This window comes from Blautia wexlerae DSM 19850 (genome assembly GCF_025148125.1).
Lineage (GTDB): Bacteria > Bacillota > Clostridia > Lachnospirales > Lachnospiraceae > Blautia_A > Blautia_A wexlerae.
This window is the reverse complement of sequence record NZ_CP102267.1, coordinates 4,252,230-4,308,902: the sequence shown is the minus strand read 5'-3', so window position 1 is coordinate 4,308,902 and position 56,673 is coordinate 4,252,230. Positions and strand designations below refer to the sequence as shown.

The 56,673-nt window shown below is 42.7% G+C and carries 64 protein-coding genes and 2 pseudogenes (2 of these 66 running past the window's edge); 42 read left to right on the top strand and 24 right to left on the bottom strand.

Going from position 1 to position 56,673, the window contains the following annotated elements; all coding sequences use genetic code 11:
• Positions 1-95, bottom strand: partial view of a helix-turn-helix domain-containing protein gene (locus tag NQ550_RS20020; protein ID WP_008704241.1) — the beginning only. It extends 136 nt beyond the left edge of the window; only the first 95 of its 231 coding nucleotides appear in the window; its start codon is at positions 93-95; its stop codon lies off the left edge, out of view.
• Between the two features lie 171 nt (positions 96-266).
• Between NQ550_RS20020 and NQ550_RS20015 the strand changes: the two genes are divergently transcribed.
• The 3 genes from NQ550_RS20015 to NQ550_RS20005 all read left to right on the top strand — a co-directional run bounded on the left by NQ550_RS20015 (position 267) and on the right by NQ550_RS20005 (position 3,235).
• Positions 267-896, top strand: a complete 630-nt coding sequence (locus NQ550_RS20015; protein ID WP_009265518.1) for a helix-turn-helix domain-containing protein — start codon at positions 267-269, stop codon at positions 894-896.
• Between the two features lie 86 nt (positions 897-982).
• Positions 983-2,278, top strand: coding sequence for a tyrosine-type recombinase/integrase (locus tag NQ550_RS20010; protein WP_009265517.1), 1,296 nt, complete (start codon positions 983-985; stop codon positions 2,276-2,278).
• A 306-nt stretch (positions 2,279-2,584) separates the two neighbouring features.
• Positions 2,585-3,235: a CHC2 zinc finger domain-containing protein gene (locus tag NQ550_RS20005; protein ID WP_025579935.1), complete on the top strand. Its 651-nt coding sequence runs from the start codon at positions 2,585-2,587 to the stop codon at positions 3,233-3,235.
• A gap of 9 nt (positions 3,236-3,244) precedes the next feature.
• Here NQ550_RS20005 and NQ550_RS20000 read toward each other — a convergent pair.
• Positions 3,245-4,459, bottom strand: a pseudogene (locus tag NQ550_RS20000) (IS110 family RNA-guided transposase).
• Between the two features lie 287 nt (positions 4,460-4,746).
• On the opposite strand from NQ550_RS20000, the gene NQ550_RS19995 reads away from it, so the two are divergent.
• From NQ550_RS19995 to NQ550_RS19885, 23 genes and pseudogenes are all read left to right on the top strand, one after another.
• Entirely contained in the window at positions 4,747-6,123 is a 1,377-nt protein-coding gene (locus tag NQ550_RS19995; protein WP_044930255.1) for a virulence-associated E family protein, read from the top strand.
• Positions 6,105-6,569, top strand: coding sequence for a transposon-encoded TnpW family protein (locus tag NQ550_RS19990; RefSeq protein WP_008394497.1), 465 nt, complete (start codon positions 6,105-6,107; stop codon positions 6,567-6,569). The genes NQ550_RS19995 and NQ550_RS19990 overlap by 19 nt, the downstream gene beginning before the upstream one ends.
• A gap of 41 nt (positions 6,570-6,610) precedes the next feature.
• A pseudogene (locus NQ550_RS19985) lies at positions 6,611-7,303 on the top strand (DNA topoisomerase); the annotation flags it as partial.
• Positions 7,300-7,683, top strand: a complete 384-nt coding sequence (locus NQ550_RS19980; protein ID WP_025580944.1) for a hypothetical protein — start codon at positions 7,300-7,302, stop codon at positions 7,681-7,683. The pseudogene NQ550_RS19985 and the gene NQ550_RS19980, both read left to right, overlap by 4 nt.
• A 5-nt stretch (positions 7,684-7,688) precedes the next feature.
• Entirely contained in the window at positions 7,689-8,057 is a 369-nt protein-coding gene (locus tag NQ550_RS19975; RefSeq protein WP_025580945.1) for a cysteine-rich VLP protein, read from the top strand.
• A gap of 192 nt (positions 8,058-8,249) precedes the next feature.
• A complete protein-coding gene (locus NQ550_RS19970) occupies positions 8,250-8,843 on the top strand; it encodes a hypothetical protein (RefSeq protein WP_426759769.1) in 594 nt (197 codons plus the stop codon).
• Positions 8,844-8,856: 13 nt separating this feature from the next.
• Complete coding sequence (locus NQ550_RS19965) at positions 8,857-9,777, top strand: DUF4316 domain-containing protein (RefSeq protein ID WP_005361129.1); 921 nt, start codon at positions 8,857-8,859, stop codon at positions 9,775-9,777.
• Positions 9,777-10,475, top strand: a complete 699-nt coding sequence (locus NQ550_RS19960; protein ID WP_025580948.1) for a hypothetical protein — start codon at positions 9,777-9,779, stop codon at positions 10,473-10,475. The genes NQ550_RS19965 and NQ550_RS19960 overlap by 1 nt, the downstream gene beginning before the upstream one ends.
• 41 nt (positions 10,476-10,516) lie before the next feature.
• Entirely contained in the window at positions 10,517-10,816 is a 300-nt protein-coding gene (locus tag NQ550_RS19955) for a plasmid mobilization protein (protein ID WP_465221261.1), read from the top strand.
• 85 nt (positions 10,817-10,901) lie between these two features.
• Positions 10,902-11,192 carry a CD1845 family protein gene (locus tag NQ550_RS19950; protein ID WP_005361132.1) on the top strand — a complete coding sequence of 97 codons (291 nt, stop codon included), beginning with the start codon at positions 10,902-10,904 and terminating at the stop codon, positions 11,190-11,192.
• Between the two features lie 88 nt (positions 11,193-11,280).
• On the top strand, positions 11,281-12,690 hold the full coding sequence (locus NQ550_RS19945) for a relaxase/mobilization nuclease domain-containing protein (protein WP_025580949.1): 1,410 nt from the start codon (positions 11,281-11,283) through the stop codon (positions 12,688-12,690).
• 271 nt (positions 12,691-12,961) lie between these two features.
• Complete coding sequence (locus tag NQ550_RS19940; RefSeq protein WP_002578893.1) at positions 12,962-13,345, top strand: GntR family transcriptional regulator; 384 nt, start codon at positions 12,962-12,964, stop codon at positions 13,343-13,345.
• Positions 13,338-14,198: an ABC transporter ATP-binding protein gene (locus NQ550_RS19935; RefSeq protein ID WP_004611597.1), complete on the top strand. Its 861-nt coding sequence runs from the start codon at positions 13,338-13,340 to the stop codon at positions 14,196-14,198. Before NQ550_RS19940 ends, NQ550_RS19935 begins: the two co-directional genes overlap by 8 nt.
• On the top strand, positions 14,191-14,841 hold the full coding sequence (locus NQ550_RS19930) for an ABC-2 transporter permease (RefSeq protein ID WP_015542934.1): 651 nt from the start codon (positions 14,191-14,193) through the stop codon (positions 14,839-14,841). The genes NQ550_RS19935 and NQ550_RS19930 overlap by 8 nt, the downstream gene beginning before the upstream one ends.
• 128 nt (positions 14,842-14,969) lie before the next feature.
• Positions 14,970-15,149, top strand: coding sequence for a cysteine-rich KTR domain-containing protein (locus tag NQ550_RS19925; protein WP_074021989.1), 180 nt, complete (start codon positions 14,970-14,972; stop codon positions 15,147-15,149).
• A gap of 14 nt (positions 15,150-15,163) precedes the next feature.
• Positions 15,164-15,853, top strand: a complete 690-nt coding sequence (locus tag NQ550_RS19920; protein WP_223385979.1) for a VanZ family protein — start codon at positions 15,164-15,166, stop codon at positions 15,851-15,853.
• Between the two features lie 574 nt (positions 15,854-16,427).
• Positions 16,428-16,685, top strand: coding sequence for a hypothetical protein (locus NQ550_RS19915; protein WP_025580951.1), 258 nt, complete (start codon positions 16,428-16,430; stop codon positions 16,683-16,685).
• Between the two features lie 131 nt (positions 16,686-16,816).
• Complete coding sequence (locus NQ550_RS19910) at positions 16,817-17,209, top strand: winged helix-turn-helix domain-containing protein (protein ID WP_055201467.1); 393 nt, start codon at positions 16,817-16,819, stop codon at positions 17,207-17,209.
• A gap of 143 nt (positions 17,210-17,352) precedes the next feature.
• The gene (locus NQ550_RS19905; protein WP_015542929.1) at positions 17,353-18,471 is read left to right on the top strand and encodes a helix-turn-helix domain-containing protein; all 1,119 of its coding nucleotides are present in this window, start codon (positions 17,353-17,355) and stop codon (positions 18,469-18,471) included.
• The gene (locus NQ550_RS19900) at positions 18,472-19,377 is read left to right on the top strand and encodes an ABC transporter ATP-binding protein (RefSeq protein ID WP_015542928.1); all 906 of its coding nucleotides are present in this window, start codon (positions 18,472-18,474) and stop codon (positions 19,375-19,377) included.
• A 4-nt stretch (positions 19,378-19,381) separates the two neighbouring features.
• Positions 19,382-20,167, top strand: a complete 786-nt coding sequence (locus NQ550_RS19895) for an ABC transporter permease subunit (RefSeq protein WP_015542927.1) — start codon at positions 19,382-19,384, stop codon at positions 20,165-20,167.
• A gap of 198 nt (positions 20,168-20,365) precedes the next feature.
• The gene (locus tag NQ550_RS19890) at positions 20,366-20,758 is read left to right on the top strand and encodes a winged helix-turn-helix domain-containing protein (protein ID WP_015542926.1); all 393 of its coding nucleotides are present in this window, start codon (positions 20,366-20,368) and stop codon (positions 20,756-20,758) included.
• 505 nt (positions 20,759-21,263) lie between these two features.
• A complete protein-coding gene (locus NQ550_RS19885; protein WP_015542925.1) occupies positions 21,264-21,686 on the top strand; it encodes a hypothetical protein in 423 nt (140 codons plus the stop codon).
• Positions 21,687-21,968: 282 nt separating this feature from the next.
• Here the strand turns inward: NQ550_RS19885 and NQ550_RS19880 are convergent, their stop codons facing one another.
• On the bottom strand, positions 21,969-23,207 hold the full coding sequence (locus tag NQ550_RS19880; protein ID WP_114091361.1) for an IS110 family RNA-guided transposase: 1,239 nt from the start codon (positions 23,205-23,207) through the stop codon (positions 21,969-21,971).
• Between the two features lie 718 nt (positions 23,208-23,925).
• Between NQ550_RS19880 and NQ550_RS19875 the strand changes: the two genes are divergently transcribed.
• The 7 genes from NQ550_RS19875 (at position 23,926) to NQ550_RS19845 (ending at position 30,449) form a co-directional block, all read left to right on the top strand.
• Positions 23,926-24,141 carry a DUF6870 family protein gene (locus NQ550_RS19875; RefSeq protein WP_005361189.1) on the top strand — a complete coding sequence of 72 codons (216 nt, stop codon included), beginning with the start codon at positions 23,926-23,928 and terminating at the stop codon, positions 24,139-24,141.
• A 135-nt stretch (positions 24,142-24,276) separates the two neighbouring features.
• The gene (locus tag NQ550_RS19870) at positions 24,277-25,905 is read left to right on the top strand and encodes a recombinase family protein (RefSeq protein ID WP_025581258.1); all 1,629 of its coding nucleotides are present in this window, start codon (positions 24,277-24,279) and stop codon (positions 25,903-25,905) included.
• Entirely contained in the window at positions 25,906-27,555 is a 1,650-nt protein-coding gene (locus NQ550_RS19865; RefSeq protein ID WP_025581259.1) for a recombinase family protein, read from the top strand.
• A gap of 47 nt (positions 27,556-27,602) precedes the next feature.
• On the top strand, positions 27,603-27,926 hold the full coding sequence (locus tag NQ550_RS19860; protein ID WP_334319807.1) for a recombinase family protein: 324 nt from the start codon (positions 27,603-27,605) through the stop codon (positions 27,924-27,926).
• Positions 27,927-28,012: 86 nt separating this feature from the next.
• On the top strand, positions 28,013-28,306 hold the full coding sequence (locus NQ550_RS19855) for a transposase (protein WP_025581345.1): 294 nt from the start codon (positions 28,013-28,015) through the stop codon (positions 28,304-28,306).
• A 56-nt stretch (positions 28,307-28,362) separates the two neighbouring features.
• Positions 28,363-29,226, top strand: a complete 864-nt coding sequence (locus tag NQ550_RS19850; RefSeq protein ID WP_259838605.1) for an IS3 family transposase — start codon at positions 28,363-28,365, stop codon at positions 29,224-29,226.
• A 116-nt stretch (positions 29,227-29,342) separates the two neighbouring features.
• A complete protein-coding gene (locus NQ550_RS19845) occupies positions 29,343-30,449 on the top strand; it encodes a recombinase family protein (protein WP_242833702.1) in 1,107 nt (368 codons plus the stop codon).
• Between the two features lie 33 nt (positions 30,450-30,482).
• On the opposite strand, the gene NQ550_RS19840 is transcribed toward NQ550_RS19845, so the two are convergent.
• Both NQ550_RS19840 and NQ550_RS19835 read right to left on the bottom strand, forming a co-directional pair.
• The gene (locus tag NQ550_RS19840) at positions 30,483-31,499 is read right to left on the bottom strand and encodes an Arm DNA-binding domain-containing protein (RefSeq protein WP_025581146.1); all 1,017 of its coding nucleotides are present in this window, start codon (positions 31,497-31,499) and stop codon (positions 30,483-30,485) included.
• Between the two features lie 36 nt (positions 31,500-31,535).
• Positions 31,536-31,730: a DUF3173 domain-containing protein gene (locus tag NQ550_RS19835; protein ID WP_011861908.1), complete on the bottom strand. Its 195-nt coding sequence runs from the start codon at positions 31,728-31,730 to the stop codon at positions 31,536-31,538.
• Between the two features lie 233 nt (positions 31,731-31,963).
• Between NQ550_RS19835 and NQ550_RS19830 the strand changes: the two genes are divergently transcribed.
• Positions 31,964-33,277, top strand: coding sequence for an IS30 family transposase (locus NQ550_RS19830; protein ID WP_025581145.1), 1,314 nt, complete (start codon positions 31,964-31,966; stop codon positions 33,275-33,277).
• Between the two features lie 365 nt (positions 33,278-33,642).
• Here the strand turns inward: NQ550_RS19830 and NQ550_RS19825 are convergent, their stop codons facing one another.
• From NQ550_RS19825 to NQ550_RS19815, 3 genes are all read right to left on the bottom strand, one after another.
• Complete coding sequence (locus NQ550_RS19825) at positions 33,643-33,792, bottom strand: hypothetical protein (protein WP_181977590.1); 150 nt, start codon at positions 33,790-33,792, stop codon at positions 33,643-33,645.
• Between the two features lie 221 nt (positions 33,793-34,013).
• Positions 34,014-34,253, bottom strand: a complete 240-nt coding sequence (locus NQ550_RS19820) for a helix-turn-helix domain-containing protein (protein ID WP_009009556.1) — start codon at positions 34,251-34,253, stop codon at positions 34,014-34,016.
• Positions 34,250-34,672, bottom strand: coding sequence for an RNA polymerase sigma factor (locus NQ550_RS19815; protein ID WP_009009557.1), 423 nt, complete (start codon positions 34,670-34,672; stop codon positions 34,250-34,252). Before NQ550_RS19815 ends, NQ550_RS19820 begins: the two co-directional genes overlap by 4 nt.
• Before the next feature lie 854 nt (positions 34,673-35,526).
• On the opposite strand from NQ550_RS19815, the gene NQ550_RS19805 reads away from it, so the two are divergent.
• Positions 35,527-36,807 (top strand): IS4 family transposase, encoded by a 1,281-nt coding sequence (locus tag NQ550_RS19805; protein WP_055058306.1) that lies wholly within the window; start codon positions 35,527-35,529, stop codon positions 36,805-36,807.
• Between the two features lie 199 nt (positions 36,808-37,006).
• Entirely contained in the window at positions 37,007-37,264 is a 258-nt protein-coding gene (locus tag NQ550_RS19800) for a helix-turn-helix domain-containing protein (RefSeq protein ID WP_465221260.1), read from the top strand.
• A gap of 32 nt (positions 37,265-37,296) precedes the next feature.
• Here the strand turns inward: NQ550_RS19800 and NQ550_RS19795 are convergent, their stop codons facing one another.
• Complete coding sequence (locus NQ550_RS19795; RefSeq protein ID WP_330375910.1) at positions 37,297-37,977, bottom strand: Ntn hydrolase family protein; 681 nt, start codon at positions 37,975-37,977, stop codon at positions 37,297-37,299.
• Positions 37,978-38,171: 194 nt separating this feature from the next.
• On the opposite strand from NQ550_RS19795, the gene NQ550_RS19790 reads away from it, so the two are divergent.
• The 4 genes from NQ550_RS19790 to NQ550_RS19775 all read left to right on the top strand — a co-directional run bounded on the left by NQ550_RS19790 (position 38,172) and on the right by NQ550_RS19775 (position 39,938).
• Positions 38,172-38,741 carry a TetR/AcrR family transcriptional regulator gene (locus NQ550_RS19790; protein WP_011861911.1) on the top strand — a complete coding sequence of 190 codons (570 nt, stop codon included), beginning with the start codon at positions 38,172-38,174 and terminating at the stop codon, positions 38,739-38,741.
• Positions 38,738-38,998, top strand: coding sequence for a competence protein TfoX (locus NQ550_RS19785; RefSeq protein ID WP_094030748.1), 261 nt, complete (start codon positions 38,738-38,740; stop codon positions 38,996-38,998). Before NQ550_RS19790 ends, NQ550_RS19785 begins: the two co-directional genes overlap by 4 nt.
• A 230-nt stretch (positions 38,999-39,228) precedes the next feature.
• On the top strand, positions 39,229-39,471 hold the full coding sequence (locus NQ550_RS19780) for a DUF3781 domain-containing protein (protein WP_011861913.1): 243 nt from the start codon (positions 39,229-39,231) through the stop codon (positions 39,469-39,471).
• Entirely contained in the window at positions 39,468-39,938 is a 471-nt protein-coding gene (locus NQ550_RS19775; RefSeq protein WP_011861914.1) for a GyrI-like domain-containing protein, read from the top strand. Before NQ550_RS19780 ends, NQ550_RS19775 begins: the two co-directional genes overlap by 4 nt.
• Before the next feature lie 301 nt (positions 39,939-40,239).
• Here the strand turns inward: NQ550_RS19775 and NQ550_RS19770 are convergent, their stop codons facing one another.
• The 14 genes from NQ550_RS19770 to NQ550_RS19705 form a co-directional block, all read right to left on the bottom strand.
• Positions 40,240-41,148 carry a conjugal transfer protein gene (locus tag NQ550_RS19770; protein WP_011861915.1) on the bottom strand — a complete coding sequence of 303 codons (909 nt, stop codon included), beginning with the start codon at positions 41,146-41,148 and terminating at the stop codon, positions 40,240-40,242.
• Positions 41,149-41,164: 16 nt separating this feature from the next.
• Complete coding sequence (locus tag NQ550_RS19765; RefSeq protein ID WP_011861916.1) at positions 41,165-42,169, bottom strand: bifunctional lytic transglycosylase/C40 family peptidase; 1,005 nt, start codon at positions 42,167-42,169, stop codon at positions 41,165-41,167.
• Positions 42,166-44,547, bottom strand: coding sequence for a CD3337/EF1877 family mobilome membrane protein (locus NQ550_RS22685; protein ID WP_011861917.1), 2,382 nt, complete (start codon positions 44,545-44,547; stop codon positions 42,166-42,168). The genes NQ550_RS19765 and NQ550_RS22685 overlap by 4 nt, the downstream gene beginning before the upstream one ends.
• Positions 44,544-46,997, bottom strand: coding sequence for a conjugal transfer ATPase TcpF (gene tcpF, locus NQ550_RS19755; protein ID WP_011861918.1), 2,454 nt, complete (start codon positions 46,995-46,997; stop codon positions 44,544-44,546). The genes NQ550_RS22685 and tcpF overlap by 4 nt, the downstream gene beginning before the upstream one ends.
• Positions 46,981-47,373 (bottom strand): conjugal transfer protein, encoded by a 393-nt coding sequence (locus NQ550_RS19750; RefSeq protein ID WP_025580214.1) that lies wholly within the window; start codon positions 47,371-47,373, stop codon positions 46,981-46,983. The genes tcpF and NQ550_RS19750 overlap by 17 nt, the downstream gene beginning before the upstream one ends.
• Before the next feature lie 89 nt (positions 47,374-47,462).
• A complete protein-coding gene (locus tag NQ550_RS19745) occupies positions 47,463-47,951 on the bottom strand; it encodes an antirestriction protein ArdA (RefSeq protein WP_029677135.1) in 489 nt (162 codons plus the stop codon).
• 25 nt (positions 47,952-47,976) lie between these two features.
• Positions 47,977-48,261 (bottom strand): antirestriction protein ArdA, encoded by a 285-nt coding sequence (locus tag NQ550_RS23105; protein WP_231300508.1) that lies wholly within the window; start codon positions 48,259-48,261, stop codon positions 47,977-47,979.
• Positions 48,262-48,543: 282 nt separating this feature from the next.
• Positions 48,544-49,050, bottom strand: coding sequence for a superinfection exclusion B family protein (locus NQ550_RS19735; protein ID WP_011861920.1), 507 nt, complete (start codon positions 49,048-49,050; stop codon positions 48,544-48,546).
• Between the two features lie 185 nt (positions 49,051-49,235).
• Positions 49,236-49,457, bottom strand: coding sequence for a hypothetical protein (locus NQ550_RS19730; protein ID WP_002570387.1), 222 nt, complete (start codon positions 49,455-49,457; stop codon positions 49,236-49,238).
• Positions 49,458-49,508: 51 nt separating this feature from the next.
• Positions 49,509-50,732 carry a MobT family relaxase gene (gene mobT / locus NQ550_RS19725; protein WP_025580209.1) on the bottom strand — a complete coding sequence of 408 codons (1,224 nt, stop codon included), beginning with the start codon at positions 50,730-50,732 and terminating at the stop codon, positions 49,509-49,511.
• Between the two features lie 152 nt (positions 50,733-50,884).
• The gene (locus NQ550_RS19720; RefSeq protein WP_025580207.1) at positions 50,885-52,282 is read right to left on the bottom strand and encodes an FtsK/SpoIIIE domain-containing protein; all 1,398 of its coding nucleotides are present in this window, start codon (positions 52,280-52,282) and stop codon (positions 50,885-50,887) included.
• Positions 52,283-52,317: 35 nt separating this feature from the next.
• Positions 52,318-52,695: a YdcP family protein gene (locus tag NQ550_RS19715; protein ID WP_025580206.1), complete on the bottom strand. Its 378-nt coding sequence runs from the start codon at positions 52,693-52,695 to the stop codon at positions 52,318-52,320.
• A gap of 21 nt (positions 52,696-52,716) precedes the next feature.
• Positions 52,717-53,031 (bottom strand): YdcP family protein, encoded by a 315-nt coding sequence (locus NQ550_RS19710; protein WP_025580204.1) that lies wholly within the window; start codon positions 53,029-53,031, stop codon positions 52,717-52,719.
• 169 nt (positions 53,032-53,200) lie between these two features.
• Complete coding sequence (locus NQ550_RS19705) at positions 53,201-54,082, bottom strand: hypothetical protein (protein ID WP_025580203.1); 882 nt, start codon at positions 54,080-54,082, stop codon at positions 53,201-53,203.
• Between the two features lie 606 nt (positions 54,083-54,688).
• On the opposite strand from NQ550_RS19705, the gene NQ550_RS19700 reads away from it, so the two are divergent.
• Positions 54,689-54,862, top strand: coding sequence for a helix-turn-helix domain-containing protein (locus NQ550_RS19700; protein ID WP_025580201.1), 174 nt, complete (start codon positions 54,689-54,691; stop codon positions 54,860-54,862).
• Positions 54,859-55,293, top strand: coding sequence for a ParB/RepB/Spo0J family partition protein (locus tag NQ550_RS19695; protein WP_025580199.1), 435 nt, complete (start codon positions 54,859-54,861; stop codon positions 55,291-55,293). The genes NQ550_RS19700 and NQ550_RS19695 overlap by 4 nt, the downstream gene beginning before the upstream one ends.
• A gap of 155 nt (positions 55,294-55,448) precedes the next feature.
• Here NQ550_RS19695 and NQ550_RS19690 read toward each other — a convergent pair whose 3' ends face one another.
• Positions 55,449-56,673, bottom strand: partial view of a sensor histidine kinase gene (locus tag NQ550_RS19690; RefSeq protein WP_025580197.1) — the 3' portion only. It continues 140 nt past the right edge of the window; 1,225 of the gene's 1,365 nt are visible here — the last part of the coding sequence; its start codon lies beyond the right edge, outside the window — the gene reads right to left on this strand; its stop codon occupies positions 55,449-55,451.

The following is a 56,673-nucleotide window of genomic DNA, read 5'->3' as shown; positions in this document are numbered from 1 at the left end:
TTCTTCCATTCTACAAGCTGTCTTAAGGTGTTTCTGCCGATTCCCGTATAGTCAGCAGCTTCTTCGATGGATAATGCAATTTTTCTTTGCGTCATATAATCACCTCCTTACAAATTGCATTATGCAATTCTTGTGATGTAAGTATATCCTTTTCACATCTTTTTGTCAAGCGTTACGAAATGTTAAAAATAAACTTTATATTGCATATTGCAATTTCGGAAAAACAATGCTATAATTCATACATACCGAAAAAGGAGGCAGTCAGCATGAAAGATAAAGAATTACGCAAGCTGATAGGGAGCAGAGTAAAACAGCGCCGTCTGGAATTGAATCTGACACAGCCTTATGTCGCAGAAAAGATGGGTGTTACCGCTTCTACAATCCTGCGTTATGAGAATGGTTCGATTGACAATACGAAAAAAATGGTGTTGGAAGGTCTTTCGGAAGCACTCCATGTATCTGTGGAATGGCTCAAAGGGGAAACAGATGAATATGAAACCGATATTACGGATAAGAGAGAATTACAGATTCGTGATGCGATGGGAGATATTCTGGAACAGTTACCACTTGCCCTTACCAAAGAAGAAGATGCTTTTTCAAAAGATTTATTACTGCTGATGTTAAAACAATATGGTCTGTTTTTGGATTCCTTTCAGTTCGCCTGCAAAAACTTTAAGGGGAATGATGGTCAGACGGATATTGCCAAAACAATAGGGTTTGAATCGAATGATGAATATAATGAGATTATGTTCTTAAGGGAAATCACTCACACCATCAATGCTTTTAATGAGATGGCAGACATCGTAAGGCTCTATTCCAAGAAACCCAAAACAGCAGAGCAAAGGCTTGCAAATCTTTTATCAGAAGTCTTATACGAAGATTCCGAATCGGTATAGTAAGACAGCCGGAGTTATGATATACTTACACGCACGAAGCATTTCATCAGTTCCGATTGTCTAATATCGAAAGGAGACATACGATTATGGCAAAAGGATCTGTAAGAAAAAAAGGAAAGAAATGGTACTACCGCTTCTATGTAGAGGACGCAAGCGGCAATCTTGTTCAGAAAGAATGCGTTGGAACAGAAAGCAAAAGTGAAACTGAAAAACTGCTCCGTCAGGCAATGGATGATTATGAGAAAAAGAAATTTGTTGCCAAAGCGGAAAATCTCACAGTCGGACAACTTTTGGATGTGTGGGCAGAGGAGGAATTAAAAACAGGTACGCTCAGCAATGGTACTGTGGAGAATTACCTCGGAACAATCCGAAATATTAAGAAACATCCGCTGGCAGAACGGAAATTAAAAAATGTAACCTCTGAGCATTTGCAATCCTTTTTTGATTTGCTTTCCTTCGGGGGAGTTCATCCCGACGGAAAAGAGAGAAAGGGTTACAGCAAAGATTACATCCATTCTTTTTCCGCAGTCATGCAGCAGTCCTTCCGCTTTGCAGTATTTCCAAAACAGTATATTACGTTTAATCCCATGCAGTATATTAAACTGCGGTATCAGACGGATGAAGTTGATTTGTTTTCAGACGAGGACATGGACGGAAATATCCAACCAATTTCACGAGAAGATTATGAAAGATTGCTTGCTTATCTGAAAAAAAAGAACCCAGCCGCAATACTTCCAATCCAGATAGCCTATTATGCCGGGCTTCGTATTGGAGAAGCCTGCGGTTTGGCGTGGCAGGACGTAAATCTGGAAGAACAATGCCTTACCATAAGACGTAGCATCCGATACGATGGCTCAAAGCGCAAATATATCATCGGACCAACCAAGCGGAAAAAAGTGAGGATTGTTGATTTTGGAGATACGCTGGTAGAGATTTTCCGTAATGCCCGGAAAGAGCAGTTAAAAAATCGAATGCAGTACGGAGAACTTTATCACACGAACTACTACAAAGCGGTCAAAGAGAAAAACAGAGTGTACTACGAATATTATTGCTTAGACAGAACAGAGGAAGTCCCGGCAGATTATAAAGAAATTTCTTTCGTCTGTTTAAGACCGGATGGTTGTCTGGAACTTCCAACTACTTTGGGGACTGTTTGCAGAAAGGTGGCAAAAACATTAGAGGGATTTGAAGGCTTTCATTTCCACCAGTTACGTCACACCTATACAAGCAACCTTTTAGCAAATGGAGCTGCCCCAAAAGATGTGCAGGAACTGTTAGGACACTCAGATGTAAGTACCACAATGAATGTCTATGCTCACTCCACAAGAGATGCTAAACGAAAATCAGTTAGGCTTCTTGATAAAGTGGTAGGCAATGATTAAAAAAATTCCCTTATTTCCCTTGTGATTATCTCATAAGGGTAAAAATAAGGGAAACTACATATCATTTCACTAATGGACAGGCGGGAAAGCCTATAAAATGGGGAAAGTTAGAGAGATAATTATATAAATTCCAGTTTGTATAACTGGCAACCCAACCACAATTAAATCTTCACAGCTTTGCTAAGCAGGAAATCTGAAAAGGTCTCCTGCTTTTTTGCACCTAAAATTAAATATGGAACTCTAAGGCACTTGCTGTTTTCGTTTTGAAAATGACAGGTGCTTTTTTCGTTTCAGGAAAGGAGTCACATGAATGTATTTGAAGTTGTAAAAGAAAATGTTACTGCCCGACAAGCCGCAGAAGCCTGTGGCTTGAAAGTGGGTCGCACAGGTATGGCGTGCTGTCCGTTTCACTCAGATAAGTCCCCCAGTATGAAGCTGGATGAACGCTATTACTGTTTTGGCTGCGGAGCAACCGGAGACGCTGTTGATCTCACAGCGAAGCTATTCGGTATCGGGCTGAGGGAAGCTGCTGTCAAACTTGCTGAAGATTTTGGTCTTAACTATGACAGCCGACAAAAGCCCAGTGTCCGCCCTCGTATTCGTGAGCCGACACCGGAACAGAAGTATCAAAAAGGAGAAAATCATTGCTACAAGGTGCTGACGGATTATTTTCATCTTCTTAGAGAATGGGAAAAGAAATACGCTCCTAAACAGCCGGATGAGGAATGGAATCCCCTGTTTGCAGAAGCACTGCATAAGAAGAACTATATCGAATATCTGCTTGATATTCTTCTGTATGGTTCATTGGAGGAACGAAAAGCACTTGTGGCAGAACAGAGAAAGCCTGCTAATAAAAAGTCAAGTGTTTTTTTGAAGAAAATTTCAAAAATCCGATTTGATATTTTGTGCATAACTTTTAAGCCGCCAGAAATGCCGGCTTTGAAAGTGGTGATATAGAAAAGGGTGTTATTCTGTCTGTTCTAAGTTCCGCAGACATTCTTTGACTTTACCATAGTAAATGCGTAAGAACTTATTCGCTCCGGCTGTCATGTAGACATAGTAAGGCTTTCCCTGAGACCGTTTTTTGTCAAGAAAACGGTACACCGGATCGGCTTCAGGAGCATTTTGCAACAAGGTTGTCATGATCTGAAACAATGTTTTGCGCAGCCTTGCGGATCCGACCTTTGAAGCCCTGTTGCTCTTTGACTTGTGCTGGCCGGATTCATCAACACCGGGGTCTACGCCCGCAAAGGCGGTCAGTGCTTCCCTGTGGGTAAACCGGGATACATCGCCGATCTCAGCGATGAGTGGGGACCATAGGTTTTCCCAACGCCATAGATGCCCATTACGGTGCTGTATTCTGGAAGTGTGGATGCCAGTTCGTTCATTTCCCTGCGGAGTCGTTCTACATGTTCGGAGGCAAGATTTAACTGCTTTGGATGCTTTTTTGGATCAACAGCTTATAAGTCTTCTCCTTTGGAAAGACGGCAACCAACTCCTTCGAGGCATTAAACAGTTTTTCTGGCTTGTCCTGCTGAAAGATATAGTGGTGCTTCTTACAGAAAGACATGTAGCGTTCTGTAAATGCCTTTAACCCAATCTTGCGGACACAATCCGCATGCCAGAAAGAATAAGCATAGTCAACCCATTTTTCACTCCCGTCCTCACGGGTGGGGCTGTCAAAGAGTTTGTTTACACCAGGATAAGTATTATCCAACAGTGCAATCAGATTTGCTTTTGCGGCAACCTTTTGTTTCATAAAGAAGCTGAATTGAGAGTTTAAAGTTTTTAACTGAGTACGTGTATTGTCCATACCTGAATATTGGCGCAGTTCCGTCCAGTTGTCAAGCGTATAGCGGGCAATTTTGCGGGCATCCGCCGGATCCGATTTCACCTTGCGCAGGGAGTTGTTGCCAAAGTTTTTAATCAGGTGAGGATTTACAATGGAAATAAACAATCCGCCTCGGATAGAGCCTTTATCATAGGCTCATGATATCTACCCGTACACTCCATAACGATCTTTGTGGTGCCGTCTAATGAACTCAAATAATCTGCCAGTTCATTGAGGTTTTGGGATGTGTGGGAGACATCAAAGGGCTTGCGGATCACAGTGCCGCCAGGCTGCAGGACTGCAACGGTGCTTTTACCCTTTGAAACATCAATACCTACTGCGTTGTACATTCTACGTACCTCCAAAAGTGAATTTGCATGGATTCCAGCATTTCTCATTGCCTATTCAATCTCCTGGGGTATCAAACGAACGTGAAGTAGTAGTTCAACCTGCATAAATCGAACGGCTGCAATGACAGGCTGGCTGACAGGCTTTCGTACGGACGCCAATGGTCCTAGGAGGTGTCGTCAGACCGATGCCTAATCATTATACAGCTTAAACAATGAGAGGATTAAGTCCCAACTGGCTGTTGGGTACTGAAACCCTACACTTATATATTAGGAGGAGGTGTTAAAACTTGAACAGCGAATTGCAGAACTGTCAGCAGACAGAACCATGCACAGTAGAAGAAATCCGAAACAGCTTAGAGCAGAGCGAGAAAGGTAAGGTTTATAATACTGCCGCAAATTATAAGCGTGTTCTGCAATATGACCCGCTTTTGAAAGGGGCTATCCGAAAAAATCTTCTGACCGAAAGAATCGACATTGTGAAGCCCCTCGGTTGGTATCGTGACAGCCCGACATTGACGGATGTGGATGTGAAATATCTGCTCCTATATTTTGAAGAAAACTATGGATTGACCGTAGAGAAGAAAATCATAGACGCAGTTGCGGTTATTGCCAATGAAAACCGTTACCACCCTGTCTGTGATTTTCTCAATGCCTTGCAATGGGACGGAACGGAACGCATACGCTTCTGTCTGCACCGCTTTCTCGGTTCTGATACAGATGATTACACCTATGAAGCATTGAAGTTGTTTCTGTTGGGTGCTATCTCACGAGCCTTTAAGCCGGGGTGTAAATTTGAGGTAATGCTCTGTCTTGTAGGCGGTCAGGGAGCCGGAAAGTCCTCTTTCTTCCGTTTGCTTGCGGTCAATGATGACTGGTTCTCTGATGATTTGAAAAAGCTGGATGATGAAAATGTGTACCGCAAAATGCAGGGGCATTGGATTATTGAAATGTCGGAAATGATTGCAACTGCCAACGCTAAGAGCATTGAAGAAATCAAGTCCTTTCTGAGCCGACAAAAGGAAACCTATAAGATACCCTATGAAACACATCCGGCAGACAGAAAACGACAATGTGTGTTTGGAGGTTCTTCTAATACCCTTGACTTTCTTCCCCTTGACCGAACAGGCAACCGCCGCTTCGTTCCGGTTATGGTCTATCCTGAAAGGGCTGAGGTTCATATTTTGGCGGATGAACAGGCTTCCAGAGAGTATATCAATCAGATGTGGGCAGAAGCTATGGAGATTTACAGAAGCGGCAATTTCCGTCTGAGATTCAGTCCGGCTATGAACGCTTATCTGAAAGCCCACCAAAAGGACTTTATGCCGGAGGACACAAAGGCAGGACAGATTTTAGATTATCTGGAACGCTATTCCGGCAGCATAGTCTGCTCCAAACAGCTTTACAAAGAAGCACTGGGGCATGATTATGACGAACCGAAACAATGGGAACTGCGAGAGATCAATGACATTATGAATAACGCTGTCACAGGCTGGAGGGCGTTCAGCAATCCGAGGTATTTTCCAGAGCCTTACCGCAGACAAAAAGGCTGGGAGCGTATCAGGAACGACAACGAGCCTGACAACAGCATGGATGGTTTTCAAGAAATCCCGACAGAGGAAATGGAACAGTTAGGGCTTCCGGAAGAATGGTTGAAGCAAAAATAAAAGCCAGTTGTCGCTTCGGTTGTCGAGCCGGTTGTCGGTCTGGTTGTCGGGTAAAAATCCCGAAAGCCTTGATATTGCGGCACTTTTCCCTCTCTGACAACCATGACAACCAATATTATAAAGAAAAAGGAAATAGTAAAAAGATAGTATCGCCCGATAAAGAAAAAAGGTTTTCTGATGTCCGTTGTCGGAACTTCGTTGTCAGACCTTTCCTTGTCGGGCTTTTTTCATTTAAGGAGGAATATCGTATGACAAATATTGTGAACAGTACACTACCCACCCAAAATAACCATTCGGAGAAAAACAAACCGGATGGAGTTTTTGTGATTAAGCAAGGCAAAACAAATTATAAAGTCAAAGTGTTTTTTGACCATAGTAGCGGTTTGACTGCGGAGGACAGGTTGAAACGCATTATTCAGGCAGAAGCAGAGAGAGAATCTGCGTAAGTAATATGAAAAATATCCACGCACCCCCTTGACAAAAGCTTTCAGAGGACACACTGCTGTCCGCTATGGAGACTGCCGGTGCGGAAGATATGCCGGAAGATGCCGAGCGTAAAGGATTGGGTACTCCGGCTACCCGTGCGGCAACACTGGAAAAGCTGGTTTCTGCCGGATTTGTACAGCGAAAGAAAAAGCAGCTCATTCCTACGGAAAAAGGAAAGAACCTGATCGCAGTCCTGCCGGACAATATCAAATCTCCCATCTTAACTGCAGAATGGGAATCCATGCTGAAACAAGTGGAACATGGCGAACTGTCGGCAACATCTTTTATGGATCAGATTGCAGATATGAGCCGGACGCTGGTAAAAGAACATACTACCCCGGAAGAACGTTTTGCGGATCTGTTTCCTTCTTCCAAAGGAACTGCACACGAAGCCGTGGGGGTATGTCCCCGCTGCGGTGCCCCGGTATTTGAAGGAAAGAAAGGTTTTTTCTGCGGCAACAGGGAATGTTCTTTTGCTCTTTGGAAAGATAACCGTTTCTTTTCCAGCAAGAAAAAATCTATCACAAAGTCTGTGGCAGCGGCTCTTTTGAAAGAGGGCCGCATTTCTATGTCCGGGCTTTACAGTGAAAAAACAGGAAGGACCTATGATGCGGAAGTGATTCTGGATGATACCGGCGGTAAATATGTGAATTTCAAGCTGGAATTTCCAGTAAAGAAAGGCAGGCGTAAATGAGCGATCGAAAAACCTTTGAATATGGCGGTTATCACTTCACGCCCATACGAAAATTTCACAAAAAAGAAGGCGACTTTTTCGCCATATCGAAACGGCTGGCAAGTGACCCCAACTTAGGGCTGTGTACCTATCAGGATCGGCAAAAAGCACCTTATGATTACAAAGACTTTTATACCGTTTCAACAGACAAAGAATGTGATATTTTCCGCTGCGAAGAAAATGGATTGTTGTATGTACCAGGAAAAAATGAACTTTTTATTTACCATGAACCAAAACAGAAAAAGCGGAACTCTATCGCCGATGCCCTTTCACAGCCTAGGAATGTTACTGATACAACCGAAATTTCCAGCGGTCGGCAAAGCAGAGCCCCGGAAAGGTAGGCGTTATGGCGGAGAGAGAATTGAACCGCTCGGAGCGGGCTACGATCCGAAAGCTGGTTACGGAGCTTTGCGCCAACTATGACTCTCAGGATAAGATCTGCCTTCCTTTGAACAGTCCTTGCTATATGCTGAATAAATGGTGGACCGGTGCTTATTGCAGGTACTTTGAAAAAGCGGTGCTGCCGGTGGATGCAGCACTGGAATCAGCCATTACCGGCGAGGACACCTCCATGAGACAGAAAATATGCCCTGTGTGTGGAAAGGCATATCTTCCTACAACCAGCCAGGCATATTGTTCCGCTGCCTGCCGGGTCTATGCAAGACGGAAATCCGAGCGGGAACGCAAACGCCGGAAGCGGCAAAACCAACCATGATATGTCCGCAACTTAGCCTTAAAAGTCCTTGATTTTCAAGGGCTTTTTGCACCTGTTTTCAAGGGAGCTGTATAAGAATACTCCGGTGCTTTGAAATGAGGTTAAGTTGCAGACAAAACATATATTTTAACAAAAACGATAGGAGGCGATTTTTTGAATATCAACACGATTACCGCGGAGGACCTTCGCCGCATGCCGGATAAGGAAGGACTGATTTTACAGGGCTGTGGCGGGGATCTGACAGAGTGGGTGGACGGGATCAATGAAATGCTGACAAAAGCAGGCATATTGAAAGATGGCTGTCAGTTTGAGAATGTGGCTGCTTTTCAGCACGGCGAACTGACCTGTCTGCTTTACCCGTTTGATGATGTGAAACTGGATATAGGAAAACTTGCCCTGTGGCGTTTACAGACCCATGAAGTCTATGGCGGCACATGGCTGTCGGACTTTGTGCCGAATTATTTAGGCGGATTTATAGAAACACCGGAAGCGTTGGCAGATAAACCGGATTGTCCGCTGATCGGAGCAGATGGGAACATTTTTAATCTGCTGGGTATTGCTTCCCGTACTTTGCGGGAGCATGGTTTGAAAGAACAGGCAAAAGAAATGTCTGATCGGGTATTTGTTTCCGGCAGTTATGGAGAAGCGCTCTGTATCATTGGCGAATATGTCAACATCACAGATTCCAAACTGGAGCATAAGAATTCTCTCCGTCAGCAGCTAAAAGCAACAAAACCGGCAGACCCGGTAAAAAAGCAACAAACTTCCAAACAGCAGGAACGATAAGGAGGGATGCGGAATGGAAAAGAAACGGACCTATGGTGTATGGGCAGTACGAAGCAGCACTTCTATTTTCGGACCGGCACAAAGCTGGTGCAAGGAAAATGGAAAACCGTTGGAGTTTGATACCAAAGCTGCTGCTGAAAACTATGCAAAGGAAGCCAACGAACATACGACAGCAAATGTCCGATACTATGTGAAAGAAAAAGAACCGGAGCCCGGTGCTGTTCGGAAAGGAACATCTCAACCGGAGCTGGATGCACGCAGCCATGAAGAAGTGATACCAAGAAATGATGCAGCGGAAAAACAAAATGAGATTCCGGGCAGACAGATTCCTTCTCAAACAGATCCGCTGGTAGAAATCCGCTCTGCGGTCCATAGTAATTACGCGGGTATGGTCGCTATGCTGGGTGCGGACAACCGTGTGTATTTGGGGCGTGAGGAACGCTGCCATTACCAGAATATGCAGCCATCTTACTATGACAATCAGGACGGTTCCCTGTGTTTTGTCTGTGATCAGCCCGACATGTACTATTTTCTCTATGGAGAAGGCTGGGCGCATACCCAGGCGGAAATGCTGGAACGAGGGCTTACCCTGCGCCAGTATGAAGAATTTGCAAGACTGCAAAATGGGGTCCTTGCACAGTTTACCACCCAAAGAGAAATTCTGTTTGCCGGACAGCCATTTCAGGCGCCGGAGAGTTATCTGCGCAATGCAGAACTTTATGAGGAAGGTCAGACCGGCAACTACAATATGCTGGATGGCAGGCTGAACAACGAACCTCCTGTGCGCCCGGATCTGACAGACGGACAGACGGATGAAGAAATCCGGGAGCTGGTGCCGGAAGCAAAGCCGTCTTTGATGGACCGTTTGAAAGCAGACAAACCGGAGCATGAAGCAAGGCAGATGATCCCTCCGGTGCCGGAAAGGGAACGCTGATGGCCGGGGTAAGATTTGAGGATGTAGATCTTTTGGGTGCTCTTTCCCGTATCGTAGATCTTCATACCCAACATTATAAAGAGGACTTTGACCTGGATAAGGAACTGATTTCAAAACTGGCTGTGTCAGACCGTTCAGAGGATAAACAGCTTCTTTGGATGTCACGCCCTTGCGGAACCTATACCCTGCGCGAACGGGAAGTTTATCTGGATGGAAGCCATGAAAATAAAGTGTGGCGGTTTTACCAGGAACAGACAAATGATCCCGTTTTGGCTTATGCCATCTCTTTGAAAGAAGTCAGGGACGGAAAAATATTTGGCAATCTCTATCCGCTAAATTATAGAGAACATGTGGAACGGATGAAAAAGCTGACCTGTCCAATCGGAAATGTAGCCGTTGCATTTGCGGATGGAAATGTTATCACGATTCCCTATCAGGAACGGAGACAGCTTATGAACCGGTTTATGCCAGAGCATGGAGCCCCTAAAACAATGACTTATCTGCCGAAAAATGAGCCGGAGCTGATGATGATTCTAAAACGGGAACGCTTCAAACGCAGCTATCATGCGACAGCCGGAAATCTGGAGGAATATCTTGATAAGCTGGAAAAGACCACCCTGCGGGAAAAACTCAAAAGAGCAAAGACGGTGGTTTCAACACAGGAGGTCTCATCTCATAAAAGAGGGTTGGAACGATGAAGGGCGGGCATAACAAAAAATCCGTCCGCGTCGAATTTGTCATGTCCGAACCGGAGGCCGAACTGGTAAAAGAACGCATGGCGGAACTTGGCATTACCAACCTGTCGGCATATCTGCGAAAGATGGCCGTAGACGGTTACATCATTCACCTTGATATGGGAGATATTCAGGAAATGATCCGGCTTCTCCGCATTTGTTCCAATAACTTAAACCAATATACCAGACGGGCCAATGAGACCGGCAATATTTATGCCGCAGATATAGATGACATCCGCACCCGTCTGGACAGCCTTTGGGATGGCATGGACAAACTGATCCGGGGATTTGCAAACATTTCATAAACAGCCGGAAAGCCGTTGCTTTCTTTTTGCCGTCACGGTAAAATTTTTATAAGGGCAGATGCCCTTCTGAAAGGAGGCAAAGCGTATGCGTTTGATAGGTAAATTACTGGCACTTCCCTTTATGCTGGTTACGGGGATTCTTTATCTGGTATGTAAATTTTTGGTGGTCCTTTCCGGTGCGGTACTTGGGATTCTTTCCGGGATCATCTTTTTGGCAGCATTGGTGCTGTTCTTTGTCGCAGGATTTTTGCCGGGTCTTGCCTGGCTTATGATCGCCTTTCTTATCAGTCCATACGGTCTGCCTCTGGCGGCTGCATGGCTGGTAGGGATCATTGGCGGGGCAAACAGTGCCTTAAAGGATTTTATATTTGGTTAAGCAGATTTGGCGGGGCGCATAGGCAGCCCCGCTCTTTTTCTGCAATTATAACTTCTCTGATTGGAATTAAGTTAAGGAGGTGACGAAAATAGCGACCACAAGACTGATGCCTCTGCATGTAGGAAAAGGTCGGGACATCTCTACTGCGATTGCAGACATTATTGATTATGTGGAAAATCCACAGAAAACCGATTTTGGAAAATTCATTTATGGCTATGAGTGTGATACCCGGCTTGCTGATGCAGAGTTCCTTCTGTCCAAACGACAGTATGCAAATCTAACCGGCAGAAATCAGGGTGCGGATGATGTGATTGCCTACCATCTCCGTCAGGCATTTAAGCCCGGCGAAGTTACGCCGGAAGAAGCCAATCAGATCGGCAGGGAGCTGGCACTGAAGCTCACAAAAGGAAACCATGCCTTTGTCGTCTGCACCCATGTAGATAAGCACCATGTCCATAATCACATCATTATCAACTCTACTACACTGGACTGTCAGAAAAAATTTCGCAACTTCTGGGGCTCTACCTGGGCAATTCGGCGAATAAATGACAAGCTGTGTTTGGAGCATGGACTTTCGATTGTAGAAAATCCGAAACCCAGCCGGGAGCATTATGGCACATGGCTGGGAAATAAAAAGCAGCCTTCCTTTCAGGAACAGATACGCATTGCTATTGATGCTGCATTAGAGGAAAAGCCAAAAGATTTTGAGGAACTTCTAAAGAAGCTGGAGGCTGCTGGACTTGAAGTTAACCGTGAAAGAAAACATCTTCGGTTCCGAGTTCCGGGACAAGAAAACTATACCCGATGCGATACGCTCAAAGGCGATTATACAGAACAGGCCATCAAAGAACGGATTGCCGGTACACGGACAGTAAAATCCCGCCATGCTTCTTCAAAAAAACCGGTTTCCAAAGTTGGATTGCTGGTTGATATTGAAGCTGCGATCCGTTCCGGCAAAGGTCCCGGTTATGAGCGTTGGGCAAAAGTGTTTAACTTAAAACAGCTTTCCCAGGCAGTGCTCTACTTAAAAGAACATGGCGATATGGGTTATGAGGATCTTCTGGAAAAAGCCAACGCCGCTACCACTAATTTCAATACCTTATCCGTTCAGATTAAAGATTTGGAGTCAAGAATGAACGCCAATGCCGAGCTGCAAAAGCAGATCGTAAACTATGCGAAAACGAGGGCTGTCTATGTAGAATATCGCAAAGCCGGGTACAGTAAAAAATACCGAACAGCACATGAGTCTGAAATTCTGCTGCACCAGGCGGCAAAGAATCATTTTGACGAGTTGGGAATCAAAAAGCTCCCCTCTGTCAAATCTCTCCGGGAGGAATACACCGATCTTCTGGAACAAAAACGGAAAGCCTATTCTGCCTATAAGCAGGCCAAAAATGATATGAAAGAACTTCATAATGTTCGGGCTAATGTGGAATATCTATTGGAGATTTCTTCCCCGCCACAACCGCAGCGCAGCACAGAAAAATCTCGTCAATAAGGTTGTCTGCTTTTCGTTTTCAGCGTTCCAACGGAACGCGCAGCCATTGCCACCGGCAATGAGCTCAGGGGTTTGGGGATATGTCACCAACAAGCATTTAGCAGGAATTCCGGGAACGGGATTTCTGCTAAATACGCAATCTTACGTAAGATTGCATTGCTTGCCAGTAGTTTACCAGTAGTTTAGCCCCATGTATTGACATCTTATCCTCACTTGTGTTATACTGTTATACACAACAGCATAACAGTTAAAACACACGGAGGATGCAGCAATGAAACTGATTATTTCAAATGTATCTGGCGTCCCCATATACGAGCAGATTAAACAGCAGATCAAGGCGGCTATTTTATCTGGCGAGCTTCAAGCCGAAGAAACTTTGCCCTCCCTTAGAACACTTGCCAAAGACTTAAAGATCAGCGTCTTAACAGTGACAAAGGCATACACAGAATTAGAGCAAGAGGGCTTTGTTAAAAATGTGCAGGGGCGTGGATGTTTCGTAATGGGGTCTGGTTCAGAACTGATTAAGGAGCAGCTTATTTGCAAAGTAGAAAACAATCTCACCGAAGCAATAAAAGCTGCAAGAATGGCAAATCTATCCACAGAGGAATTACATCGCCTTTTGGACATTTTAACGGAGGTAAAAACAGATGACTAATTATTTAGAGGTAACGAATCTTTCAAAATCTTTTGATTCTTTTCAGCTTCACAATATCAGCTTTACTTTGCCAAAGGGATATATTATGGGCTTGATTGGCCCGAATGGTTCTGGCAAAACAACGACAATTAAACTGATTTTGAATATGCTCAAGCGCACCGGTGGCACAGTCAAAGTGATGGGGCTGGATAATATCGCAGAAGAACAAAAAGTAAAATCAGAGCTGGGCGTTGTTTTCGATACAAATTATTTCAGTGATGATTGGAAAGTGTCGCAGGTTGAAAAATCCATTTCGGTATTTTATCCAAATTGGGACAGCCAGAAATTTGCGGATATGTTACGGAAATTTCACATTGCACCAACCAAAAAGGTAAAAGAACTTTCCAAAGGTATGCAGATGAAGTTAATGCTTGCCTGTGCGTTTTCATACGACGCCAAGCTGCTGATCCTCGACGAGCCGACCAGTGGACTTGATCCGGTTTCCAGAGATGAACTTTTGAAAATTCTTTCAGAGTATATTGAAGATGGCGAGCATAGTGTTTTGTTCTCCACCCATATCACAGGCGATTTGGAGCGTGCAGCCGATTATATTACCTACATCAGTTATGGCGAGCTGTACTTTACTGGCAGCAAAGATGATTTTGTAGATATGTTCCGCATTGTAAAAGGTGGAATTGAGGAACTGTCCGATGATCTGAAAAATAAGGCGGCTGGTATTCGTACATTCCCTACGGGATTTGAGGCTCTGATGAAAACCGAAGATATTAGCGGTTTCCCTAACCTGACCGTTGATCCTGCCACCATTGATGAAATTGTAGTGTTTACAAGCAAGAAAGGTGACGATTATGAGTAATATTTTGAAATCCACAAAATTAGATATTGCATTGGTAAAACCATATTTTAAGACGATTTGCTTTACCCTGCTCCTGCCGATTGTGTTTGCCGCAATCAATCGTTCTTTGCTGACAGGGGTATCATTTGCTATGTGCTTTATTGCCATGACGACGGGATATACCTTTTCCATCACAGAAAAAAACAGCATGGATCGTCTGTTTGGTATTTTACCTGTTCGTAAAAGCGAGCTTGTGATCGGACGCTATGTTTTTGTCCTTGCAATGGGGCTTCTTTCCTTGATTATTTCTTTGATTGCACAGCCGCTTGTCTTGAAAGTGCTGGGTGAAACAGTTGGCGTATTTGATATTGTAACTGCCGCTATTGCAGGAGTATTCTTATTTGCACTCTATACCGTGTTCCAGATTCCGGGATATTACAAGTACGGCTCAATCAAAGGACGGGTATTTATGTATATTCCAGTGGCCGGTTTTTTGGTAACTTTACTTCTTCTCTCTAAAATGCCAGCTATCGGGAACTCAATTATTTCAGTCGTTGAATCTTCTCCGATACTTCTCGTTTTCCTTGCGGTTTTTGCTATTGTCGTGATGTATGCGGTTTCAATCTTCTTGTCCATTCGGGTTATGAAGAATAAGGAAATGTGAGGTGATTGTATGGATTTCACAATTTTGGCAGTTGTGCTTTTGATTGGTGTTGGCGTTCCTATCCGTAATAAACTCATACGGAAATATCGGGATAAGAAAAAGAATGATCGCAATTCGGAGTGAACAATATGGAGAAAACAGAGTTCATCCGCTGCCCAGTCTGCGGGAATAAAACACGCGACAAAATTCGGGAAGATACCGTACTTAAAAATTTTCCTCTCTTTTGTCCAAAATGTAAAAGTGAATGTCTAATCGACATTGAACAATTAGACTTACGATTAGCATTATGGGAATACCGTCGTTACTAATGACAGTATTCTGTTTGCTTTATGAGAAAATGCTCAATGCTGGAATGGGCAATAAATTTGAATTTGACAAGGAGATAATAATGATACCAATTTCTGATATTCTCATCCGCTCAATTAGTGGGTATGTGTTTATGGTTCCAGTCTTCGTACTGTATTTCTTGTGGCTCAAAAAATTGGGGAGAACACAAAGTTTTCTCCATACCGCTGCAGTGTTTGTTTTTGGTTATTATTTATTCGGACTTTTGACCGTCACAGGCATCGGCTTTACAAGCACAATGACCTTTCGCCCGAACATTTCTTGGACTCCATTTATCGGTATGATAACTGGGCCAATTGATACCATTCTGAATATTATTCTGTTTGTCCCGTTGGGATTTTTCCTGCCGCTGCTGTACAAGAAATATCATCACATGAAGACGGTTGCATTGACTGGCTTTCTGTTTTCTTTGGCTGTTGAAATTGTCCAGATGTTTGGCTGGGGTTCTTCCGACATCAATGACTTGATGACAAATACCGCTGGAGCCTGTATTGGATTTTTAGTTTATTGTCTGCTGTCAAGAATCTTGCCTGCCAATCTGAAAAAGCAACTTCAATCCAGCCGTGTCAATGCTGTGGCTGAAGTACTTCTCTTTGCTATTTGCACATTTGCCATTATGGTCACGGCTCAGACTTGGTTTGTCCATGATGTGCTGAATGTTCCATAAATTGTATCGGAAACAATCGGTCTCAGATATAAAAAAATAGTGTCTTCTGTTTGACACACCTGCAGACCGATTTTTCCGTATTGAACTTAGTCGCGTCAACGAAGCCACTACCTATGGAATTTCAATCTTTTCCTTCCTGTTATGCTTGGACAGATTGAATAATTCTCTTTGTGTTATATCTATTATTTTTAGGTAATAGTCCACAACGGCTTCTAACATGAAGGTACAAAAAATAAAAGTTGATCCTCAATCAACCCTATTATTGTACTCTTCAATTCATACTTTTCGATCTCAATGGTAGTATGGTTAGATAGACATCTGTTGCCGCTATCCCTTGGTAAGTTACCCGTTCAGCTTACCTACAAATTTAGAATACAATAAATGGCATCATTTGAACAGACTATATTTTTGGGATGAACTGTTCTACTATGAGAGCTTCGGTCTGTTTGCTGTGCTGATTCTGGTACAGTTGGCGGCCACCGGCGCAGCAGCGTTCCGCTTTTACTACAAACAAAGAAAAGGCTGAATAGAAAATAGGTATCATCAATCAAAAATATCATTGGAGGTATAACTTATGGAAAAAGAAACAATGGGAACTGTAATTTCAGTTATAAAACAATGGTGGTTAAAAGTGAATCGTAAACCTGCCCGCGTTCATGCGATGGATGGCGCAGCCTTTCCGCATATTATCAAGGTCAAATATACGATAGACGGTAAAGATTACATCTGCCGAAAATGGATTGGTGCAGGAAACAACGTTCCTGACAAGGGAACAACGATTAAAGTTACCTATTGGGAAGATAAGCCATCGAAAGCAAGAATTGAACTCTAATCAATAAATTTATTAAAATACGGAGGTGATGATGTGATGGGACATTAGCTGTTTTTGATATAGAAGAATCCGGCAAGCAGATTGGAGAAAAGTTATTTCTGCTTCTTAACGAGGAACAAAAGAATGCTCTAATGCAATATATTTTGGAACAAGGAGCCTGTCATGGAACGGTATTCAATTCCTGTCACACTTCCTTCGCAGCAAAGAAAAATCCTCTAACAGAAATACAGGAAGGCGAGCTTTATCTATGCCTGGAACACCGCACTGTCAGGGTTAGGGAACGGATGATCAACCTGACAAGTAAGGAGTTTGATATACTGGCATTGCTCATTGCCAATCCCAAACGTGTTTTTACTTACGAACTGATTACCGATTTGGTTTGGAAAGAGGATTGTGATTTCTATTCGAGAAAAGCGATTCATAATCATATAAGTAAGCTGCGTAAGAAGTTGCGCTTTGAACCGGATCTTCCAAACTACATTGAGAGTGTCGCCGGGATCGGCTATAAATTTGAACATCTATAACATGAACCCACAAATACGTATTTTTTCGTACTGCGCGCCTTGAGTGTTTCCTGATAGTTGACTTTTTTAAAAAAAGTGAAACACATCTCCATTGTATTTGCTCTTTTCCTTCATTATAATAATGATATATGAGGTGAGTAATTATGAAAGAGATAAATATTGGCCGTGTCCTAATTAAAAATCGTCATAAAAGAGGTATTACACAAGACGAACTGGCTACCCATTTGGGCGTTTCTAAAGGGGCTGTTTCAAAATGGGAAACGGGATCTTCATTACCAGATATTTTGCTATTGCCACAACTAGCATCTTACTTTGATATAAGCATTGACGAGTTGATAGGATATCAACCGCAAATGGAACAAGAGGATATTAAAAAACTGTATATCCGTCTTTCTAAAGATTTTTCTATGTTGTCCTTTGAGGAAGTCCTGGCTGAATGTCTTAAAATAGCAAAAAAATTTTACGCTTGCTATCCTTTATTATTTGAATTGGGCACACTTTTAATCAATCACACTTCACAGGCTTCCTGTCCTGAACAAGTGGAACAAATTATAGAAAAAGCCTTGGAGTGGTTTCATCGTGTAAGAACTGAAGCGGACGAGACGAATCTGCAAAAAGAAGCACTGCTAATGGAAGCGTTTTGTTTGCTTCAACTCCAACGCCCGTCTGAAGTAATTGATATTTTGGAACCAGTTAATATGCAATCTGGTTCTCCTGAGCCTCTTCTGGCTTCCGCCTATCGGGCAATAGGTAACGATCAAGAGGCAAAAAAAATTCTTCAGGTCGGAATATACAAGGAGATTATGACTCTTTTTAATTTGTTCCCGTCCTATTTGAATTTATGTCTGAATGATGCGGAGCAATTTGCAGAAACCTGTCAGCGATTTTATAAAATAGCAGATGTTTTTCAAATGAAAATGCTACACCCCGGTATTCTTTTGGGAATTTATATTACTATCGCTCAAGACTGGATGAAGCTTAATAATGCCGAACAGGCGTTGGACATCCTTTCACAATATACGGAACTGGCAGTCAGTAATATTTATCCATTGCATTTGCATGGGGACAATTTTTTTGATCTTCTAGATGAATGGTTGGACAGCGAACTTGTGTTACGATCCTTTCCGCCAAGAGATGAAACTCTGATCCGTCATAGTATGACACAAGCTCTTAATGAAAATCCTGTCTTTCTGCCATTGGCTAAAGATTCACGATTTCAGATGATGGTTAATAGACTGAAGGCAAGCGAGGAGGAAAAATAAATGGAAACTGTTACTATACAAAAACTATCCAAAACATACCCTAGTGGAAAAGAAGCATTAAAACAACTCTCGTTGACACTAAGTACCGGAGAGGTATTTGGTTTTCTCGGTCCAAATGGTGCCGGAAAGACGACAACCGTAAAATTGCTTACCGGAGTCCTGAGCCCGTCTGGAGGATCATGTGAAATTATGGGTGTCAATCCTAATATTCAGCCAGAAAAAGTGCATCTCCTTGCAGGGATTGTGACTGAACACGCACAGATGTATGACAATCTGACTGGTATTGAAAATCTGATGTTTTATGCTGCGGCTTTTGGCATGGAACAAAAAGGAAAATGGCGTGCTGAGTCACTACTCAAGGAATTAGAGTTGACAGAAGCGAAAGACCAAAAACTGGCGACCTATTCTACCGGTATGAGACAGAGGTTATCTCTGGCAAGGGCACTGTTACACCACCCGAAAGTTCTGTTTCTTGACGAACCAACTTCTGGCTTGGATCCGGAAAGTGCGCAGAATGTCAATCAAATGATACACAATCTGGCTTGCAAAGAGGGAATTACTGTTTTTCTCTGTACCCATCAGCTTCGGTATGCACAGGAAATCTGCACACGCTACGGACTGATTGATCAGGGGATTCTTTTGGCCTCGGGTACAATAGATGAATTACGCGCTCGGGTATTTACTTCAAAATCGCTTCGTATCTGTGCGTCAGCGGTTCCTGACAAGCTAAACTTTGTTAAATGCGGAATCAATGAGTTTGAAACCCAAATACAAGATAAAAAAGAAATCCCTTATTTGGTACGAAAGATTGTAGAAGCCGGTGAGGATATCTATTCTGTAAATCTTATAGAACCCACTCTGGAAGATATTTATTTTACCCTGACTGCCGGCAGGAAGGAGGATTGATGATATGAAAGCTGCTATGTATGCAATTATCAAAAAAGATTTTCGCATTATTGCAAGTAACCGTAGACTATTTCCTGCTCTTTTTATTGTTCCTTTAGTGCTGACTATTGTATTGCCGTCTATTTTTGTCATTACCATTCATTTTGTACCGGATGATCCGGATATTACAAAGTTACTGTCACTGCTTCCTGAAACTGCCCGGATGGAAAGCCTGGAGCTTACGCTTTCTGGCATGATCTTAAATTATATACTTCCGATTTTTTTCCTGATAATTCCTATAATGACTGCTTCTATCATGGCAGCCAGTGCATTTGTAGGAGAAAAGGAACGGCATACGCTTGAAACATTGCTCTATTGTCCACTTACTCTCAAACAGATTTTTCAAGCAAAAGTATGGGCTTCTTTCCTTTTAAGTATGCTTGTCTCTGTAATCTCATTTGCGGCTATGTTTCTGGTTATAGAAACAGAATTATTTTTCTTGGCAGGTAGGCTGCTGATTCCAAGCGTAAGCTGGTTGGTTGTTATACTATTGCTTTCACCTGCAATCTCACTAATTGCCATTACACTGATTGTCCGGGGATCTGCCAAAGCGCAGAGCGTAGAGGAATCTCAGCAGGCTGCCGTTTTTCTGATTCTTCCGGTGATTCTGCCCATAGCGGGACAATTTACAGGAGTCTTTTTAATGAATGTCTGGATTCTTCTCGGACTCGGTGTGATATGTGCAATACTTGCCTGGTTCTTATTGCAAAAATCTATGGGACGGTTCACCTATGAAAAACTTCTGCAATAAAAATCGTTACAAATGGTTTTGAGCTTTGTGATTGTTTTCGCAGATAAAAAGAAAACTCTAGCTACATTGATTGTTGTTAAGAGGAAAAAAGGATGGTGATGTGATGGGACATTAGCTGTTTTTAATATAGAAGAATCCGGCAATCAGATTGGCGAAAAGCTATTTCTGCTTCTTAACGAGGAACAAAAGAATGCTCTAATGCAATATATTTTGGAACAAGGAGTCTGTCATGGAACGGTATTCAATTCCTGTCACACTTTCTCCGCAGCAGAGAAGAATCCTCTTACAGAAATACAAGAAGGCGAAATTTATCTATGTCTGGAACATCGTACTGTCAAGGTTCGCGAACGGATTATCAACCTGACAAGTAAGGAGTTTGATATACTGGCATTGCTCATTGCCAATCCCAAACGTGTTTTTACTTACGAACTGATTACCGATTTGGTTTGGAAAGAGGATTGTGATTTCTATTCGAGAAAAGCGATTCATAATCATATAAGTAAGCTGCGTAAGAAATTGCGCTTTGAACCGGATCTTCCAAACTATATTGAGAGTGTCTCCGGAATCGGCTATAAATTTGAACATCTATAACATGAGCCCACAAGGTGTCATCTTCTCCTTGTGGGCTTGCTTTTTGCAGCATATATTCTAAGAGCAGAATATGTAGAAAATTGTGAATATAAAGAGTAAAAAGCGAATGTCTGCGGACTGATACAGGAAACATAATCGATATAATTTTCTCCCAAGGAGGTATCAAGCAGCCGATTCAGGCTCCTCCTTGATGGGAGGAAATGCCTATGCGTCTATGCAACACAGATCCGCAGATAAACTGCTTTACATTCAGTCACCTATACGTCGTAGTCCAGCTCGTATGGATTGCGGCGTTTTTGGTTTCGACAAAATTTGAGCATTTTCGCTGTCAACCTCCCGGAAAAATTTCATACTGTTGCTTTGGCGCGCCTATTCTTTGTACGGGCGCGCTTTTTTGTACCCTTTTTTTAATCAGAAAGAGACTTAGACCTTATCGCTGCCGCAGCCCACCCTCTGATTTCGATTTTTGCCATCAACTCAAACATCGAAATTGGAGGAAATTACTATGAAGAAAATCAATCTTCGGGATTATTACCCGTATTATACACAGGACATGATCGTTGAGGTGCCGGATGAAGTTGCTTTGTTGCTTCGGGAATACATGTTGCTGGAGGAAGCCTATCGGATTCGTACATACCGTTATAAAGCATTTTACTCTCTGGATCGAGACGAAGGTATTGAGCGTGAGATATTGCAAAAACCTCTTAACCCGGCAGAAATTTGGGAACAGCGTCAAATGACGGAGTTGATTTATAAAGGTCTTTCCAAACTTCCGGTAAAGCAGCGCCAACGGATCTATGCACACTTTTTCCTTGGCATGAGCAAAGCAGATATTGCCAAAGCGGAAGGAACACACAAAAGCCGGATCACCCGTTCTATCGAAGCCGGATTGCGTAGTCTGGAAAAATATTTCAAAGAAATTTTATAACAGACGGCAACTTTGCCCCTAAAAATGTACTGAATAGTAGAGGGACATATTCGGCGGGACAAGCTGGACGGGTGTGGTAAGGAAGCATATACATCCTCCCACCCCAACTGCAATATCAATTTGTCTGCCATGCCCCTTGCTTGTTCCTTGCTACGAAAATAAAACTCGTAGCCAAAAACTGAACCTTGACAACAAATGTTTTCAACAATTATGAAAGCATCACTATAAAGCAGTCACAGTATTGGCTGCCTGTAGTGAGAGATTGATCGTATTTAAGAAAGGCTAGCTTTGAGCTTCCACATGATAACCATGTTTTTCCAATTCCCGTATATAACGAGAAAGCTGTTTTTGTTCACAGTGCTTACGTCTTGTTTCAAAACAGGATTCGTCAAATAGAGTTCCTTGTTTTAACATTGTGTAGATGATGACAAGAAGTTTTCGGGCAAGTGCGACAATCGCTTTTTTGGCTCCTTTTTTCTGTTTGATTCTCCAGTACCATGCCGAAAGATAAGTGTTGCGTTTCCCTGCAATCACCCAGGCAATTTCGCAGAGCATACTTTTTATGTAAGGATTGCCTTTTGTGACAGAGGTGCTTTTTCGTTTTCCAGCACTTTCGTTATTACCTGGGCACAAACCGGCCCATGAGCAGATGTGTTCCGCAGTTTTAAACGGCTTCATATCAATACCGATTTCAGCAATAATTGCACAGGAAGCAGTTGTGCTTATTCCATAGATGCTATTCAACTGCTCAACCTGCAGGGCAAATGGAGCCATATCTTCCTCGAGACTCGTTTCAATTTCAGCAAGATGTTTCTTTAAAGAATCATAATGAGTCATGAGAATCCTTAAAAATGCCTTTTGGTGTTCTGACAGTGTTCCGTTCACGGACATGAGAATTTCATCAATACGGTTTCTGGTCTTGGTTTTGAGACAAGAATCTAAAGCAGTTTTATCAATCTGCCCATGTTCAACTAAATGCAGAATGATGTTTCTACCCGAAGCGCCAAAAATATCAGAAATAAAGGATGATAGACGGAAGCCGGAACTTTGTAAAAATTTCTCAATCCTGTTCTTCTGTGACGTAATATCGCGGATGACACTCTTACGGTAACGATTTAGATCGCGGAATTCCCGAATCCTTTTTTCGGGAATAAAACTTCCGTTCAAAAGTCCGGCGCGAAGCAAGGTGGAAATCCATTCGGAATCCCGCATATCGGTCTTTTTGCCAGGAACATTTTTCATATGGCGTGCATTTACAACAAGCAGGGTAATGTCACCAGAGAAAGCATCCTCCAGTATTTCATAAATCGGCATCCAATAGATACCGGTGCTTTCCATAGCTACATGATGGCAGTTTTTAGAAACGATCCAATTCCGTAATGCTATCATATCCGGAATCAATGTAGAAAACTCACGGATTTCAGAACGGGTTGGCTTGCCCAGAGGACCAGTCAGGATACATGCAACAATTTTTTCTTTGTGGACATCCAGTCCACAGGAAATTTCCAGAAGGTCTTTCATACAGAACAACTCCTTTACTATAGAATTGGCAGGAGATTTGCCCGAGATAATACGGACTTTGCTACTCGTGCTATTCATAAAAGGTGCGACAATATGCTGTGCTCAAGGGCAAATCATTTACGTTGACAAACGGGGTGCAAATCCTCCAAGGTGCAATCAAACTTAATCCTGCCTAAGACTATTGTAAGGCAAAAAGAGAAGTGAAAAAAGTAGTGGAGTCAGTATCCTATTTTCATTATAGGCTGAGATAAGCTTTCATGATTCGTTGACAACCGAATATACGCTGTTACAGGTACTTCGTTCTGTGTTCCGAGCGGCAGATGGGGCGGCGCGGTGACAGGCGGCCTAAGGAGGTGATGAATCCAGGCTGTCCGAGCGATAAACGCAACCTACGAAACCGGCTATGGCAAGCCAGACGCGATAACGACACAGATCATAATGGTACTTCTTCACGGCTTCCTAAAGACTTGGGGAGAGCTCCTGCGGCGTTTGCTTGCTCTGGCAAAGCGGCGGCGTATGCGGGACTATGATGCGGTGACGCTATCCGCAACCTGTAACAGCCCCGTCCTTATAACAGAAGGACTTGCCGGGGTGCGTGGCAAATACGGCAGTAAAATCGAAATCAGATATAATGGGCCGGATTTATGTGTGTAATAACCATAGATCCGACCTATTCATGTGGTTTTGATAACACAGTTTTCGGAAGGGAGTTGATACTATGGAATTGAACACCATTGTCAGTGAAGTGGGTACGCTGGTAGACATTCGGGATGTCTCTGTCAACAAAGAACTTTCCCGTGATGAACGGATTGCAGAATTTGTTCAGCAGATAAAAAATCCATACCATTTTAAGTGTGGCCGTTTTACTGTACAGGCCAGCTTTTCTGCTGAAGGTGCTACCCTGGAAGAATGTATCAAGGGTATTTTACGATAGGCGCAATTTTAAGAAAGGGGCTGACTTTTCCGTAAAAGCATGGTAGAATAAGAATCGGAAAAGGAATTGAATATGGACTAACCACACTTCTTGAATTGCGGGGATTTTTCTGTGCAACGAAAGGAGTGTTTTTTTATGCAGGTTTACAAAGCGATTAAGTACATCCGTCTTTCTTACACGGATGATAAAACAGTAGAAAGTGACAGCGTTGCTAACCAGCGGCGCCTGATCGATGACTACATAGCCCGACACCCGGAAATTGAGGTTGTGGCAGAAAAAATTGACGATGGTTATAGTGGTGTTTTGTTTGATCGCCCAGCATTTCAGGAAATGATGCGGATGATCGAACAAGGCGAAGCTAACTGCGTGATTGTCAAAGACCTCTCCCGCTTAGGTCGTGAGTACATAGAAACAGGCCGTTATATGCGCAGGGTATTTCCAGCCTATGGAGTGCGTTTTATCGCAATTAACGATAATGTGGACACGGAAAATGACGCTGCCGATGATCTCACAGTTTCTGTCAAAAACATTATGAATGAGGCTTACTGTCGGGATATTTCCGTTAAGACACGGAGCGCCCTGGAAGTAAAACGGCGCAGCGGGGATTTTGTAGGTGCTTTTACCATCTATGGTTATGTGAAAGTCGGCGATAAACACAAGAGCCTGGAAGTAGACGAATATGCTGCTAATGTTGTGAGGGATATTTTCAGAAAACGGCTGGAGGGATTCAGCGCTTCCCATATAGCGGATGAACTGAACCGATTAGGAATTCTTTCGCCTTTAGCGTATAAGCGCAATCACGGAATGCCTCATGCAAAAGGTGGCTATACAGACCGAAAGGATTGCAAATGGTCTGCAACTACAATCATCCGCATTTTACAGGATGAAACTTACACCGGAACACTGGTCCAGGGCAAACAGACAACGCCCCATTTCAAATTAAAAGAGCGTGAGGACAAACCTTCTTCGGAATGGATTCGTGTGGAGGGAACCCATGAAGCGATCATACAAAAGCACGATTTTGATCTGGTGCAACGGCTCCGCAGGATTGACACAAGGACTTCTCCCAAATCGGATAAGGTTTACCTGTTTTCCGGTATTTTGATCTGCGGCTGCTGTGGCTGCCGTATGACCCGCAAGACGAACCGCTATAAAAATAAAGAGTATCACTATTATTACTGCCCGACCGGCAAAAAGAATGGCTGCACATCGTCGGTCATGCTGAAAGAGTCGGATCTGATTGAATGTGTACAGGACAGTTTGAAAGGACATATTGAAAATGTTGCTTCTCTGGATGCCCTGCTGTCCAGTATCAGCCAGGAACGGATCAACCGAGAATTGGCGCAGGAATATGCCGCACAGATTAGAGTAAATGAAAAGCGTGTGGCACAGACCGAGGGCTTTAAGGCAAAACTCTATGAAAATCTGGTGAGTGGAATTCTGACAAAGGAAGAATTTCTCTCTTATAAGCGAAAATACAATGCAGATATTGAACTGTTCCAAAAGGCAATCGCTGAATGGAACGATAAACTTACAGATGTATTGGAAAACCGAAGTGAACGAAACCGTTGGATCAACCATTTTATGAAATTTTCTACTATGGAGGATATTGACCGCCGGGCAGTCATGCAGCTTATCCGAAGCATACGGGTCATGGGTAAAGATGAACTGCATATTGAATTTAATTACCAGGATGAATATCAGAAAGCAATCTCTTTGGCGGAACAGATTGCTACAAAAAATGAAGAAAGGATGGTGGGCTAAATGGCAAGAAAAAGCAGAAAACAGACGGCAGCGCCTATGCCGGCACCATCTTTATATGTACATGTGGCTCTGTATATCCGTCTTTCTGTGGAGGATAACAAAAAGCGGGGCTGCTCAGTAGAAAATCAAAAGCTGGTACTGAATGACTTTCTTTCAAATAAACCGGACTTCGTTGTGTATGATACCTATATCGACAACGGAGCGACAGGGACAAATTTTCACCGCCCTGGATTTCAGCAAATGCTATCTGATATTGAAGCAGGCCACATTAACTGTGTGATTGTTAAGGATCTTTCCCGATTAGGGCGAAATTCTATTGACACGGGTTATTATATCGAACAGTATTTCCATGCTCATAATGTTCGCTTCATTGCTGTTACGGATCAGTTTGACACAGCGGATTCCGGAAATCTTCATGGCGGTATCATGCTGCCTTTGAAAAATATGATCAATGAAGCCTATGCTCTGGACATTGGACGAAAAATCAAAGCACAAGCGCGGCAGGCTATGAAAGATGGCGACTATATTGGTGCACGGGCACCTTACGGTTACAGGAAAGACCCTGATAATTGCCATAAACTTCTGATTGATGAAAATACTGCCCCTGTGGTAAAACAGATTTTTGAATGGGCACATGAGCATGTGTCTCTGAACCGGATTGTCCGCAATCTAAATGAGATGGGGATTCCGGCACCGAGCCATTATAAAAAGACCACTGGCGAGATTACCAGTCCGGGCCTGATTGGAAGCGGCAAATGGCAGACCCGTACAGTGATGAAAATTTTAGAAAGCGAAGTCTATACAGGCGATCTGGTGCAAGGAAAAACAAAGATTGTAGATCATCAGCAGGTCAAGGCTGGAGAAGATAATCTGATTATTGCCAAATGCACCCATGAACCGATCATTAGCTATGAATTGTTTCATGCAGTTCAGGAATACAGAAAACAGATCTGTGAAGAAAGCAAAGCAACTCAAAAACGCCCCTACACGCCAAACATTTTCAAAGGCAAAGTGTTCTGTGCTGATTGTGGCAGAAGCCTTCACCGGCAACGTGCCGAGCGCCGGAAAGGTCCCGATACTTATTGGTTCCACTGCCTTACAAACAGCCGGGTAGAAAAAGATAGCTGCAAAGGCGCAACGATGCAGGAAAAGGAACTGATTTCTACTGTTACGGCTATTCTTGAAAAAGAGCTGACAGTTGCGCTGGGAATGTCGCTGCCACTCTTTCAGTTGGAGGCAAGACAAAAACAGGAAAAAGATAAGCTGAAAATTCAGATGTCTGCCAAACGGCAGGAAATTGAAAAAACACGCCGACTGATCCGTGGTCTATATGAAAATTTTGTGCAGGGTATTTTGACAAATGATGAATACTTTGAATTGAAGGCGGATTATGAATATGCTATCAATGCTCTGTCTGGTGAGATTGAGGTATTTGAAAAATCTATGGACTCCCTAGACAACCAGCTTGCCCGATACCGTGCAATGGAAAAGGATGCAAAAACACTGGCACAGGATCATGTGCTGACTGCAGAACTGATCGAACGGCTCATTGAACGAATTGAGATCGACCACGAGCGGAATATTCATGTAACCTTCCGTTTCAAAAATGAATTTCAGGGAAAGGCGGTGGAACCGTGCACAACTATGTGATTGCCCTTTATATCCGTCTTTCTGTGGAAGATTTCAAAACCGAAAGTTTGAGTATACCAAATCAAAAACTGATTCTTCGTGAAAAAGCTATGTCTCTGCCGGAATGGGATAACAGTGAGATTTTGGAATTTATTGACAATGGTCATACAGGGACAAACTTTGAGCGTCCGGCGGTGCAGGAACTTTTAACAATGGTTCAGGCCGGAAAGATCAACTGTATTATTGTAAAAGACCTTTCCCGATTTGGACGTAACAGCATTGAAACCGGCTATTTTATTGAGCGGGTATTTCCTCTTTACCACACCCGTTTTATTTCCGTCAGTGATGATTTTGACACGGCTAATTTCAAAGGTGATACCGGAGGGATTTGATGTTAGAATATAAATAGTACAAAATAAACATGACCATTTTCAATAAATATTATATGATAGTCATAGATCAAGAGAGGAGAATGGTTATGGCAAGAGGTACAAGGTATTCACAAGAGTTTAAGGAAGATGCAGTAAGATATCGGTTGGAGCATCCTGAGATTGCGCTTCGTAAGTGTGCTGAAAATCTTGGAATTAGTGAATCAGCACTAAAGACTTGGATGAAATCAGCAAAGGAACATGAAGGAACTGTTCCTACTCGTGGTTCAGGCAATTACGCAAGTGATGAAGCAAAAGAAATCGCACGTCTGCAACGAGAATTACGCGATACAAAGGATGCACTTGAAGTGTTAAAAAAAGCAATCGGTATTCTGGGAAAATGACAAAAACTCTTTACGCTGCTACATCTAAATATGTAGAAGAAATTAACAACCTGCCTGTGAAACGTCAAGTTTCTGTCAGCGGGATACTGAAAAAATTGGACGTTTCACGATCTGGTTATAATGCATGGAAGAAGCGGGTTCCTTCGGACACGTCTATTCGTCGAACTGTTTTAAAAGAAAAAATCCAAAAGATTTATGATGATTCACATCAAAACTATGGTGCTCCTAAAATTGCAGCTGAATTGCGGAAATCCGGAGAAACTATTACTGAAAAAACAGTGGGAAATTATATGCGTCAAATGGGAATAAAAGCGCAATGGATCAAACCGTATACTCAAACAACCATTGATTCTGATCTAAGCCAGAAACTAAAAAATATTTTGAACGAAAAATTTAATCCAGAACATCCAGATGCTGTATGGTGCTCAGATATCACTTATATTTGGACATATGAAGGATTTGTATATCTTACCAGTATTATGGATCTATATTCCAGAAAAATCATTTCCTGGGTACTAAGTGAGACGTTGGAGGCATCTCATGTAGTAAAATGTATTGAAAAGGCAAAACAGTCCAGACATATTGAAAATCCGCTTATTTTTCATTGTGACAGAGGATGTCAATATGTATCAGAAGCATTTCACAAGGCAACGGAAGGAATGATTCACAGCTATTCCAAGAAGGCTTATCCTTGGGACAATGCTTGCATAGAATCGTTCCATGCCCTTTTAAAACGAGAGTGGATTAATCGTTTCAAAATTTTCAATTATACTCATGCATATAAATTGATTTTTGAATATATCGAGACGTTCTACAACACCGTCCGTATTCATAGTCATTGTGGATATTTATCTCCAAATGAATATGAGGAACAATATCTAAAAAATCTGGAAACGACTGTAACAAGCTTAGCAAGTTAACAATTACATAAAAAGAGAAAATTGGTTGTATTTAATTTGTACTTTTTCTTGACATAAGACCAATTGATATTGCTTTCAAGTATCTTATTAGCGAGTGTTATAGTCGGGATATGTCCATGAAAACCAAAAGTGCAAAATACGCAAAGATGCGTCGTGGAGAATATCAGAGTGTCATCTGTCCTTACGGCTATCGCAAGAGTGCAGACGGACGTATGGAACCGGACGAGGATGTTGCCCCGAATGTGCAGATGATATTTCAATGGGCGTCTGAAGGCAACACCGCAGCCGAGATAACAAGAAAACTGTATGCCATGAATATCCCCACCCCTGGGGAATATCGCAAACTTAAAGGCAAGGACTATTACAATGTTTCCCGAACAAACGGCGTTTGGAGTACATCAACGGTCCTGCGTATTTTAGAAGATCAAAGATATATCGGTACCTATGTAATTGGCAAGAGAAAGGTAAAAGAGATTGGCAGCCGACATACACAGTTAAAGGATGAAAGTGAGTGGTTCAAAATACCGAACCATCATCCGGCTATTGTAAGTGTGGATCTATTTGAGAAAGCCAATGCTTCAATTAAGCGTTTCTCTCTGTCAAATAAAAAGCCGCGTGATTATCTGCTCCGTGGTAAGGTATTCTGTGGATGCTGCGATCATGCAATGGCTCTACGAAATGATGCGTGGTTTTATTGCCGTCATTCCGAGGTGGCTGAAACGCTTCCTTGTCATGGTGTGCGCATAAAGATGGCAGATCTGGAGCAGGTTGTATTTGAAACAATTCGGGCTCAAATGTGTCCGGCATTGGGAATTGATAGCAATAAGGATAAATTGGATTTGCAGACAGTCCAGCAGGCCGAACATGAAGAAAAACTCCGTTCTATTCAAGACAGCAAGCGGCATCTTTATGAGCAGTATGCACTCGGAGAGATTGATTTGGAAACCTATCGGACACGAAAAGCGGTTTATGATACGGAACTGGTACAAGCCAAAAATGTTCATGCTGTCATCACTGCACAGACAAAGCAGATAAAAAGTGATTATGAGATTAAGCTGAAACAACAGGAAATTGTGCAGGAAGTCGGAAACGCCAACATGCTGACAAAAGCTCTGATTGACCGGCTTATCAACAAAGTTTACGTCTTTCCAGGAGATCGGATTGAGATTGAATATGCAACACAGGATTTCTTAGAAACTAAGGAATCTGAAAAGGAGGTATAACCGTGAACACCCATTTGAAACAGCTATGGGCAGCTATGAAGCTGCCCGAAAAACTTCAAAAAAAGTTATAAATTTTTTTGTCGTGGGCTTGACATACGGGTGTCTGAGTGCATGAATTTTGATACGGTGTACGCCTGCCAATCCAGCAAGTTTTTCTAATGCCCGTGGGAGGGTGTGCTTACTGGTGGGAATCCCATTATAGCTTAGTACAAGGTCGCAGTCCTTTAAAACCTTTTGCTGTACTTCCTGCCATGCTTTTAATTCTTTGATGGTATCTGTGTCAATATAGATAGTGCGAATACTGGCTTGCGTCTTTGGCTCCACAAATTTGTATTCGTCCATTGTTTTATAGTACAGCGTCTTCGTTATACTTAAAAGTCCGGTTTCAAAGTTGATGTCCGACCATTGCAGGGCTGCGGCTTCTCCGATTCTCATTCCGGTCATAAACAGGAGCCAGTATGAAATGAAAAGGTAATGTTCGTAATAATCTCCCTTGTAGAGCAGGGAAATTACCTTTTGAAATTCATCCAGTGTCCAGAAATCCACTTTTGTTTTCTTGCTCTTGATGTTTCCTATCATTCGTGATGGATTTTTCTTTGCAAGACCGAGAACAACTGCTCTGTCAAAGGCAATAGAGAGCATACCCTGTACAATACGGATATAGTTTGGACTAAATTCTTTTGCGAGTTCAAGCTGCCAGTTCTGGACGTTAATGGGTTCTATCTCATCCACCGTCATTTTGTAAAAGTATGAAAAATGCTTCTGAATGGTAGAACGGCGGTTCAGATAGGTGCTTTCCTTTACTTGTGTTTTATACCAAGGAAGATAAGTTTCCTCAATAAACTGTTGAAAAGATAGCTGCTGTTTCTTTTCTGTTAATTCTTCTGTAGATGTCAGCATAAGTTTTGAATATGCTTCTCTGGCTTCTTTTTTTGTCTTGAATCCGCTTTTGTATTTCTGAATCTGTTTTCCGGTAATCGGATGAAAACCTAAGTTTGCTCTAAAATAATAAGTTCCGTTTTCTGCTTTCTTAATAGGGTCTTTTGCCATGATTTCACTCCTTACATAAATGTGCAAGAAGTACAATCAGTTTGATTTATCAGTAAAAGTAATCCCTAGCAATTCTTCCACAGCTTCTCTGGGAACCCTGTCCAGTTTGCGTGACTGATAGTAGGTATGCCCTTTTGAAATCATAAGTTTTTTTGCTTCTCTTATGATGTCTGCTGCGAATGAAGTTCCATAACCCAGTTCTATTAAGTCTTTTTTTGTTACTGTAATCATGTTCCTCCTTTCCATAGACCAGATATGGAACCCTCAATATCTGTCTATATTATATCAGATTTTGTGGCAAAAGTAATATTAAGATTGTATTTCCTGCAAATACCTAAAATGAAAATTTAAATTCCACTTCTCCAAAGGGCGGTGGAGTTTACTCTTGCACAGTTGATATTTACTCATGCATACTGATATGATACTTTAATCGTCCTTCTGACAGCAGTAGAAGGAGTTTGACTATGAGTAAATATATCCCAGGCAACCAGAAGCATCTCACCATAGAGGATCGTATCTATATCCAGAATGAACTGGATAAGGGTACATCCTTTAAAGATATTGCCCGCTTTCTCTGTAAGGACCCTACTACGATTTCAAAAGAAGTGAAGGCCAGAAGAGCCTCCGATTGGTTTCACAAAGGGACTTTTCTTAATGCGAAGAACTTCTGTACCAAGCGTTTCCGTTGTAAGAAAACGAATGCCTGCAATAAGATCCTTCTTTGCGGCGTTAAATGTGCTTCCTGTCCCACCTGTAACCAGACCTGTCCGGATTTTCAAAAAGAACGCTGCAGCAAACTTGATCGGGCTCCCTACGTCTGCAATGGATGCAGTAAAAAGATCAATCATTGTACGATTGCCCACAAATATACCTACAATGCCAGGTTCGCTGATCGGAAATACCGGGAGTGTCTCAAGGATTCCAGGTCCGGAATCGCTATAACCAGACAGGAACTCCACAAAAAGGATAAGATCATCACTCCTCTGATCGATCAGGGCCAGTCTCCTTACCATATCGTTGCAAACCATCCGGAATTGAATCTTTCCGTCCGCAGCGTTTACAACTACCTTGATATGGGACTTCTGACTGCCAGAAACGTTGATCTGAAACGTAAAGTGAAGTTTAAACCCAGAAAAGTCCATAAATCACAGATATCTGACCGCCGTGTCTTTAATGGCAGAACTTACGCTGATTTTCAACAGTTGCACCTGGAATCTTTTGTAGAGATGGACACCGTCCACTCCGCTGTTGGTTCCTCTAAAACACTGCTTACCTTCTTTTTTACAAGGGAAAAGCTGTTTCTTGCGTTCCTCATGAACCGGAATACGGAAGGATCTGTACGACTCGTTTTGGACCGTTTAGAAAAGCGTTTTGGTACCTTCGATTTCCTGACTCTGTTTGAATATATCCTCACCGACAGAGGCGCTGAATTCGGTGATCCTGATTCTCTCGAAACCGGTGTTACCGGTATCCAGAGAACCAACATTTATTACTGTGATCCCATGAGAAGCGGACAGAAAGGCGGCATTGAACAGGCACACACCATGCTCCGCATGATACTGCCGAAACGAACTACCTTTGAATTCCTGACTCAATGGGATGTGAATCTAATCACCAGCCACATCAACTCAACACCGCGGGAGAGTTTGAATGGGCGTACACCGTATGATGTCGCCCTGGAGGCTTTTGGGGAAGACGTCTTAAAAGCATTTCAGCTTAGGCGTATTGACCCTGACAAAGTCATCTTAACACCTAAGCTGATCCGCTATAACCACTAACCCATGAAGAAATCTGCTGTCAGACTGGAAGTAAACTTTTCACATTTTTCAAATGTGGCTGGTGGAATTTAGTCGTGCACACCGACCTCCAGCAGCTTGTTTGCCATACAGAAAAACAGAAAATTTCGCCATAGATTACTTGTATTATAGCATAGATTCCGCTTTTCTTCTTAAAAATCACTAGATTATAAGCAACTTTTAAAAGAGCGGTGGAATTTACTGTTGCACTGGAATTTACTTTTTCAAGTCAGCTTTCCTGCAAATAGTTATTTGATTTTGAATGAAAAATTCTAATTCAAAATGGTATCTAAGCAAGCCGAACAGCTTTCGCTAAAGCTCATGGGAATCTCACCCCTGCATGGTTCTCATCCAGCCGTACCCTTTGCCAGCGGTGCTACATCATCACACGGACTAAGGCTGTACGGAAGTATCATTATCACAATAGAAAGGTCATGGCGGCAGCTCTGCGGTAAGCTACTTATGGAACGCTGGCAGGAATCGCTATCCGGTATCATCCCTCCTTTGGTGGGTTACGGCGTGCCAGCCCAACGGCTCTCTTTCTATCGAAACGTATTCGGCTGCTTTATGCTGCGTTGATTAGACGCTTTCTTTTTCAAGGAACAATCCGGCTTTGTCAGCCTGTTAAAATGCACTGGTGATAATGCACTTTAATAGACTGGCAAGCTCTGTCTGGGAAGCATGGGTTTGTCCACGCTTCCACAGGCGAGCGTTATTTCTAGTTTGGTTCCCTGATTTCAAAAGATAAAATCTTTGCAATCAGACGTGTTTCCATCCGGCGGCGTAGGGTCTCATCTACAACCATGTGGGTATTTCCATATTCGTCTTTCATGGGACGCATGGAACGGCTGGCAATAAAACCGCTGTAATGGCGTACAATCTGGTTGACTGCTTCAATATCGCCGTCCGTAGCTCTTACAATCACAGGAAACGGAATCATAGGGTGCTTTGCTGTCATGCTTCGTCCTCCATAAATTTTTTGATAAATTCCAGTCCGGCGTGTCTTCTTCTCTGGATGGTAGAACGGTTGACTTCCAGAATTTTTGAGATTTCCGTATCGTCAAATCCAAGAAAATAATATCGCAGGATAACGTCACGTTTCTTTCCGTCCAGACTTTCTAATGCTTCGGCTAACAGGCTGTTTTCAATGCGGACAGTAAATCCATCCATTTCAAAAGTATGGAAGTGGGATGGATAGGTGTCTTCGGAAGAAAACAGATTGACGGTGTAATCGTCCATATCACAGAACAGGGTTTCCCGTTTACACTGTCTGGACAACGCTTTGAGATAGTCTTTGCGTTCATCCTCCATAGCGACTTTACAGATATAATCAAACTGGTTCTCTATGGTTGTCTGAAATTCAGATGGCTTCATCATTGTTCACCCCCTTTCCAGCCTTGAAAGGGAGCGAGTTGATAGGAATTTCTGCTTCTTTCCCCCTTTTCGCTCTTAGTCCCGACAGGACAGGGGGTGCAGTTGCGTTTTGAAAAGAAAAATTTAAAAACTTTTTCTTCCAACTAAAAAAGCACGCAAACAGACGATATTTCTGTTTGTGTGCTTTGATAGTTCTTTCTATGTATTCTGAAAAACCACATTGAGGGTCAGAATTTTCTAGTGTAGGTAGATGGCTTTTTTTAACGGTTTACCGAATGTAGATATATTTAAGAAAATATTTTGCATAGCGGCTTCCTCCTGTAAGCCGCCGGAGCCTAAAAAAAGCTGACTTTAATACAACCTCCATATATTCTGGAAAAAAGAAAGACGGCGGCTTTTGTCAAACCGTCGTCTGGAAAGATTTATGAGATTTTGACGCAAGAAAAGTGTACTGCCAAATAACGGTTTTTTTTATTTCCGTTTCAGCAGCATAGTTTTATCTTTGATACGCATAATAGGAACTGTACAACTATACAATACGTTTTTCTATACCTGTCACTATTATAACAGGAACAGTAAAATGTATGGAGGTGGTGTATTATGCGTAAAAAAGAAGATAAATATGATTTCAGGGCGTTGGGGCTTGCCATAAAAGAAGCCCGTAAAAAACAGGGTTTGACCCCAATGTGGTCAACTTAAGCCCAGAATGCTGAAAATTCAACGATTCTGGGCTTATATTCTGGATTTTTTTATATAAATATCTTGACATATCCTCCTAAATATGTGGTTTATAGATTAAGCAATATTACGTTACCGGCGAAATATTTATCTATTCCAATACGTAGGAGGTATGCCATATGAATCGAACTAATATTTGTAAAAATATCGTCCAATCCATTAAAGATTATATCACAGATCAAGTTAAACTGGAACCCCATCGGGTGGAAAAACATTTTGTACGGCGAAGAAAACTTTCACTTTTGCAAGTTATTATTTATCTGTTCTTTTCTTCAAAAGCTTCCATGTTCCAGAATCTTTCACAGATCAGAGAAGAACTTGGCACACTTTCTTTTCCGGATGTTTCAAAACAGGCACTTTCCAAAGCCAGACAGTTCATTAATCCTTCACTGTTTAAGGAACTTTATTATCTTTCTGTTGATCTGTTTTACAGCCAGATCCCTTCAAGAAAGCTGTGGCAGGGTTATCATCTTTTTGCAGTAGATGGTTCCAGGATCGAACTTCCGAATTCAAAATCAACTTTTGATTTCTTTGGTGAAATGTCCAGCTATCCTGATCCAAACCGACGTTATACCATGGGACTGGCTTCCATAATTTATGATGTTCTGGATGATTATATCCTTCATGCATCTATCCATAAATTTCTTTCCTCTGAACGAGCAGCTGCATTAGAACATCTTAAAGTTCTTGAAGATATGGGACTATATAACAACAGTATTATTATTTTTGACAGAGGTTATTATTCAGAAGATATGTTCCGCTACTGTGTAGAGCATGGGCATCTCTGTGTTATGAGACTGAAAGAGGGAATCAATTTATCTAAAAAATGCAATGGTGATATGATTTCCATTCTTCAGGGAACTTCAAAAGAAGGTACTTCCGATGTACCTATACGTGTCCTTGAGATTCCGCTTGATGATGGCACAAAAGAATATCTTGCAACAAACCTGTTTGATCCTGCTGTTACAAAAGATATGTTCCGGGAACTTTACTTCTACAGATGGCCTGTAGAACTTAAGTACAAAGAACTAAAAAGCCGCTTTGCCATGGAAGAGTTTTCCGGTGCTACTGCAGTGTCTATACAGCAGGAATTTTATATAAATATGCTTTTATCGAATCTGGCCTCCCTTATAAAAAATGAAGCAGATGAGGAAATACAGATTTCTGCCAAAAGCACAAATAAGTTCCGTTATCAGGCCAATCGTGCATTTATCATTGGACGGATCAAAAGTATTGTTCCCAAAATACTCTGCGGACTGTTTGAGCTTTCAATTATTGAACAGTTATATACAGATGCTGTACGCTGCAGATCACAGCTCCTGCCCGGCAGGTCGTTTCCAAGGAAGAAATTGAAATCCAAGGGACGTTCACATTTTCGAAATAAAAAAGCTTCTTTTTAAAATAGAGCCAGCATTCATCAATAGGCTTATTTAAGTGCGGTCATTTTTATAAATCTTCTAGTTTCCAACAAAACAGCAACTGTTTTCTAGCATAAACCGATTTGTTTTGTAGTTTGCATTGGAGGCTATTCGCTAATATGCCCCTAAGTTGACGCTAGGTTGACCACATTGGGGTTTGACCCGTGAACAGGTGGGAGCAATGATTGAGATTGACCCACGCTATTTAACCAACATTGAGAATAAAGGGCAGCACCCAAGTTTACAGGTGCTTTACGACCTTGTATCTCTGCTGAATGTATCAGTGGATGAGTTTTTCTTGCCTGCCAGCAGTCAGGTGAAAAGCACCAAACGTAGGCAGTTAGAAAACAAAATAGACAATTTCACAGACGCTGACCTTGTTATTATGGAAAGCGTTGCAGATGGTATTGTCAAATCTAAGGAAGTGGGGGAAATGTAAATCCTCCACTTTTGTTTATAATTGCAGTGATATTAGAATTGATACTCTGCAATATTTTTGAAATCATTGTTCAACACATAATATACCTTATTTTTAGCAACGGAATATATAAAAGAAACTCTGGTTGCCCAAAGTCCTTCCTGACGTACTGACCTAAGTACATCAAAGGCGTTGGAAATAGAGAAGTTTTCTCCATATCCTTGCAGTAAATCCTTTGCCTTTTCATATCTGTTATCCCCAGATAAAACATATGGATTAGTCAATTCTGGTTTTAAAATGGAGTAATTTGTTATTAAGGAATATTTTTCTTTTTCCAAGCGATACCCAATCCCCGGTTCAATAATGAGAACACGCCCATTTCTATCCGAAAACATAGCCTGCATAGTAGTGTCAGGTGCATAAGTAATTTTCTTTTTTTTCACTATTTCCAATGAATCGTCAAAAGAGAGATTGCCTTTTATAAAGTTTTCTGTCAAATCAGCTATTGTATAGCATGATTCATTACTGCAAAATTGTGCATTGTCATTTCCATGTACATACAACAATGTGCCAACATTCCCATTTCTATTGATTCCGTGAAAAGAGTGGTACTTATTATCGGACATTTTTATCCCTATAAAAAAACGGTCTTTTTCGGCAATTACAGTATGTTCCCATTCAGAAAGGTCAATATCAAAATTGAACCCAACAATGGTTTCTTTTCCATTATACACAAATCTTGTACACATATTTGTATTTCCTTTCGTAAACTAATTTGAATAACATAAAAACTAATTACATTAGTAATTTTAAATATTGTAAGACTGTTTGTCAATACAAGAGTTCATTTTTTTTAACCAAATTATTGACTTCATTAATTTGATTACTTAAAATGAAGTAAATGATGTATAGAAAGAGGAAAATGAATATGCGAGTTACAAAAGCCGAAGTTATAAAAACTGCTTCTGATATGGCTGATAGAAATGGACTTCATAATGTTTCTTTGAAAGCTATTGCTGAAAATTTAGGGATTCGTACCCCCTCCTTATATAATCATATAGGAAGTTTGGATGAACTTCTTAGGGAGATAGCACATAGTGGTATGCGTACTATGAATGAAAAAATGATTCGTGCAGCAATCGGTAAGACAGGGGATTCAGCATTAAAATTAGTGGCAGTTGAATATCTTAATTATATGATTGAACATCCCGGTGTTTATGAAATAATTCAATGGGCTAGTTGGAATGGAACAGAGGAAACAGCAATCATTTTTAATGATTATCTATCTTTACTTAAAACACTTATTTGCTCATGTGGCTTTAATCCAGATAAGACCACTGAAATTTTGAACATGGTAACAGGTATGCTTCATGGTTATACAACTTTACAATTAAGATATGCTTTTTCTAATCCTGATAAAGTAAGAAAAGAATTATCCGAAGCAATTGACACACTACTATTGGGAGCTAATCAAAAATATAAAGACTACAAGAAATAACATATCGTGCAATGATGGGAGAATTTATTATCTATTATCGTGGAAAAATCGTTGGCGGTATATATGATGATAGGTTACTGGTAAAACCAACAAAGTCTGCAATTTCTTATATGCCAACAGTTACTTATGAAATTCCATACGAAAATGCCAAAGAAATGTTATTGGTGGAAGAAATTGATAATAAAGATTTTCTGACGGGGTTATTTAATGTGATGTATGATGAACTACCAACGCCAAAACCTAAAAAGAAAAAATAAACAGTTCCTAACTTGACAATTTCATATCCATACATACAAAGCAGTTAGTCTTAGGATTGACTGCTTTTTTCTTACCAAAATTATAGATTGGAGTAATGAAATGATATACTCTTAGAACTTTTTAACAAGATTATTGAAGCATAAAATTTTATTGTAGTGCTGATATGAGAATGATATAATTGGGATATGAAATATACAAATAAATCTGTTGAAAAATGAGGTTTCAAAATATGGCAAATGAATTATTGGAAAACTTGGATAGACTTCAGACAACTGAACTTGGCGTTATTCGAATTAAAAAGAACTTATCTTTGAATGTAGAAAACGTGATTGAATGGTGTAAAGAAAAAATCAGTCTTTCTAATGCGAAAATCATAAGAAAAGGGAAAAACTGGTATATAACGATTGATAATTGTATTATAACGGTAAATGCGTACAGTTATACCGTTATCACTGCTCACAAAGTAAAATGATGAATTTTTCTATAAAGGAATTAAATGCATTTGCAGTTATTGGGCAGGAAGTAGAACTGACTAATTATCAAAAAAAGAATATTCAGATTAGTACACAGTTTTGGAGAAAATTTAACAGTAGTTTGAAGAAATCATATCTTTCACAATCGGGAAATTGGGTAAAATATGCTTTTATGGAACGAAGAAATGGAAAACTTTATTATTTCTGTTCTATACCAAAGAGAACTATTCTTCCAGACAACTTTCTGTATAAAGAAATACCGTCATATAAATATTTGGTCGTGGAGCATATTGGTGCTATGGGGAAAATATATGAAACTTATAGAAAAATTTATCAGGAAATTATTCCTAATACACCATATACCCCTATAAAAAATATTATCCTGCACTTTGAAAAATATGATTACCGTTTCCATTGGAATAGAGATAATTCAGTTATTGAAATTTGGATACCTATTCAAGATTAGAAGCAATTCCATATCCATACACACAAAGCAGTTAGTCTTAGGATTGACTGCTTTTTAAAAAGACACCATTTAGGTGTAATGATGTCTTTTGGGTGTTATTTTATAGTCATATCAAGGCTCATTCAATCGTGGTAAATTAGTGGTAAAATGAATGGTTTTCTATACTCCAAAATGCTTGAAAGTATAGTGGTTATGCGAATAATCCAAAATTAGATATAAAATTTAATGATAAATTTTAAAAAGAGATACTTTATAAGAGAAACGTGCAAATCTCAAATGAGAAATGCACGTTTTTCTATAACTATTTCACAATCTTCCAGTTTTCCCCGTTCTTTTCCAGCACAAGGTCAAACTGCGATACCTGTGTTGTCATGGTCTGGTTATCCAGATATTTCACTGCAAGGGAAGCTGTCACCTGATTTCCGTTTCGATTGTAAACTGGATTCACCAGTTCCGAGAAAATGTATTCTTTCCCCACAGGTTTCAGTACGCCCTCATTCACATAATAGGTCAGCTCCTTTGCGGTTGCCGTAGGGTACAGCTTGAAAAAGGTAGTGAGAAATTCGTTGATTTCTTCCGTAGTGATGGAATCCACTGTACCGTCACTTTGTACCGCTTTCGGCGTATAGCCGGATTTTACGGGAACGCTGGTAATGGTTGGGTTCTGGATAATTGTCAGGTTTCCAGAGCTGTCCACATAGACCGTCACCTGATAGGCGGAACGGACAGTTTTACTGGATTCTCCCTCTGTGATACGCTGTTCCACCGTGTAGGTCACTTGATAATGCTGCTCCTTTTCTTCTGTGATTTCCCATATCTGGAAGTCAGTCAGGGCAGATGATACGGGGATGTCTTTTCGGACGGTATCTACATTCAGGGCTTGTAGCTCTCCGGTGAGATACCCTTTTAAAGCATTTGTCCGGTTGTCAATGGAAGCGGCGGACTGTTCCCATGAATAGTAGATTTCTGCGAAATTCTCCACAAAGTTTTCTATCTTGTGGGTGTCGAGGATTTGTTCCTCAATCACTTTCGTTTCATGGACAGTGTGAATGTCTATCGCCGTGAAATTCTTATAGACGGCAAACAGGAAGCTCACTGCCAGCAGCACCCACAGGGCAATCACGGTTTTCTTGTGGGTATTGACTTTGTAGACTTTCAGCTTCTTTTCTTTCTGCTTTTTCTGGTTTTCCTCTTTTCTAATCTGAATCATATCGGTTCATCCTTTCTTATTGTTTGATTCGTCCGGCTCCGGCAAGGTGCTGTTGCCAGTAGGAGCCTGTCAGGTCTGCGTAACCAATGGGATTTCCGGCATGGTACATCCGGTTATTTCCCACATACAGCCCCACATGGGTGATATAGGTTCCGGCATTGTAGGTGGAATGGAAAAAGACCAAATCCCCTGCTTTTGCTTCGGACAGGGGGATGTGCTGCGTCACATTGTACTGTTCCTGTGCTGTCCGTGGCAGGGCGATTCCTGCCTTGCCATAGCACCACTGCACCAGTCCCGAACAGTCAAAGGAAGTGGAGGGGGAATCGCCCCCGTACACATACGTCCAGCCCTCATACTTTAAGGCTTCCTCCATGATAGCCTGTACCGTTTCATCATCAAACTGTGCCACGGTCAGGTACTGCGATACCAAGAGGACATAGAACATATTTCCGTAGGAATACCGCCAGCCCCCGTTTTTCTCTACGGCAACAGGGTTGGTGTAGGTGACTTTCTTTCCGCCGGATTTGTCCCTTGCGAAGCTCTCTGCCAGTTCAAAGGTGTATTTTTTTCCGTGCCCTGCTACATAGTCTAGGAAACCACCGCCGTAGTTGTAAGACTGAATCACACTATTTAAATCACAGCCCTTTGTTTCTGCCGCTGCGAGCAGTTCCGAGAAATACTTGCAGCCTTGTTTGATGGATTCCTCTGTGCTAAGAGAGTTCGGGGGAAGCCCCAGAGATTCCGAGGACTGCATAACGTCTTCCAGTGTGCCGCCGGATTCCACCTGAATGATGGCGAGCAGCACATTTAAGTATTCCTCTATGCCATATTCCCTTGCATACTTTTCCAGCATAGGCTTATGGGCGAGGACTTCCTGTGATACGCTCACGCCCCCATAGATAAGGTTTCCGCCGCTTCCTCCGTCTTCCTCATCCGAGAAGACAATCACCACCAAAAGGAGCAGGGAGAACATCATCACGAACACGCCGGAACAGGCAAAGAAAAGGTGTCTTAACTTCATGGTTTCTCCCCTTTCTTCTGTTTGGCAGCCGCTGTTACCGTTTTTGTCCACTCCTTTCTGGCGGTGGTACGCCGGATGGTAAAGTTTGATTCTTTTACCGCAGGGGTAATCCGTTTTCTTTCCAGTATCACAGGAGCCGTGTCGTTCTGGACAGGTCTTGCCGGACGGGGAGCAGTCGGTGTGACAGTTGGAGCCGTCTTTTGTCTTTCCTCTGGTTTGTCTGGGAAAGCCGGAGGGACTATCTGTCGTTCTGTCCTTACAGGCGGTGTCTGTTCACGGTGGATGGAAGCTGATTTTACCACCGGAACCGAAGCCCGTTCTGCCACAGCCCCCTCATAAGAAACCTGTCCCCATTCCCTGATGGATGGGGAAACTGGCTGCATGGCTGGTTTTCCTGTATGAGCGGTATCTGCATGATGTCGGAAATTTTCTGGCTGCTTTGCAGTAACAGGGCGTTCATGGACAGGAGCCGCCCCTTTGGATGTTTCGGAAGCTCTCTGTTGCGGTTGTTTTGCCTGTTCCAGTTCTGCCCTGCGTTCTGCAATCGTCTGTCTGCGGCTTTCTGCCTGTGCATTTCGTTGTTCCGCTCTGGCAGTTCGGGTCTGGGTCACGCTGGAAGTAAAATCCCGTACTCCCTCTGATACCTGTGTTTTCCCGTGGTAAAGGGCGTACTTTGCATTGACGGGCAAATCCTTTGCCTGCTCCCGAAGCTGTCCGGCAGTATCACTTATCTTATCTTTGGTATCTGCCACCGTACCTACCGCAGAGCCAGCCCGTTTCCATACGGATTCCTTTTCCGGTGCTGCCTGTCCGTCTGGTCTGCTGTGGTCTGCCTGCGTCCGTTTGGAAGAGCCGGAGCTGGAAGCAGTTCTCTGGTCTGAGCCAGCCTGTTTTCCTGCATGGTAGGCAGCCGTTCCAGCCCCAAGAGCTGCCACAGAACGTCCTAACTTATGCTGTAAACGGTGCATATGGGCGTGCATGAGCATACGGGGTCTTCGCATGATACGGCTCCCCATGCTTTGGGAATCCCCACTCTGTAAGGAGAACATCCCCATCAAATCCCCCAGCTTGAAATAAATTCCGGCAAAGGTCACTATCTGCAAGAACGCCGTCAGGAAGAACGGGTATTCCCCAGACAGGTTGTAGAGCATGGTGGAAATGCTGAACGCTACTGTGATAATCAGGGTGATTCCGGCTCTGGTAAGGATGGTATTGAACAGCTTTGTAATGGCACGTTTTGACATCCCCTCAAAAGAGGGAACCATGCTAAGGAGGAAGCTCACAGGCAGGAACATGGCGTAGATGATAAAAAGCACCTGTGAAAAAATCATTATCCCCGTGAGCAGGAATACAAAAACGGAGATACCGATATTGAACATGAACAGGAAGAAGACGGTTCCCAAGCGGTTGATGGTCTTTGTGATGGTAAGGTTGGTATTTTCCCTGTCTTCGATTTCCTCCACCACGATTTCTTCCCTGTCCTGCCCGTTGTTTTCGTCTGGACTGGTTGAGAGCAGGTGTTCCACACGGTCAGCCCCAATACTTTCCACATCCGAGTTGCCGTATTGCAGCAGGAGCCACGGCTGTTTGACCTGAATGGAAAACAGGCTGTCCCGTATCAAATCCACGCTGTCTTTTCCCTGGCTTTCCGAGTTTGGCAGCACAATCTTTGTGCCAAGGGTCAGGCTGGCATTGCTGATGTCTGCGGAAAATTCATTGATTTTCCCGATATAATCAGGAGCATAGGCGATAAAGGCAGCGGACAGCACGAACACCACCACGAAATTCACAACGGCATGGATGGCTTTTGTGGTTTCCCGTTTGATAAGCCCTGTGTAGGCAACGTAAATCCCCACCACCAGAATGAGAATCAACAGGAACCCGATATAAAATCCCTCCGAGGATAAGCCGCCTGTGGTAACGCCTGCAAGGGTCTGCATATTTTTCCCAATGGAATCCGCCGTAGAGGAAATGAAGTCCAGCGAGTAGGCTTCCTGAATCAGATACCCCGTGGCGTTGGAAAGGTACAGGCTGATTGTCCAGATAAAATTTGTGATGGCATACAGCCCGTACATCACCTGTTTTCCGATACCGTCCAGCCAGTTCCACGGGAGCCAGTCCCATCCGCTGTCTACATAAAAATCAAGCTGGTAGTTGTCCAGCGGATATTTGCTGTATTCGTTGGCAGCATCCACCGTATCATCCACCAGTCCGGCAGCGTGGGCGGCTGTGCCGAAGACTGTTAGCAGCAGGAGAATGAGCAGGAGTGCCAGAAGCACTTTTCCTGCTATACTCCCGATTTTTTTAAAAGAGTTTTGTCCCTTTGTCCGGCAAGGGACAAGAGCTGTCCCCTGCTGGATGGGCTTTCTTATCTTCATTCCTCCACCTCTTTTCTTACGGGCGGTCTGGTATCAAAGGCATGGAACAGGTCTTCAAAGATAGGATGGAACTGTATCACGCCCACACGCCCGTACAAATCACTGATGAGGCACTGTCCGTTTTCCAAGTCACGGAGCCGCTTCTGGTTGTTTTCATCTTCGGAATCCACTCCGAAAAAGGCGAGGGTCTTTTTGATTTCGTTGATGTCCGTGGAACGGAACGCAAACTTCAAGCCCAGATTGTTTTTCAGTTTTTCATCCAGCAAATCGTCCGTGTTCTGAGTGACAAAATAAACGCCTGCGTTCATAGCACGTCCGGCACGAACCAGCTTCATGGAGAGGGTCTTGCCCTGTGCCACCTGTAAGAAGCTCCATGCTTCATCCAAATCCACAATCTTAAACACGCTGCGGTCAGTGTGGATGAAGTCGAGGGCAAAGGTACTGATTACAATGAGCATTGCCACGGAAAGCAGCTCCATTGTGGTGTATTCTTCAAACGAGGTTTCCTTATCCGGCAGCACCAAATCCGCCACCTGAATGATGTTGAGCTGCTTTTCAAGGCTGATGGACTGTGTGACGTCCCCATCCGAAAAGAGCAGGTGTGCAAAGTCATAGTCTGTAAAGGATTCGATATGGTCGGCTATGCTGGTGCTGATGGCGGTTCCCTCCGCCCGTAGTTCCTCAATCACTTTGAAAAGCCCCCGTTCTTCACTGTTTGTCACCGCACGGATGGCTTTCCGAAGAACAGGGAATTTCTCCCCGTCACGGCTGGAAATGCCGGTTAAAAAGGTCAGGATGTCGATTGCCAGTGATTCAGAATCTTTTGGGTTCTCCATAATCACATACGGGTCAAGTAAGCCCCTGTTCTGTTCCTCCGAAGTCAGGTTTACGATATTGATTTCATGGGCGATTTCCGGCAGGGTTTCTTTCCAGCGTCCCCGTTCCGCTTTCGGGTCAACAATGAGTGCCTGTGCCCCAAACAATACGGAATAATAGACAATCATGTTGTTACTGAATGATTTTCCACCGCCGAGGGAGCCGACAAAAGCGGCAGCAAGGGCGTTGGTGACGGAGCCTTTTACCCCCTGACTGGCAAGGGCAGGCTTTAAGTACACGTTTCTTCCTGTATCAAGGCTGTACCCGATATAAATACCCTCCGTTTCTCCTAACATCTGGGTTGCCCCGAAGCCAAGACCAGCGAGGAAGTCGCTGGTGACATACTGGATGTAATCGTTCAGATACCGTTTGCTGGCAGGGAGAAATTCCCCATGCAGCCCCAGCATATCCCCAAAGGGGCGAACCAGTTTCACGTTCAAATCGTCATAAAAATCTTTCACCTCATTGCAGCGGCGTTTCAGTTCTTCCAAGTCGGGAGCCGTCACACGAACCACATAGGACAGCTTATACATGGATTCCTTGCTCTGGTCTAAGGTGGATTCCAGCTCATTCACGCTGTCTAAAGCATCCACCACGTTTGTACTGGTTTCGCTGTCATTCTGCCATGCGTGGTTGTCCAAATCTTTCAGCTCTTTTTTCTTGTTCCGCACCGTGGAGAGGGCTTTCCGGTTTGTCACAATCTCCACATTCATAGAGGTATCAATGGGAAAGGTGAATTGCTGCTGCTGATAGTAAAAGATTTCCGAGGATGGGAAGTCCAGTTCCCCCACAATGCTGTTGATGGTAAAGTAGGCGGCATATACTGTTCCGTCTTCCTGTTCAATTTTCAGATACCGTTGGTTTTCCTCTATCAGACAACGGGTGGGTTTGATGAGGTCATAGTATTTCACCAGCGTTTCCTCTTGAAATCGCTTCTTCGGCAGGTAATACTCATAATCTTCGTAGGCGGTTCCGGTCTGCCCGTATAAATGCTCAATCAGGTAGCCAAAATCGTCTTTATCAAGCCGCCGGACTTTGAAGCGGCGTGAGATTTTATTTTCCAGCAGTTTTTCCATCTTCTGAAACCGCCAGATTTCTTCATTGCTCATGGAAACAAAATCCCCCATGAGCTTGTGGTTGACTTCGTGGAGGAAGTCGGAAACAGCGGTCTTTGCTTCCCTGCGGAACTGTTTCATGGTGACTTCCTGCTCATTGACAAGCAGCTTAAAGCCGATAAAAAAGCGGTAGTCCACCTGATTTTCCCCTATCATGGAAATCAGGGCTTCGGTCTGTGCGTCAATCTTTGCACAGGCAACATCCTTTAGCTTACCTGTCACTTCCTGTTTGGAGCGTTCCTGTGCCGCCCGTATGCTGGATTCGGTGCTGATTTGCAGGGCGTGAATCTTCCCGTCCCTGTTTTGGGCGATAAGCTGCCGGAAGGAATCGTGTACCTGATATTTCTGTTCGGGGCTTAAAAAGGAATAGTTGTAGGGAAGCAGCTCATAGTAAGCGAAGCACTCCCCGTCATGGTTGAACACAAGGTTATTTTCGATATATTTAATCGGATATGCCATAAATATCACTCCTTACTGCCGTGATGGACTGTGCCGGATATTCCTTTTCCAGCTTCACGGGCTTTCCTGCATAGGTCAGTTTCGGGCGTACCAGATATGCCAGTACGGATTTCAGGAAGCCATAAGGCTTTTTCCCGTCAAAGGTCTTCTGGCACATGAACCAAGTGAGGGCAAAGGGTACGCCGAAGTATTTCAAAAATGCCCCGTCAATGAACGAAAGGGGAGGGAGGTTCCCCAAGAGCATAACTGCAAACACCGACACCACGAACCACGCCATCTGTGTGAATGTGATGGGGAATGGCAGCTTAAAATCATTGATGGAATAGAGTACCTTTTCCACCGACCAGATACTGGTATAGCTTCGTATTTTCTTCATGTTGTCTGTCCTTTCTAAAAGATGGGGCAGCAAAAGCCGCCCCTGAATAAAAAATCCGCCTGCATTTCCCAAAGGAGATACAGACGGGTCTACCGTAAGATTTCATATACGCCGTGGTTCGTGACAACAAAGGTTCCCTCCAATTCCATGTCACGCCCATAGGCTGCATAGTCGATATAGCTTTGTAAGTGTGCCGGAAGTTCTCCAAGCTGTCCGCTTTCTTCCAGATAGTAGCGAGCCACATCCGCCATATCGTCACAGCCGGAATGGCAGATAATATCGTCTTCATGCTCACAGAGTTCTTCGATACTGCCAAAGTAGGATTGCAGCTCTGATAGTTCCTCCTGAATGTACTCTGGTAAGTCCTCCACCATTTCACACAGGCGGTTGACTTCCTCAATGGGGGTATATTCGTCAATCTCAAAAGGCAGCTCATAATCATGGATGGCGTATTCCTCATATTCATCATTCAAACCGATACGTTCCTTGACTTCCTCAAAGTCCACAGGCGGCGTGAACCATGCCCCGACCAGTTCGCCCTCATTGTATTTTCCTAAGTTGGCAATGTAAATCCGCATTTCCTCCAAGTTCTTCCACCTCCTTTTAGCGGTAATAAAAGATACCATTGTCCGTAAACAGGTAGTTTTCGCTGGTTTCCAGTTCCCGACCAATGGCAGCGTAGTCGATATGGTTCAACAGGTCTGGATGTACTTCTCCAAATAGCTGTACCTCCTGCACCAGATAACGGGCGAGGGATTCCCCGTCCTGCACCGGATAGCAGCGTATCTGGTCTTTGTGGTCGATAAATTCCGTAAAGCTGGGAAACCACCGCTTTTGTACCACATCCATTTCATAATAGAGGGGCGTTCCCTGCATTTCCTGTACCATCCGGCAAAGGGGTTGATTTCCCAGAGCCTTGTGTTGCCTTCCAATGGAAAGGGCAGCTCATAGTCTTCAATTTCGATTTCTTCCTCACTCTGAACCCCAAGACGTTCCCTGATTTCTTCAAAATCCACAGGGCAGGAAAACCATGCTCCAGGATATTCCTCAAAATCTTCATGGTAAAACCGTGTGGTGTTCAGGATGTAGATTCTCATTTCCTCAATCAGTATCACGTCCTTTCTTAGAACAAAAAATGGCAACTAACTTTGTTTGTCAGTTGCCATTTTTCTAATAAAATATTCGCTTTAATTCTTCATCACTATTGATTTTTTTAATTACCCAAGGTTGTAAAAAATAATTGATTTGTGGGTCTAACATACTTACTAAATGAGTTTGTCCGGCAGGGGTTAATATTTGTAAATGTTGAAGTTCTATTACTAATCCATTGTTCATGGGTAATGGCAGGGTGTGAGTTGGTTCACGTAAAAACTCCCGAATGATTGTCACCTGTTCTGGTGTCATATTTTTCAAATATTTAATCTGAGCAGTTCCTAATCTCTTAGAAGCATACTTGTCATAAAAGAAATGAAAAATTTTAGATAGTAATAAAACGATTAGTAAAGCTGTGGAAATCACAAAAACAATGCCTATTGTAAAACCATATTTTTCTCGAAAATTTATAATATAAAACTTTTGGGCTAACTTTTGAGGCAATAATAATAATGTACCACTGGCAATAGATAAAGCTCCTAAAATGTTCGGCGGTAATTTCAAAAAATCAATAAAATCTTTCATACATTTCCTCCACTTTCAATTACTATTAAAGAAATTATACCACCATTCTTAGTTTATCTCAATTATCATACACTATCATATTACATCTTCTTTCTTTTGGGGAGTTACGCTCCCCAAGCCCCTAGTGGACTTCCGCCATGAAGCAATCAGAGCTTGCTCCATAACGGAAGTGTAAAATGGATTCCCTATGCTCCGATAATCTTATTGAACAGTTCCAGTAAGATGTCCTTTACACCGTCCGCATTGAAGACCAGACCGACCGCTACAAGGGACACCACCAGAAAACCGATAAGTTTGGAAAATTCCCTCTTAAATCCGAGGTACAGTCCAATCACCACGATTGCCAGCAGCACAAGGGACTGGGCGTTGGATAAAAACCAGTTGTAAAGATTCTGTCCGAAATTCATAAAAGCTCCTTTCTTTCCTGTAAGATTTCTTAGGTTCCAAGATTGCCGCCGTTAAAGCACCACCTCCTTTGCAGCGGCGGCTTGCTGCTTCAGGATTTTTTCGTGCTTCTCCGTCAGCTTTGCATGGGTGATGATGTCATGGACAATCTGGGTGTGGTTCATCTTATCCAGACGGAGAGCCAGCTTTAATGTGGGGGCTACCTGATGGGAGAGCCAGTGCAGGGTGCGTTCAAAGGAATAGGGTTCCGGTTTCGTTGTCAGTTTCAGGCTTCCCCTGTGTTCCCCCATAAACCACGCCCATTCCTCATTGATACGCCAGTCAGAACGGGGTTTCGTATCGTCCCTGTCCACGAACCGGACATAGCGGTTGATGATTTGAAAGGCTGTCCGTTCTGGATTGTCATGTTCTAACAGGTCACGGATGGCGTAAAAGGCACGCTCATTTTTCAGCCGGATTTCAAAGCGGTTCTTTACCTCTGCGTCCGCAATGGGAATATCATGTTTTTTGTACTGCTCATAGTCCTTTTCGTAAATGCAGAAGTACACCTCACTTTGGAGGGAGCCGATATACAGGGTGTTCCCCATACATTCTTTTTCCCCACGCCGTACCAGTTCGCCGCTGCGGTAGCTTTTGAAGCTGCGGAAGACCGAGATACATTCCTCATTCCGGCACTTCTCTGTCAGATGGGGAATGTTCAGGATTCCCGTTTTGTCATTGATGGCGAGGTCAAGCCGCTTCATCACGCCGTCCTCCATGAGAACATCCATGAAAAACTCATACCAGCTCCGTTCCTGTGCCAGCAGATAGCTTTCAAACTGGCGGCAGCCACGCCCTTTCAGTTCCAGCAGTACCCCTTTTTCCAGTTCCGGCGATACCAGAACGAAAATATCCCCCAGATAGTAATGCTCTGTGTAAGAGTAGAAGCCGTAGTCTTCATGGATAAAGTAGGGGAGCTTTAGCCGAAGCACGTCTTCCACGATATGCTTCACATCCGTAGTGGGAAAGCGAATCCGCACATAGTCAAAGAGCATTTCAAGGGGAGCGTCTGGGTTGAAGCGTTCCAGAGCTTCCGTGATGGCTTCCTGTAATGCTTCGGATGGGTGAGCCTTGCCCGTTTCAATGTCGCTCAGGTACGGACGTGTGATTCCGGCAGCTAGGGCAAGTTTCTGTTGTGAGATACCATAAATTTCCCGTTTTTCTTTGATGTCCCGTACCCATGTTTCTTCATTCAGTGAAAATCCCTCCTGTCTAAAAAAGCGTATGTCAACTTTCAGAGCCTTGTTGACACACGCCGGATATGGGGAAAATCCCTTGTGTACCGTGGGATTCTGCCCTGTTGTTTGGTTGTTGCCTGTCGATTTGTACCCCTCTGTTAGATACGAGGGGTTTATGCTGGCGTGCCTTGCGGCACACCAGCCACAGCAGGTCAGTCCGTTTCTGCGGCTTTCGCTTCGCACGCCGCCTGCACTTCCTGCCTGCTGTTTATGAGCTTTTTTATTTCTTTGAGGAAATCGTGTCCTTTTGGCACAAGGGGCGTGTAAAACTCCGAGATAACGCTGGTTCCCACATCCACATAGCCACGCCCTTTTATCTGCTTTAGGAAGAAGTCCTTTGTGGTTTCCCCGAACATCATCCCATAGCCCATTTCCGACATCCGCCCCAGAGCCACACGGAAATTGAACTGGTCACGGATTCCGTCCCCCAGATACTTTGCGTCCGGACGCTGGCAGGCGAGAATCAGGAAGAAGCCTGCCTGCCGCCCAAGCATAACGATTTGTTTTAATTTGTTAAGGACAGCGGCATTTTCCTTTGTGCCGAGCATTTCCATAAATGCCACATATTCATCAAAGATAAGGAAATTTGCCGGAAGTCCCAAGTAAGCGTAGTTTTCCCCTGTCCGATAATTTTTCATGAGCTTCATGTCTTCGCTGCGTTTCATCATTTCTTCATAGAAACGGTCAATGCAGGCGAGCATATCTTCCTTTTTGTAGTACACATCCGGCATAACCGCCTGTAAATCCGCAAGGTCGGCGTTCTTTGGGTCTAACACGAACAGGGTGGTGTTGGTGCGGAGCAGGGCTTCAATAAGCGTCAGGATGAAGTAGGTCTTTCCGCCGCCGGTTCCTCCGGCAATGAGCATATGGGGGAGCTTGTCATACTCCCACCAGACATTTTCCATGAGCCGGAGCCTGCCCTCCTTTGCCTGTACGTCCTCAATGGAAATACGGTTGGCAATGGTATCATAAAGCAGGGTGTACTCCACATAAGAATCCTTTAATTCCTTATCCGTCAGCTCACAGTACAAGCCACTTTCCAGCTTTTTCTCCAAGTTTAAGAGCTGCTCCTGATATTTCCCCAAGGTGATTTCCACACGGATATGGAGCAAGCCCTGTTTCATCCGGTAGTAGATTTTGGGAAAGTAAGTGATGGTTTCTTTGGAACGGCTGGAAGACAAGTCCTTGAAAAAAGCGTCCTCCTTTCTCTGCTCTGATTCATACCACTTGTTTTCCAACACCATCCTTGCCAGCTTTTGGCGGTGGATGAGCTGCTTTACTTCATCCCTGCGGTATCGCCAGAACAGAAGAACGGCTGTAAGGCACACCAGCCCTGCCACGCCCATGCTGAATAACAGGTAAGGGATATTTACATCCTGTACTATCTGGGAGAGGGACACTTCCTGCCAGTTGGTTCCGGCAATCTGTCGGATATGAAACAGCAGGAAAACCAGCAGGAAGACAGGGAACAGGGCGGCAAGGGCAGTATGGAATACAAGGTCTTTATCCGTGGGATGGATACGTTTTCCACGGGGGAAAAGCTGCTTCATGGGAACAATCCTCCTTTCGCTTTTTTATGTTCCTGTTATTTTACAGGGGGAGCGTCTTTCTTCGGCGGCTGTGGATGCATGGCAGCCCCTTTTTTCAGGACAATATCATCCGCCTTGATGTACCAGTCCACCTCTGCCCCTTGAAAGGTAGCCGTTGCCACAGTATCTGCCACAGGATTGATAAGTTCCACCTCTGCGTTATAATCGAACTCCTTTAACGGCACGCTGGCAGGGATGGAAACCTGAATCATACGCCCCTGTCCTCTGGATTTTAAGTCATAGGTACGCTCCTTGATTTCTTCTGATACCGAGCCGTCTTCATTCTGGAGGTGAACCTCACGGCGGAGGGCAGAAAATTTCAATGCCCCAAATGTTGTTTCCTTGTCAATCACGATTCCGTTTGCTAATCTCATAGTCTGATGTCCTCCTTTTCCTTACGCTTTTACCATATCGTCAGCGTGCAAAATGTAGTTGGTAAAGCCCCTTGTGCCGATTTTATAGCCCTCTGCGGTGATACGGGGATTGACGAGCTTTACACGTTCCTCAAAGTCAAAATGTTTCTCTCCGGCTTCAGCAGGGAGGATAACCACAATATCATCCGCCCTCTGTACGTCTGAATAAAGATTGAAGCTGCGAGAGAGTACCGTCATGCGTCCGTTGATTCTTCTTTGTTCTGTTTTGTCTTCTCCGGCAAACTCCAAGTTGCCAAATGTCTTTTCCATGTTGGGGATAACAAATTTTAATTCCATATAGATGTACCTGTCCTTTCTGAATGTTGTGTTTAATGGTTGGCTTCGGGTTATGGTTTGGAAGCGAAGGGGAACGCTCCGGCGGTGGTGATTTCTTCGTGGTATCACGTCCTTTCTGGTTTTGGGATAAAAAAAATAGACGCTCAGTTTTGAACGTCTATCAAAAAGTTTATAAAATAGTTGCTTCGTCAATATTCTTTAAAATTTCTTCTTGCAATAAAGATAATATTTCGAAAATTCTGACATATAGAGATTGGTAATCTTTTGTTTCAATTTCATGATTTAATATGTCGCAGATATTTGCAAGGTGTTCATACTCAAAATTAATAACTTCTAAACCAATTTCTTGTTCAGGTGATAAGCCGAAACTATCTTTAGAATTTCCATATTCATTTATTTCACACCATATATCAAAAATATCTTTCTCAGACGAATAAGACATATCACTTGTAAAGGAACTACTATAAGGTGGGTCACCCATAAAAAAAACAATATGTGCAATTTGACCGTACCAGATTATCTGGCGATGTGTTAATAAAACTGTTTTTATTTCTTCAAATAAAGATTTTTTAGTAGTAATAGCACAGTCAATACAGTTGTTGATTTTATACATTGGAAAGCTTTCAATCATGGAAGAATATTGCTTGCAAAAAATATCAATTATGGCGGAAATATCACTATTTATCTGATTTTCATAATTATTTATGGTATCTTCTAGTAGTTTTAAAATATTTCGAGTTCTTTCATAAAAGTAAATTCTATTATTAGCTTGTAAATATTTTAAAAGTTCTGTAGTTTCTGATTCACAGCTTTTTTCTCCTGTAAAGGAAACAAGAGTATTCTCATTTTTACTCAGTTCAGATACTTTGTTTTGAAGATTTTCTATTGCTATGGAGCAAGGTATCCAATATTCATCCCGTGCTCTTATTTGAGCATTTACTTTTGCTTCGTTTTTTTTGCTGGATACAGTGACATAGTAAGTTATATAGGCACCTAAGATTGTAGAAAGCATGGGCAAAATTTTGTCAATAAGTGCATAAAGATTTTCCATTAGTTTTTCTCCTTTGCATAATGGGCTGTAAGATATAGTATAGGATATAACTATTATAAAATAAAGAAGAATTTGCCTAATAAATACAATCTTTGAAAGATATACACAGTTAAGGTTTATATCAATGTTAATCGGTCTTTTAATAGTCGAGAAAAATAGACGCTCATTTCTGAACGTCTATAAAGGAAAGATATTGAGGTTTGCTGGTCTATCTTATAAAATCTGAATGTACTTCGATTGCATTTTTATTGCATTTTTTATTTTTTTGCGTATAGATTTTAGTGGTTGATAGTTCCTGAAAATGCCTTAAAATCAACGATTTTCACTTATATGGCATACTGTCTGTCTGGAGTTTGAGTAGCGGACTAAATTGCGAAAAAGCCCATAAATAAAGGTTTTGCGGGCTGTCTGGATGTTCCGGTGGAGTGCAAATGGAGTTAAAAAATCTTTTTTTTCTTTGTTTTCTTTCCGGAGTTATCTGAGATTTTCGCAAAAGTAACTATGCTCAGAAAATATAATTAGTGTGAATATGAAGAACAGTTTGTTTTGATGGAAATATTTTCCGTCAGGGCAGACTGTTTTTTTATACCCTTTTTCAATGATATTATGAGTATAGTGCAGGAAAAAATGTATATGGATGTGGATGATGTGTGTGCAATTCTTGGTGTTTCTAAAGCGTATGCCTACAATTTGATGCGAGAGTACAACAAGGAGTTGAAAGCAAAAAGGAAAAGTAGCGGCTGCATATTGGCAGATGACACAGGAGGTGCTTTTGGATGAAAGGTAGAAGTGCATCGAAGATAAAACTGACATCTTATGATGAATTACTTGGTGGAGGAGAAGAAACGAACGATATCCAACAGGTTGCACTTGAGCATTTACATTCTTTCGAGAACCATCCATTTCAAGTAAATGATGATGAGGCAATGACGGAACTGGTGGAAAGTGTCAAAGAAGAGGGAATCCTTACAGCTTTACTGGTACGACCACTGGGTGATGGTGAATATGAAATCATCGCCGGTCACAGAAGGAGACATGCGGCACAACTTGCCGGTCTTAAAGAGGTTCCGGTTATTATCAGAAATATGGATCAGGATACAGCTGTTCGGGCAATGGTAGACAGCAATCTGCAGAGACCTAATATACTCCCAAGTGAAAAGGCATTTGCATCCAGTATGTGTTTTTCAGTCTTGACAGTGAATATAAATTAAGCGTGAAAATGGGTCTGCCCAGCAACGGTTTTTTTCTTTTCTGCCGCTGGGCAGATGTTTTTTCTTTAGATACATGATAAGAGGAATTTTTGAAGATTCCATAAAGATTTGAAAAATGGACGGACATAAAAGACGTCCATTACACTATCGGAAAATCAGCAAGGAAGTTTCATAGTAACCTTTGCGCCGCCGGTTTCTTTTGAATTTTCTAAAATAAGCTGACCATTATGTTGTTCCATAATCGAATTTGTAATATATAGACCCATACCAAAGTGTAACTTTGAATTGCGGCTTTGATCGCCCATATAGAACCGTTCCTGTGCGTGGCATAATGCCTCTTTAGAAAACCCCGTTCCCTCGTCTGTGACTGAAATTTCCACGAAACCGTTGTTACTCTGAACATCCACATAAAGCGTTCCGCCTTGCGGGGAGTAGTCCAGCCCATTACTGATAACATTCATAATAGCACGTTCTATCAGCACCCTATCAAATTTCAGCATTTGAGGGAGTGAAACAGTATTCATTTGCAGCCGGATTTCTTTTGTCCGGCATAGTGATTCCATATAACCGAACAAGTGCTGCATGAACGCTGGCAAGTCTATACTTTCAATATGGAGCTGATAACCAACCGCCGCCCGTGATATATCAATCAGGGTTTGAATATATGACTGCATCTGGCCGGAGCTTTCCACGACGTAACCAGCGTATAATCGTTGCTCATCATCAAGATTTGTTTCTGTGAGTAAATCAGCATTTCCTTGAATAACCGTCAGAGGCGTTTTCAAATCATGGGCAAGTGCGGCGATTTGCTCTTTCTGTGTCTGTTCGGTTTTCCATTGCCGTTCTAACGAAATTTTCAGATTATCTTTCATATCTGAAAAAGATGCAAGGACATCTTCAAACTCTTTGATTTTGGCGTGTCCTACTTCAAAATCAAGGTTTTGCTTTGAAACCTCCGCAGTTGCTTCAAAAAGCGGGGTCAGTTGTGTACGCAGGTTCTTAGCAAATCTGGCGGTCAGTATGATAATGACCAGCAGCGAATTTACAGCCATCAGGATAAACGCAAGCGTGTCAGGAGATGGAAAATATTCCGGTAGCCATGACACTGTAAATTGAGAACCAATATAATACCTTAAAACGCAAAATTCGTTTTCCCGGACAACAAGTGCAAACTGCCTCCCCGTAGCATATTCAATATATTCTCCCTTTGCGTACAGCAGGGCAATTTCTTTTTCATCATCGTCCATATTGCTGTAAAGCTCATTAAAGTTCTTGTCCAGAATTAAGTAGTCGCATCCCTGTGGAATCACAACCTTTGTAATATCCGGGGCAATCGTCAGCGTTGGAATGATCTCTTTTACCTGCAATTCACTTAGATTT

Coding starts and splice junctions, on each gene's coding strand:
- NQ550_RS20015 (WP_009265518.1), top strand. CDS start 267: ATGAAAGATAAAGAATTACGCAAGCTGATAGGGAGCAGAGTAAAACAG.
- NQ550_RS20010 (WP_009265517.1), top strand. CDS start 983: ATGGCAAAAGGATCTGTAAGAAAAAAAGGAAAGAAATGGTACTACCGC.
- NQ550_RS20005 (WP_025579935.1), top strand. CDS start 2,585: ATGAATGTATTTGAAGTTGTAAAAGAAAATGTTACTGCCCGACAAGCC.
- NQ550_RS19990 (WP_008394497.1), top strand. CDS start 6,105: ATGGTTGAAGCAAAAATAAAAGCCAGTTGTCGCTTCGGTTGTCGAGCC.
- NQ550_RS19980 (WP_025580944.1), top strand. CDS start 7,300: ATGAGCGATCGAAAAACCTTTGAATATGGCGGTTATCACTTCACGCCC.
- NQ550_RS19975 (WP_025580945.1), top strand. CDS start 7,689: ATGGCGGAGAGAGAATTGAACCGCTCGGAGCGGGCTACGATCCGAAAG.
- NQ550_RS19970 (WP_426759769.1), top strand. CDS start 8,250: ATGCCGGATAAGGAAGGACTGATTTTACAGGGCTGTGGCGGGGATCTG.
- NQ550_RS19965 (WP_005361129.1), top strand. CDS start 8,857: ATGGAAAAGAAACGGACCTATGGTGTATGGGCAGTACGAAGCAGCACT.
- NQ550_RS19960 (WP_025580948.1), top strand. CDS start 9,777: ATGGCCGGGGTAAGATTTGAGGATGTAGATCTTTTGGGTGCTCTTTCC.
- NQ550_RS19955 (WP_465221261.1), top strand. CDS start 10,517: ATGTCCGAACCGGAGGCCGAACTGGTAAAAGAACGCATGGCGGAACTT.
- NQ550_RS19950 (WP_005361132.1), top strand. CDS start 10,902: ATGCGTTTGATAGGTAAATTACTGGCACTTCCCTTTATGCTGGTTACG.
- NQ550_RS19940 (WP_002578893.1), top strand. CDS start 12,962: ATGAAACTGATTATTTCAAATGTATCTGGCGTCCCCATATACGAGCAG.
- NQ550_RS19935 (WP_004611597.1), top strand. CDS start 13,338: ATGACTAATTATTTAGAGGTAACGAATCTTTCAAAATCTTTTGATTCT.
- NQ550_RS19930 (WP_015542934.1), top strand. CDS start 14,191: ATGAGTAATATTTTGAAATCCACAAAATTAGATATTGCATTGGTAAAA.
- NQ550_RS19925 (WP_074021989.1), top strand. CDS start 14,970: ATGGAGAAAACAGAGTTCATCCGCTGCCCAGTCTGCGGGAATAAAACA.
- NQ550_RS19915 (WP_025580951.1), top strand. CDS start 16,428: ATGGAAAAAGAAACAATGGGAACTGTAATTTCAGTTATAAAACAATGG.
- NQ550_RS19910 (WP_055201467.1), top strand. CDS start 16,817: ATGCAATATATTTTGGAACAAGGAGCCTGTCATGGAACGGTATTCAAT.
- NQ550_RS19905 (WP_015542929.1), top strand. CDS start 17,353: ATGAAAGAGATAAATATTGGCCGTGTCCTAATTAAAAATCGTCATAAA.
- NQ550_RS19900 (WP_015542928.1), top strand. CDS start 18,472: ATGGAAACTGTTACTATACAAAAACTATCCAAAACATACCCTAGTGGA.
- NQ550_RS19895 (WP_015542927.1), top strand. CDS start 19,382: ATGAAAGCTGCTATGTATGCAATTATCAAAAAAGATTTTCGCATTATT.
- NQ550_RS19890 (WP_015542926.1), top strand. CDS start 20,366: ATGCAATATATTTTGGAACAAGGAGTCTGTCATGGAACGGTATTCAAT.
- NQ550_RS19885 (WP_015542925.1), top strand. CDS start 21,264: ATGAAGAAAATCAATCTTCGGGATTATTACCCGTATTATACACAGGAC.
- NQ550_RS19880 (WP_114091361.1), bottom strand. CDS start 23,207: ATGAAAGACCTTCTGGAAATTTCCTGTGGACTGGATGTCCACAAAGAA.
- NQ550_RS19875 (WP_005361189.1), top strand. CDS start 23,926: ATGGAATTGAACACCATTGTCAGTGAAGTGGGTACGCTGGTAGACATT.
- NQ550_RS19870 (WP_025581258.1), top strand. CDS start 24,277: ATGCAGGTTTACAAAGCGATTAAGTACATCCGTCTTTCTTACACGGAT.
- NQ550_RS19865 (WP_025581259.1), top strand. CDS start 25,906: ATGGCAAGAAAAAGCAGAAAACAGACGGCAGCGCCTATGCCGGCACCA.
- NQ550_RS19855 (WP_025581345.1), top strand. CDS start 28,013: ATGGCAAGAGGTACAAGGTATTCACAAGAGTTTAAGGAAGATGCAGTA.
- NQ550_RS19845 (WP_242833702.1), top strand. CDS start 29,343: ATGAAAACCAAAAGTGCAAAATACGCAAAGATGCGTCGTGGAGAATAT.
- NQ550_RS19840 (WP_025581146.1), bottom strand. CDS start 31,499: ATGGCAAAAGACCCTATTAAGAAAGCAGAAAACGGAACTTATTATTTT.
- NQ550_RS19835 (WP_011861908.1), bottom strand. CDS start 31,730: ATGATTACAGTAACAAAAAAAGACTTAATAGAACTGGGTTATGGAACT.
- NQ550_RS19830 (WP_025581145.1), top strand. CDS start 31,964: ATGAGTAAATATATCCCAGGCAACCAGAAGCATCTCACCATAGAGGAT.
- NQ550_RS19825 (WP_181977590.1), bottom strand. CDS start 33,792: ATGATACCGGATAGCGATTCCTGCCAGCGTTCCATAAGTAGCTTACCG.
- NQ550_RS19820 (WP_009009556.1), bottom strand. CDS start 34,253: ATGACAGCAAAGCACCCTATGATTCCGTTTCCTGTGATTGTAAGAGCT.
- NQ550_RS19815 (WP_009009557.1), bottom strand. CDS start 34,672: ATGATGAAGCCATCTGAATTTCAGACAACCATAGAGAACCAGTTTGAT.
- NQ550_RS19805 (WP_055058306.1), top strand. CDS start 35,527: ATGAATCGAACTAATATTTGTAAAAATATCGTCCAATCCATTAAAGAT.
- NQ550_RS19800 (WP_465221260.1), top strand. CDS start 37,007: ATGATTGAGATTGACCCACGCTATTTAACCAACATTGAGAATAAAGGG.
- NQ550_RS19790 (WP_011861911.1), top strand. CDS start 38,172: ATGCGAGTTACAAAAGCCGAAGTTATAAAAACTGCTTCTGATATGGCT.
- NQ550_RS19780 (WP_011861913.1), top strand. CDS start 39,229: ATGGCAAATGAATTATTGGAAAACTTGGATAGACTTCAGACAACTGAA.
- NQ550_RS19775 (WP_011861914.1), top strand. CDS start 39,468: ATGATGAATTTTTCTATAAAGGAATTAAATGCATTTGCAGTTATTGGG.
- NQ550_RS19770 (WP_011861915.1), bottom strand. CDS start 41,148: ATGATTCAGATTAGAAAAGAGGAAAACCAGAAAAAGCAGAAAGAAAAG.
- NQ550_RS19765 (WP_011861916.1), bottom strand. CDS start 42,169: ATGAAGTTAAGACACCTTTTCTTTGCCTGTTCCGGCGTGTTCGTGATG.
- NQ550_RS22685 (WP_011861917.1), bottom strand. CDS start 44,547: ATGAAGATAAGAAAGCCCATCCAGCAGGGGACAGCTCTTGTCCCTTGC.
- tcpF (WP_011861918.1), bottom strand. CDS start 46,997: ATGGCATATCCGATTAAATATATCGAAAATAACCTTGTGTTCAACCAT.
- NQ550_RS19750 (WP_025580214.1), bottom strand. CDS start 47,373: ATGAAGAAAATACGAAGCTATACCAGTATCTGGTCGGTGGAAAAGGTA.
- NQ550_RS19745 (WP_029677135.1), bottom strand. CDS start 47,951: ATGCGGATTTACATTGCCAACTTAGGAAAATACAATGAGGGCGAACTG.
- NQ550_RS23105 (WP_231300508.1), bottom strand. CDS start 48,261: ATGGTACAGGAAATGCAGGGAACGCCCCTCTATTATGAAATGGATGTG.
- NQ550_RS19735 (WP_011861920.1), bottom strand. CDS start 49,050: ATGAAAGATTTTATTGATTTTTTGAAATTACCGCCGAACATTTTAGGA.
- NQ550_RS19730 (WP_002570387.1), bottom strand. CDS start 49,457: ATGAATTTCGGACAGAATCTTTACAACTGGTTTTTATCCAACGCCCAG.
- NQ550_RS19720 (WP_025580207.1), bottom strand. CDS start 52,282: ATGAAGCAGCTTTTCCCCCGTGGAAAACGTATCCATCCCACGGATAAA.
- NQ550_RS19715 (WP_025580206.1), bottom strand. CDS start 52,695: ATGAGATTAGCAAACGGAATCGTGATTGACAAGGAAACAACATTTGGG.
- NQ550_RS19710 (WP_025580204.1), bottom strand. CDS start 53,031: ATGGAATTAAAATTTGTTATCCCCAACATGGAAAAGACATTTGGCAAC.
- NQ550_RS19705 (WP_025580203.1), bottom strand. CDS start 54,082: ATGGAAAATCTTTATGCACTTATTGACAAAATTTTGCCCATGCTTTCT.
- NQ550_RS19700 (WP_025580201.1), top strand. CDS start 54,689: ATGAGTATAGTGCAGGAAAAAATGTATATGGATGTGGATGATGTGTGT.
- NQ550_RS19695 (WP_025580199.1), top strand. CDS start 54,859: ATGAAAGGTAGAAGTGCATCGAAGATAAAACTGACATCTTATGATGAA.